General features: G+C 37.3%; 46 protein-coding genes, 1 tRNA gene and 3 pseudogenes. 23 read left to right on the top strand and 27 right to left on the bottom strand.

Annotated features, from left to right (window positions below):
* Window positions 1-431 precede the first annotated feature (431 nt).
* The 4 genes from era to PN471_RS18490 all read right to left on the bottom strand — a co-directional run bounded on the left by era (window position 432) and on the right by PN471_RS18490 (window position 3,670).
* Window positions 432-1,406: a GTPase Era gene (gene era, locus PN471_RS18475; RefSeq protein ID WP_271778086.1), complete on the bottom strand. Its 975-nt coding sequence runs from the start codon at window positions 1,404-1,406 to the stop codon at window positions 432-434.
* Window positions 1,407-2,263: 857 nt separating this feature from the next.
* The gene (locus PN471_RS18480) at window positions 2,264-2,734 is read right to left on the bottom strand and encodes a PAM68 family protein (protein WP_193895205.1); all 471 of its coding nucleotides are present in this window, start codon (window positions 2,732-2,734) and stop codon (window positions 2,264-2,266) included.
* 12 nt (window positions 2,735-2,746) lie between these two features.
* Window positions 2,747-3,016 (bottom strand): 30S ribosomal protein S15, encoded by a 270-nt coding sequence (gene rpsO / locus PN471_RS18485; protein WP_271778087.1) that lies wholly within the window; start codon window positions 3,014-3,016, stop codon window positions 2,747-2,749.
* A 177-nt stretch (window positions 3,017-3,193) separates the two neighbouring features.
* A complete protein-coding gene (locus PN471_RS18490; protein WP_271778088.1) occupies window positions 3,194-3,670 on the bottom strand; it encodes a hypothetical protein in 477 nt (158 codons plus the stop codon).
* Window positions 3,671-3,801: 131 nt separating this feature from the next.
* Between PN471_RS18490 and PN471_RS18495 the strand changes: the two genes are divergently transcribed.
* On the top strand, window positions 3,802-5,061 hold the full coding sequence (locus PN471_RS18495; protein ID WP_271778089.1) for a hypothetical protein: 1,260 nt from the start codon (window positions 3,802-3,804) through the stop codon (window positions 5,059-5,061).
* A 141-nt stretch (window positions 5,062-5,202) separates the two neighbouring features.
* Here PN471_RS18495 and PN471_RS18500 read toward each other — a convergent pair whose 3' ends face one another.
* The 8 genes from PN471_RS18500 to PN471_RS18535 form a co-directional block, all read right to left on the bottom strand.
* Window positions 5,203-6,348 (bottom strand): SpoIID/LytB domain-containing protein, encoded by a 1,146-nt coding sequence (locus tag PN471_RS18500; RefSeq protein WP_271778090.1) that lies wholly within the window; start codon window positions 6,346-6,348, stop codon window positions 5,203-5,205.
* Window positions 6,349-6,472: 124 nt separating this feature from the next.
* The gene (locus PN471_RS18505; RefSeq protein WP_271778091.1) at window positions 6,473-8,683 is read right to left on the bottom strand and encodes a GumC family protein; all 2,211 of its coding nucleotides are present in this window, start codon (window positions 8,681-8,683) and stop codon (window positions 6,473-6,475) included.
* Window positions 8,684-9,246: 563 nt separating this feature from the next.
* A tRNA-Gln gene (locus tag PN471_RS18510) sits at window positions 9,247-9,318 on the bottom strand.
* 136 nt (window positions 9,319-9,454) lie between these two features.
* Window positions 9,455-10,267 carry a carbon-nitrogen hydrolase family protein gene (locus tag PN471_RS18515; RefSeq protein WP_193895248.1) on the bottom strand — a complete coding sequence of 271 codons (813 nt, stop codon included), beginning with the start codon at window positions 10,265-10,267 and terminating at the stop codon, window positions 9,455-9,457.
* A gap of 279 nt (window positions 10,268-10,546) precedes the next feature.
* Complete coding sequence (locus tag PN471_RS18520) at window positions 10,547-11,200, bottom strand: HAD-IA family hydrolase (RefSeq protein ID WP_193895217.1); 654 nt, start codon at window positions 11,198-11,200, stop codon at window positions 10,547-10,549.
* A gap of 113 nt (window positions 11,201-11,313) precedes the next feature.
* Entirely contained in the window at window positions 11,314-12,507 is a 1,194-nt protein-coding gene (locus PN471_RS18525; RefSeq protein WP_271778092.1) for an NAD(P)/FAD-dependent oxidoreductase, read from the bottom strand.
* A gap of 344 nt (window positions 12,508-12,851) precedes the next feature.
* The gene (locus PN471_RS18530) at window positions 12,852-14,312 is read right to left on the bottom strand and encodes a bifunctional orotidine-5'-phosphate decarboxylase/orotate phosphoribosyltransferase (RefSeq protein ID WP_271778093.1); all 1,461 of its coding nucleotides are present in this window, start codon (window positions 14,310-14,312) and stop codon (window positions 12,852-12,854) included.
* Window positions 14,313-14,329: 17 nt separating this feature from the next.
* Entirely contained in the window at window positions 14,330-15,970 is a 1,641-nt protein-coding gene (locus tag PN471_RS18535; protein ID WP_271778094.1) for a DUF655 domain-containing protein, read from the bottom strand.
* A 141-nt stretch (window positions 15,971-16,111) separates the two neighbouring features.
* On the opposite strand from PN471_RS18535, the gene PN471_RS18540 reads away from it, so the two are divergent.
* From PN471_RS18540 to PN471_RS18550, 3 genes are all read left to right on the top strand, one after another.
* Window positions 16,112-17,257 carry a cysteine desulfurase family protein gene (locus PN471_RS18540; protein ID WP_271778095.1) on the top strand — a complete coding sequence of 382 codons (1,146 nt, stop codon included), beginning with the start codon at window positions 16,112-16,114 and terminating at the stop codon, window positions 17,255-17,257.
* A gap of 219 nt (window positions 17,258-17,476) precedes the next feature.
* A complete protein-coding gene (locus tag PN471_RS18545) occupies window positions 17,477-18,835 on the top strand; it encodes a DNA methyltransferase (protein ID WP_271778096.1) in 1,359 nt (452 codons plus the stop codon).
* Window positions 18,835-19,659, top strand: coding sequence for a hypothetical protein (locus tag PN471_RS18550; RefSeq protein WP_271778097.1), 825 nt, complete (start codon window positions 18,835-18,837; stop codon window positions 19,657-19,659). The genes PN471_RS18545 and PN471_RS18550 overlap by 1 nt, the downstream gene beginning before the upstream one ends.
* Window positions 19,660-19,879: 220 nt before the next feature.
* On the opposite strand, the gene PN471_RS18555 is transcribed toward PN471_RS18550, so the two are convergent.
* Both PN471_RS18555 and PN471_RS18560 read right to left on the bottom strand, forming a co-directional pair.
* Window positions 19,880-20,242: a phage holin family protein gene (locus PN471_RS18555; RefSeq protein WP_096667447.1), complete on the bottom strand. Its 363-nt coding sequence runs from the start codon at window positions 20,240-20,242 to the stop codon at window positions 19,880-19,882.
* Window positions 20,243-20,469: 227 nt separating this feature from the next.
* Window positions 20,470-20,757 carry a small RNA NsiR4-regulated ssr1528 family protein gene (locus PN471_RS18560; RefSeq protein WP_193895236.1) on the bottom strand — a complete coding sequence of 96 codons (288 nt, stop codon included), beginning with the start codon at window positions 20,755-20,757 and terminating at the stop codon, window positions 20,470-20,472.
* Window positions 20,758-20,942: 185 nt separating this feature from the next.
* Between PN471_RS18560 and xseA the strand changes: the two are divergent.
* From xseA to PN471_RS18575, 3 genes and pseudogenes are all read left to right on the top strand, one after another.
* Window positions 20,943-22,159 (top strand): annotated as a pseudogene (gene xseA / locus PN471_RS18565) (exodeoxyribonuclease VII large subunit).
* A gap of 68 nt (window positions 22,160-22,227) precedes the next feature.
* Entirely contained in the window at window positions 22,228-23,577 is a 1,350-nt protein-coding gene (locus PN471_RS18570) for an NYN domain-containing protein (RefSeq protein ID WP_271778098.1), read from the top strand.
* A gap of 335 nt (window positions 23,578-23,912) precedes the next feature.
* On the top strand, window positions 23,913-24,572 hold the full coding sequence (locus PN471_RS18575; protein ID WP_271778099.1) for a hypothetical protein: 660 nt from the start codon (window positions 23,913-23,915) through the stop codon (window positions 24,570-24,572).
* A gap of 106 nt (window positions 24,573-24,678) precedes the next feature.
* Here PN471_RS18575 and PN471_RS18580 read toward each other — a convergent pair whose 3' ends face one another.
* A complete protein-coding gene (locus PN471_RS18580) occupies window positions 24,679-26,124 on the bottom strand; it encodes a glycoside hydrolase family 13 protein (protein WP_271778100.1) in 1,446 nt (481 codons plus the stop codon).
* 257 nt (window positions 26,125-26,381) lie between these two features.
* On the opposite strand from PN471_RS18580, the gene smc reads away from it, so the two are divergent.
* Entirely contained in the window at window positions 26,382-30,011 is a 3,630-nt protein-coding gene (gene smc, locus PN471_RS18585; protein ID WP_271778101.1) for a chromosome segregation protein SMC, read from the top strand.
* Between the two features lie 63 nt (window positions 30,012-30,074).
* Here smc and PN471_RS18590 read toward each other — a convergent pair whose 3' ends face one another.
* The 4 genes from PN471_RS18590 to PN471_RS18605 all read right to left on the bottom strand — a co-directional run bounded on the left by PN471_RS18590 (window position 30,075) and on the right by PN471_RS18605 (window position 32,391).
* Window positions 30,075-30,524 (bottom strand): HNH endonuclease, encoded by a 450-nt coding sequence (locus tag PN471_RS18590; protein ID WP_193898712.1) that lies wholly within the window; start codon window positions 30,522-30,524, stop codon window positions 30,075-30,077.
* Window positions 30,525-30,535: 11 nt separating this feature from the next.
* Window positions 30,536-30,973, bottom strand: coding sequence for a hypothetical protein (locus PN471_RS18595; RefSeq protein WP_193898714.1), 438 nt, complete (start codon window positions 30,971-30,973; stop codon window positions 30,536-30,538).
* A 9-nt stretch (window positions 30,974-30,982) separates the two neighbouring features.
* Window positions 30,983-31,855 carry a hypothetical protein gene (locus tag PN471_RS18600; RefSeq protein ID WP_271778102.1) on the bottom strand — a complete coding sequence of 291 codons (873 nt, stop codon included), beginning with the start codon at window positions 31,853-31,855 and terminating at the stop codon, window positions 30,983-30,985.
* A 335-nt stretch (window positions 31,856-32,190) separates the two neighbouring features.
* A complete protein-coding gene (locus tag PN471_RS18605; protein WP_271778103.1) occupies window positions 32,191-32,391 on the bottom strand; it encodes a hypothetical protein in 201 nt (66 codons plus the stop codon).
* Between PN471_RS18605 and PN471_RS18610 the strand changes: the two are divergent.
* From PN471_RS18610 to PN471_RS18630, 5 genes and pseudogenes are all read left to right on the top strand, one after another.
* Window positions 32,385-32,501, top strand: a pseudogene (locus PN471_RS18610) (hypothetical protein); the annotation flags it as partial. The gene PN471_RS18605 and the pseudogene PN471_RS18610 overlap by 7 nt on opposite strands.
* A gap of 113 nt (window positions 32,502-32,614) precedes the next feature.
* Window positions 32,615-33,061 (top strand): hypothetical protein, encoded by a 447-nt coding sequence (locus tag PN471_RS18615; RefSeq protein ID WP_271778105.1) that lies wholly within the window; start codon window positions 32,615-32,617, stop codon window positions 33,059-33,061.
* Window positions 33,042-34,379 (top strand): ImmA/IrrE family metallo-endopeptidase, encoded by a 1,338-nt coding sequence (locus tag PN471_RS18620; protein ID WP_271778106.1) that lies wholly within the window; start codon window positions 33,042-33,044, stop codon window positions 34,377-34,379. Before PN471_RS18615 ends, PN471_RS18620 begins: the two co-directional genes overlap by 20 nt.
* A gap of 302 nt (window positions 34,380-34,681) precedes the next feature.
* A complete protein-coding gene (locus PN471_RS18625) occupies window positions 34,682-34,945 on the top strand; it encodes a hypothetical protein (protein WP_271778107.1) in 264 nt (87 codons plus the stop codon).
* A 212-nt stretch (window positions 34,946-35,157) separates the two neighbouring features.
* Window positions 35,158-35,385, top strand: a complete 228-nt coding sequence (locus tag PN471_RS18630; RefSeq protein ID WP_271778108.1) for a hypothetical protein — start codon at window positions 35,158-35,160, stop codon at window positions 35,383-35,385.
* A gap of 264 nt (window positions 35,386-35,649) precedes the next feature.
* Here the strand turns inward: PN471_RS18630 and PN471_RS18635 are convergent, their stop codons facing one another.
* Both PN471_RS18635 and PN471_RS18640 read right to left on the bottom strand, forming a co-directional pair.
* Window positions 35,650-36,054 (bottom strand): type II toxin-antitoxin system VapC family toxin, encoded by a 405-nt coding sequence (locus PN471_RS18635; RefSeq protein WP_028091445.1) that lies wholly within the window; start codon window positions 36,052-36,054, stop codon window positions 35,650-35,652.
* A 7-nt stretch (window positions 36,055-36,061) separates the two neighbouring features.
* Window positions 36,062-36,358: a hypothetical protein gene (locus tag PN471_RS18640; RefSeq protein ID WP_271778109.1), complete on the bottom strand. Its 297-nt coding sequence runs from the start codon at window positions 36,356-36,358 to the stop codon at window positions 36,062-36,064.
* Window positions 36,359-36,661: 303 nt separating this feature from the next.
* On the opposite strand from PN471_RS18640, the gene PN471_RS18645 reads away from it, so the two are divergent.
* The 8 genes from PN471_RS18645 (at window position 36,662) to PN471_RS18680 (ending at window position 42,051) form a co-directional block, all read left to right on the top strand.
* On the top strand, window positions 36,662-36,898 hold the full coding sequence (locus tag PN471_RS18645) for a DUF433 domain-containing protein (protein WP_137907242.1): 237 nt from the start codon (window positions 36,662-36,664) through the stop codon (window positions 36,896-36,898).
* 32 nt (window positions 36,899-36,930) lie between these two features.
* A complete protein-coding gene (locus PN471_RS18650; protein ID WP_271778122.1) occupies window positions 36,931-37,245 on the top strand; it encodes a DUF5615 family PIN-like protein in 315 nt (104 codons plus the stop codon).
* A 75-nt stretch (window positions 37,246-37,320) separates the two neighbouring features.
* The gene (locus PN471_RS18655; protein WP_168496463.1) at window positions 37,321-37,572 is read left to right on the top strand and encodes a UPF0175 family protein; all 252 of its coding nucleotides are present in this window, start codon (window positions 37,321-37,323) and stop codon (window positions 37,570-37,572) included.
* The gene (locus PN471_RS18660) at window positions 37,569-37,814 is read left to right on the top strand and encodes a DUF3368 domain-containing protein (protein ID WP_271778110.1); all 246 of its coding nucleotides are present in this window, start codon (window positions 37,569-37,571) and stop codon (window positions 37,812-37,814) included. Before PN471_RS18655 ends, PN471_RS18660 begins: the two co-directional genes overlap by 4 nt.
* Window positions 37,815-37,952: 138 nt before the next feature.
* Window positions 37,953-38,921: a hypothetical protein gene (locus PN471_RS18665; protein ID WP_271778111.1), complete on the top strand. Its 969-nt coding sequence runs from the start codon at window positions 37,953-37,955 to the stop codon at window positions 38,919-38,921.
* Entirely contained in the window at window positions 38,914-39,807 is an 894-nt protein-coding gene (locus tag PN471_RS18670) for a DNA-methyltransferase (protein WP_271778112.1), read from the top strand. The genes PN471_RS18665 and PN471_RS18670 overlap by 8 nt, the downstream gene beginning before the upstream one ends.
* 304 nt (window positions 39,808-40,111) lie before the next feature.
* Entirely contained in the window at window positions 40,112-41,320 is a 1,209-nt protein-coding gene (locus PN471_RS18675; protein WP_271778113.1) for an AAA family ATPase, read from the top strand.
* Window positions 41,314-42,051, top strand: a complete 738-nt coding sequence (locus tag PN471_RS18680; protein WP_271778114.1) for a DUF4276 family protein — start codon at window positions 41,314-41,316, stop codon at window positions 42,049-42,051. Before PN471_RS18675 ends, PN471_RS18680 begins: the two co-directional genes overlap by 7 nt.
* Window positions 42,052-42,250: 199 nt before the next feature.
* Here the strand turns inward: PN471_RS18680 and PN471_RS18685 are convergent, their stop codons facing one another.
* Both PN471_RS18685 and PN471_RS18690 read right to left on the bottom strand, forming a co-directional pair.
* Complete coding sequence (locus tag PN471_RS18685; protein ID WP_271778115.1) at window positions 42,251-42,655, bottom strand: PIN domain-containing protein; 405 nt, start codon at window positions 42,653-42,655, stop codon at window positions 42,251-42,253.
* A gap of 7 nt (window positions 42,656-42,662) precedes the next feature.
* Window positions 42,663-42,959 (bottom strand): hypothetical protein, encoded by a 297-nt coding sequence (locus PN471_RS18690; RefSeq protein ID WP_271778116.1) that lies wholly within the window; start codon window positions 42,957-42,959, stop codon window positions 42,663-42,665.
* A 279-nt stretch (window positions 42,960-43,238) separates the two neighbouring features.
* Between PN471_RS18690 and PN471_RS18695 the strand changes: the two are divergent.
* Window positions 43,239-43,475 (top strand): annotated as a pseudogene (locus PN471_RS18695) (hypothetical protein); the annotation flags it as partial.
* 146 nt (window positions 43,476-43,621) lie between these two features.
* Here PN471_RS18695 and PN471_RS18700 read toward each other — a convergent pair.
* From PN471_RS18700 to PN471_RS18715, 4 genes are all read right to left on the bottom strand, one after another.
* Entirely contained in the window at window positions 43,622-44,263 is a 642-nt protein-coding gene (locus tag PN471_RS18700; RefSeq protein ID WP_193898741.1) for a restriction endonuclease subunit R, read from the bottom strand.
* Between the two features lie 660 nt (window positions 44,264-44,923).
* On the bottom strand, window positions 44,924-45,109 hold the full coding sequence (locus PN471_RS18705; RefSeq protein WP_271778118.1) for a type II toxin-antitoxin system VapC family toxin: 186 nt from the start codon (window positions 45,107-45,109) through the stop codon (window positions 44,924-44,926).
* 221 nt (window positions 45,110-45,330) lie between these two features.
* Window positions 45,331-45,600, bottom strand: a complete 270-nt coding sequence (locus tag PN471_RS18710) for a hypothetical protein (protein WP_271778119.1) — start codon at window positions 45,598-45,600, stop codon at window positions 45,331-45,333.
* A gap of 319 nt (window positions 45,601-45,919) precedes the next feature.
* Complete coding sequence (locus PN471_RS18715; protein ID WP_271778120.1) at window positions 45,920-46,156, bottom strand: hypothetical protein; 237 nt, start codon at window positions 46,154-46,156, stop codon at window positions 45,920-45,922.
* Between PN471_RS18715 and PN471_RS18720 the strand changes: the two genes are divergently transcribed.
* Window positions 46,143-46,382 (top strand): type II toxin-antitoxin system HicB family antitoxin, encoded by a 240-nt coding sequence (locus tag PN471_RS18720; RefSeq protein WP_271778121.1) that lies wholly within the window; start codon window positions 46,143-46,145, stop codon window positions 46,380-46,382. The genes PN471_RS18715 and PN471_RS18720 overlap by 14 nt on opposite strands.
* Window positions 46,383-46,628 lie beyond the last annotated feature (246 nt).

Here is a 46,628-nt window from a genome sequence, read left to right on the forward strand (position 1 = left end):
AATGCAGCCTACAAAACAAAAAACAAATCTCAAAACCAAAGAACCGTGGGGCGCACGGTCTTAAAGCTCAGTTAATGTCCTCATAGAGGAGTCACTGAGAAGCCCACACTCACCTGAAAAGGAGTGTGTGGAGTACGTCACCTTGAACGGTAGAAATCAAAAATATGAACAACACTAGTACCGCAAGGCGGAGGTCAAAAGTCAAAAATAATCTGGCATCACCTGAGTTAGGAGTTCGGAGACGCTACGCGAACGGAGTTATGATTTTTTCAAGGAGAGAATAAGGGCTTGAGACTCCTACGTGGGGTGAGTTTTCCACAAATTATCGTTATGTCGAACTCAGGTGGCATCAGCTTTTTAGTGATGAAGAATGGTTGTTTTATTTACGCCGTGCTGTACTGAGCGCTGGCCCTGCGCCCCTACTTCCTAGTTTATTCTTCGACGCGATAACCTAGTTCTGCTAAACGCACCCGTGAATGTCGCCATTTGGGCTGGACTTTGACAAATAATTCTAGATAAACTTTCCCAGCAATTAGCTTTTGAATTTGCTGTCTAGCTTCACTACCAATAGCCTTGAGCATTGTCCCCCCTTTACCAATAAGAATACCTTTTTGAGAATCTCTCTCAACATGAACGGTGGCGAGAACACGGGTAATTTTTGGAGCTTCTTCGACTAAATCAATCCCTATGGCTACGGAGTGGGGAACTTCTTGACGGGTTAATAATAATATTTGTTCTCGAATTAATTCACCCATGATAAACCGTTCTGGCTGGTCTGTGACTAAATCCGGTGGATAATAAAATGGACCTGGTTCGAGATGACTAATTAATAGACCTTGGAGTTGTAATAATTCTGCGCCGGTTTTAGCAGAAAATTTCACACTTTGCCATTGATAGGTATCAGCTAATTGAAGATAACTATCATCTATTTTTTCAGCATCCTCTAGTTGTTGATCAATTTTATTAATTCCCAAAATTACAGGTGTTTGAGTATTAATTAGTAATTCTGCCACATAGCGATCGCCTGGACCACAAGCAACAGTACCATCAACCACAAATAATATCACATCTACCGAGTCAATAGCAATTTTCGCATTTTTTACCAACACTTCCCCTAATTGATGATGAGGTTTATGAATACCGGGGGTATCCACAAAAATCAACTGGGCTGTTTCCGTAGTTAAAATTCCCTTTAAGCGATTGCGAGTAGTTTGGGATACGGGGGAAGTAATAGCTATTTTTTGCCCAACTAATTCATTCATCAGGGTGGATTTACCCACATTAGTCCGGCCGATAATGCCAATAAAACCTGATTTAAATCCATCCGGTGCTTCGGGAATCATGACCCCACCGAAATCAGTAAAAATATTATTATCAATATCAGAGACTTGTGATTCTACTTGCATTTTTTACAGTTATGACTAATAGATTATTTTGATTTTGACGGAAAATCTCTTGAAGAATAGAAATATATTAATTATTGCATATTTATGGAAAGGACTATAGATCCCCGACTTCTGAGAGGATACTGCTGGCGAATAGGGGGTCATACCCCTCAGAAAGTAATAATTAAGTAATTTCAAAAAAGTGTGCTAAAAAAAGCGCACTTTTTTCTTTTTTGAGTATGACAATTTTAGACCAAAGTACAAGAAAGTGTACATGATCAGCAGAATTTTGGGCAAAAAAGGCTTAAGAGACTTCCAATTAAAAAAAATATCCCAAAATCACAGCCGATTCAAATTTCCTTGAGGGCATATTGCCACTTGTTTGTCCCAATCAATAATAAAAGTGCTAACATCAAAACCTGTTTTCATTTTGGCTTGCCAACTAGTATCCACCGCCGCAGGACCTACTAAAGAAACTTGATTGTCATAAACCCACCTCAGAAGATACTCATTTTCAGGTATCTTCTTATTTATTTATCTTCATCTTACTAGTACAACACGGCGTAAATAAACCAACCATTCTAAATCGTTAAAAAGCCTATACTGTCTTCGTTTTGACTTTTGACTTTTGACTTCCGCCCTGCGGTACTAGGGGGTGTGACCCCCTATTCGCCAGCAGTATCCTCTGTGAAGTCGGGGATCTAGGCGATAGTATAGTCATATAAGTAAAAATATAGCGCCAGGTATTTTTGGCTGAATATTGGGTATAAACCAGAAAAATATAGTTTTTTAAACTTGAAGTTAAAGCGGTCAAAATTCCACTTTAACAATCATTTTCCAACTTACCCCACATACAGTTATTACCTGGACGCTGCTTGTTAGACGTTCTTTTTCTGGGTCTCACGCCAAACTTCGGTCATCCTTCCCCAGTTAGTGCTAAATTCATCCAAACCCAAAAAAGTTCCCGGTTTTTCTTCATCCCAAGAGGCGGAAAGAACACCATAGGTAATTCCCAACACACCTAAACCAAACAATCCCATATTCACCAATAAAACGGCGATAGGGGGAAGTTGGATATCAGCCAAGGTAACTAGCAGATAGCTAACTACCAAACTGGCAATACCTAAAAATGTGGGGACACCACAAAACCCAGCCACTCGGCGAATCATGCGTTGACTGACCACTTCAGGAATCGCCATTTCTTGTTTAGAATAACGACGTTGCTGTTGCGGTTTTTCCTGAGTCCCTTCGGTCTTGAGGACGGGCTTAACTTTAGTCTTAGCAGGTTTTGGACGTTTTTTGTTTGGTTCAAAAGGCAAGGGACTACGTTCCGATTCTTCAGCAGCCATAAGAATTAGTTCCTAACCTCGAATACCAAGACGAGTAATTAAAGCTTTATATTTTTCTTGACTACCTGCTTGGATATAAGCTAGAAGACGCTTTCTTTGGCCAATCATCTTCAATAGTCCTCTACGGGAGGAATGGTCTTTTTTATTAGCTTGCAAATGTTGACTGAGGCGGTTAATGCGGTCAGTTAGCATTGCAACTTGAACATCGGCCGAACCTGTGTCGGTTTCATGAACTTGATATCCAGAAATGATTTCTTGTTTGCGCTGTTGCGTCAGAGCCATGATCGGTTAAATTGTGATTGTTTTTAAATTTGTGTAGCAGTTTCCCATAATATCACACCCATCAATTCTTGTGGCAAATTCCTGAGCAGGGGGCAGGGGGCAGGGGGCAGGGGGAAAGAATTTTCCCATTAGCAATTAGCAATTAGCAATTAGCAATTACTCATTACCCATTACTCATTATTCAGGCGATTTGAGAGCCTGATCTAAAACTTGTCTAGCTTGTTCTGCCTTTCCTCTCGCTTCCTGGTAACGCAAATTAGCTTGAGCAAAATTTTTCAGGACTTTAAAACCTTCTTTGAGATGGGTAATTTCTTCCTCGGTGACAGATTTATCGGAAAATAGCACATCAATACCTTGACGAATTTCTAAGGCTTCAGTGCGTGATTCTTGGACTTTTAACTTCAGGGAAGCTAAATTACTGAGAATTTGCACTGCTTGGGTAATTTCATCTTCACGACTAGAAGTATCTGTGGTTGGTTCTTTCACCTCAATTAATTGTTGCGGACCAAATCCTTCTTCTAGTTCCGTTGGTAGTTCACCCGCGTCCATGAGTTCCATTAGCTGATCCATTGCTTTATCACGGGCTTTAGCGGAATCTTTACCAGGAACTGTCAGGATAATTTCTGGGCTTTGAGCGAGGCTGTATTGAACCATAGGTGTATATATAAGTCCTATCTAGCTAATTTGTGAAAAGTATGATTGTAATTAAGAACTGCAATGAAAAGAAATTTAGCTTCAATTATACTGAATAAAGGTAAACCAAAATATAACAAAAGGGAAGATTTATGACTCCCAATCCCGCTATTATGCGTTCTGTAGAACAACTAGGCTACCGAGTCACGGTTGGTGATGTAGCCACCCAGATAGGATTAAATATAGCTGAGGTCAATCAAAGTTTATTAGCCATAGCGGCTGATGCTGGGGGACATTTACAGGTTGCAGAATCAGGTGATGTTGTTTATCAATTTCCTCGCAATTTTCGGGATATTTTACGCAATAAATATTTGCAAATACGGTTGCAGGAATGGTGGAAAAGAGTTTGGTCTGTGTTATTTTATCTAATTCGGATTTCTTTTGGCATTCTGTTAGTTGCTTCTATCTTACTGATTACTGTAACTATTATCATTATTATGACTGCTAGTTCAAATCGGGATGATGATGATCGCAGTAGTTCTAGAGGTAATAATTTCTTCTTTTTCCCGGATTTATTCTGGTATTTTAGCCCCAATTATGGTGATACCCGGCAAGAAAGACGGAGGGAACGGGGCGAAGGTAATGAAATGAATTTTTTTGAAGCTGTGTTTTCATTTCTGTTTGGTGATGGTGATCCTAATGCCAGTTTGGAAGAACGCCGTTGGGAAGAAATTGGGGCTGTAATTAGTAATAATCAAGGTGCTGTGGTTGCAGAACAAATTGCTCCTTATTTGGATGATGTTGGCGAAAAATATCAACAAGAATATGAGGATTATATGTTGCCTGTGCTGGTAAGGTTCAATGGAATGCCCCAGGTGAGTGCTGATGGTCAAATAGTCTATTATTTCCCAGAGTTACAGGTAAGAGCTAGTAAAAAACAGCGGCGCTCTATATCTGAATATTTGCATGAATTTTCCTGGAATTTTAGTGCGGCTAGTTCTGGACAAATTATGCTCAGTGCTGGTTTAGGAGGGGTGAATTTTGTTGGAGCTTTAATTCTAGGTAATTTATTAAGAAATGGCACAATTGCGGCTCAAATTGGCGGATTGGTGGCTTTTGTGCAGGGTATTTATGGATTGTTATTGGCTTATGGCACGGGGTTTCTCGCTATTCCTTTAGTTCGGTATTTTTGGATTAAGCGACGCAATGATCAGATTTCTACTCGCAATCTTCAACGCCAAGAACGGGCTAGATTATTAGCGGGTGCGAATGCTTCTTTACAGAAAAAGATTGCTTTTGCTCATGAATTTGCCACAGAAAAAGTGATTGGTAAGGAAGATGCTGTTTATTCCACAGATACAGATTTACTGGAACAGGAATTTAAGAATAAGCAAATAGGGAATGGGGAATAGGGAACAGGGAACAGGGAACAGGGAACAGGGAGGGAACAGGGAACAGAAGAGAAATTTGCTTCTTTCTTCTTTCCTCCTGACTCCTTCTTTATTTCTCCTGACTCCTGACTCCTGACTCCTGACTCCTGACTCCTTCTTCTGCTACTTTGCTTGAATAGGTGTCAGGGCTACTCCTTTGTAGTAGTATCCTAAAATTTGCAGGTGGTTTGCACCACGTTTTGCTAGTTCGTAAGCTCCCCACTGACTCATTCCTACACCGTGTCCAAAACCTAGTCCTTGGAGAACAAAACCGCCATTTGCGTCTTTATTAACAATAAAACGGGTACTTTTAATTCTGAGTGCGGTTCTCACTTCTTCACCTTGGAGAATTTTAGTCCCTTTATCACCAATAATTTTTAAGGATTTGACACTTTTAAATGGTGAGAGAGTTTCGATGATCATGTCTTTGACATTACCGACACCGGAAATTCTGGTGCTAATTTCTCCGGGGGTAAAGGTTTTTACCCAGTTACATTCTTTGATATTTTGATCAAAGTCGGGAACAGCCCGTAGGTAAGGTTCTTTGCTAGTCCAAACATCTTCAACGTTTTCCGTGTGTCCACCGGAACAAGCATGAAAGACGGAAAGAATGATTTGGTTGTTGTAGGTGAGGACTTTGCCGGCGGTGGTGTCTGCCGCGCTGTAGGTTTTGGGGGATTCACTACTGACACCTTTGTAAATTTGCCAACGGTCTGGACTATCTCCTAAGTCGTAAACGGGATTTCCCCGCTGTCTTTCGCGTTCATAGAGGGCATAGGTACGGGCGGCTATGGCTTGGGCGTTGAGGGCTTCCTGTGGCCAGCTAGTGTTCATTTCTCCACCAATGACGCTGTAGAGATATTCTTCTAAATCTACCCAGTTGACAGCGGTTAAACCATTGGCTGTGGGGACTACTAAGGTTCTACCACGAAACCAGCGATCGCCAATATAAACATATCCTTTCTTGGTGGGTTCTATCCAAAATAACCCGGATTGCCATCTATCTAAAGCTACTCCCCCAGGAACTGCTTGAGCCGCAAAGGCACTCATTCCCGGTAGTTCTCCAAGAGTCTTACCACTAATATCTTTGACAATAGCGGTTGTGGAAGCACCGACTTTTACCTGTTTAACTTCTCTTTCAATTGCCACACGCAGAATTACAGATGCTTGTGCAGGAGCAAGTAATACAAACCAGATCAGGATACCTATCCACCAATGTCTACTTTTCATCTCAGAAAACAAATTGCCTAATAAAAGTTGGAATTTCATGCTAATTGTTTGATCACAAGCGTCTACTATTCTAGTTCAGCAATTCTCTGAACAGACAGACTGAGAACTGGAAACTGGGTAATTTTCTTTGTTCTTTCTTCTTCTAAACTCCTGACTCCTCTTTTCAAGGTGTCAATATTTGGGGATAATCATAAACTTCATTACCAACAATGCCAATTAAATTTAACTTGCTTAAAATTTCTGTAGCTTCCATCAATTTATGGGGAGTAACTTTACCAATCCGTCCTACCATAACAATCCCATTACATAAAGAAGCCACAATTCTGCCATCAACTGTATCTAAAACAGAGGGTGCATCTATTAAGACTAAATCATAATTTTGGGTAAATAAATCCATTAATTCTTGCATTCGCTCGGAACTCAGTAGATTCACTGCATCCTCTGGGATGGGACCAGCCGTTAAAACATCAATAGCTGGGTGGATAGGCTGAATGTAAGTATTAAATGATGTATTGATATCATCAACCAGTAATAAGGATAAACCCCAATCATTGGTCAGCTCTAGAGTTTTATGTAAACTGGGAGAACGCAAATTAGCGTCAATTATTAATACTCTTTGGTGCATTCTAGCCGCACTAGCTCCTAACCCTAAAGCCAAAGTTGTTTTCCCTTCTCCTGGGAGTGCAGAAGTTAACATCAATGATTTTAAAGGTAGAGAATTATTTAACATCTGAATATTCTGGTAAATAATATCTAATGTTTTATGATTCGGCAAATTTTTGATAATTTCTGGATGAGAAATATCTACACTTTTAGATTTATCTCTAACCATAGATTGAAGTTGGTTTTTCCAACTATTTTGACGTTTTCCTAATCTTGGTACTGACCCCAATAACTGAATATTGGTCAAATTTTGTAAATCCTGAGTATAGAAAATTGCATTATTAAATTTTTCCCAAATTAAGGCTGCTGTTAAACCCAATATTGGACCTATTAATATTCCTCCAAAAATTAGTAACCAGCGTAAATTACCTATATGTATTCCTAACGCGGGTTCTTCTAAAATTTGCCAATTAAAACCTTCTTGAGCAATTTTAATACCTAATGAATTTTGCACCTGCGTCAATTGTTGCAGTGTTTTACGATAGGTTTCTACCTTGGTGACTAACCTCTTGTATTCTGTAATTAAACTTGGATATGTATTCAGCAAAGAACGAATTTCTTGTTCGGATTTTGCCAAATCACGATCACGAGCAATTAGTCCTAATGCGTTCATTTTTAATTGAGTTAAATCATTTTCTACTTTCGGTATTATTTGTGATGATAATTTTGATTTACTATTGATAGTAATAGCTTTATTTTTTATTTGTTGTTGGAATAGTGTACTAATAATTTGCCGTTTCTGCTTCAGACGTTGGACAATAGGATGTTTTTCCGTATAAATAATACGAGCTTCCATTAATGCTTTTTCTGTTTGATTAACTTCACTAATTAAGGTTTGATATTGGTTGGACTCCAAGGAATTATTAATATTTATTGTATTTTGATTGGCAGACTCAATTGCTTGTTCTAGGCTGTTATGTCTAGTCTGGACATCTTGCAATTGAGCGCGAGTTGTTTGCCGCTGTTTCTGAATATCTGCTAAAGACTGTAATAAGATTTGACTTTGTGGAACTGGATCAATTAAATTATTTTGTTGACGAAATTGTTCTAATTTTTTCTCGGCTTTTAATACATCTTTTTGCAGTTGCGGGATATGGTTATTAACAAAAACTAGTCCTTGATTAATCCGCTGATTTTTTTGATCTGTATTATAGTCCTGGTATACTTTCTCTAAAGCTTGTAATACTCTTTTAGTCCTGAGGGGATCTTTGTCTGTAAAAGAGAGTAAAAATACTTGGTTAAAACTTTGATTAGCTCCTGTATCTAATGGTAACGGAGTTAGTGCTAAAGATGAAACTTTATCAATTTTGCTGTTACTATAAATATCTTCTACGGTCATTTTTGGATAATCGGCATGAAGTAAATTTACAGCTTTCTGTATTAATTTACTACTCAGCATTAATTTAACTTGACTACTGTAGTCAATGGATAATAACTGCGGTTTACGTAAGTCTTTTGTTATCTCTTCGATTTTACTATTTGCTAAAGATTTATCTAAATTATAACTTACCAATATTTGCATATAGCTTTGATAAGTTGGTTTAGTAGTGACAGCTATCAGACTTGTTACTGACATGACTGCACAGGAAATCCCTAGTATCAACCAACGGTGGTAAAGTAGAATTGGAATTATTTTTTTGAGATCAATTACGCTATGTGTAGACTTAGTAAGTAATTTTTTCAATGTTATCACATTTGTAGCCACAATCATATTCCTCTCAAATTGCAACAATATATCTGGAAGAAGATGATGATTAGAAAACTTTTAGAGATATTCTTTGATACTCAATGTTTTCTGGTGAATAATCAATACTTATTCTTCCTATGATTACAGATATACTTAACAGAAAATATTCAGCAAGTAGTTCTTGGTTAATACCTTCCAACAGGTATATGTCTAATCAGTGTGAGGAACATAAATTTTCTGCAAATATTGTGGAAATATTTATAGGACTCACCTGAGTTCGACATAAGATAATTTTTGGAAAACTGTCCTAAATATGAGTCTCAAACCCTGATGATCTCGTTGAAAAAAATCATAACTCCGTTCGCGTAGCCTCTCCGAAGGAGAAGCTCCTAACACCGAACTCAGGTGGACTCCGGTTTGATTCCTGAATTTTCCTAGTCAAAGGTTTTGGCGTAGCACCTATCACCTCCCCTCACAGACAACTTTTTCAGCAACCCCTATTTATGTCGTGTTTACCAGAGGGAGAATTTTAGGGGATTAATAAATAAAACAAAAAAGCAAGCTTTAACAGCTTGCTTTCCGTATAACTGGGGCGCTAGGATTCGAACCTAGGGATGGCGGGACCAAAACCCACTGCCTTACCACTTGGCTACGCCCCAACAAATTCACTATAGAGAATATAGCAGTTATATTGAGATGATGTCAAGTGTTTAGGAAAAAAAATTTTTGCTGACTTAGGAAATAGATCCCAAATAGATCCCCGACTTCTTCAAGCGGGGATCTGCCGGGGTGTGGTTAAAATACGCGATGCTGTAGGGATGGCATTTGGCGACGAACTTGTTCTAGTCGGGTGGGTTTGATTTCGGCGATCGCCACTCCCGGTTTTTCCCCGGCATCTGCTAAAATGACACCCCAAGGGTCAATAATCATGGCGTGTCCATGAGTTTGGCGGCGGTCATAATTAGTACCAGTTTGGGCGGGAGCAATAACGTAACAGGTATTTTCTATCGCCCTAGATTGGAGTAATACTTGCCAATGGTCTTTACCAGTAAAAGCTGTAAAGGCTGCGGGAACAAATAAAATATCTGCGCCTTGATTGGATAAATGTCGGTACAGTTCGGGAAAGCGAACATCATAGCAAATAGAAAGGCCGATTTTCCCTAAGTCCGGGGAAGCATAAACGGGAGGTAATTCAAGTCCAGCCATGACGGTGCTGGATTCTTGATAGGTATTACCATCAGGGACATTGACATCAAATAAATGGACTTTTTGGTAACGGGCGAGTTCTTGACCGTTGGCATTGATCAGTAATGCTGTATTATAAACTTTACCGTTACTATTTACAGGGATAGGGAAGCCGCCGCCGAGAATGGTAACTTGAAAGCGTTGTGCCATTTTGTGGAGAAATGTTTCCGTTGCTTGAGCGATCGCATCTCTTTGAGCTAGTTTATCCTTTTCTTCCCCCATAAAAGAGAAATTTTCTGGTAAACCCACCAACTCTGCACCTTGACGCACAGCCAAATCAATTAATTCTTCTGCTTGTGCCAAATTTCTTTGTAAATCAGGCACACTGGTCATTTGAATAGCGGCGGCTAAATAAGACTTCATAGATTCAAGAACAAACGGTAGATTGAGAAAATTATAGATATCTAAATATATCCTCATATCATTCCATTTGTGCATTTAGTTGAGTTACATCTATTGTTCAAAATTATCTCAAATATTGGCAAAAAATCAAGAAAGTGTTTATTCCTCACCGACCAACATTGTTAATTTCGCTCACGCTCAATTTTGCTCCTTGGTCAAGCAAGTCACTCAAGCGTCTTCATTATATGCAATTTTTCCCAGGAAATTTACACCATCAACCCATACAGTATAATTACGTAATTAAACAGCAGGATTACGGTTAATCCAAACGCCTCTGATTCCTGCCGATTTAGCCCCATAATAATCGTCTGTTATGCTGTCACCAATGTGCCATGCTGCTTCAGGTGAACATTTATGCTTGTTTAAAGCAATTTTAAATATTTCTGGATCTGGTTTAGCGGCACGAACTTGAGTGGAAATGGTAATAGAAGAAAAATATTCTCTGAGTCCTAAACCTTGCAATACTAAATATAAACGAGAGTCAAAATTAGATAATACTCCTAATTCAACTCCTAAGCGTCGCCAGTTCATTAAAGCTAGAGTGACATCAGGATAAACATACCAAGGTTCAGGAGTCCCAAAGTGGATATAAAGTTCGGTAAAAAAAGCGGTAAAATCGGTAAATTCTTGGAGAACACCCGCACCTTCAAAGGTATTTAAGGCAATTATCCGCCACCAATCATATTCACGCTGGGGAATATCTTTGATATCTGCATCCAGGAATATTGGTGGTGGTGAGGCTTTGAAGCTTTTGACAAAGTTTTGATCTAAAATTTGGGCAGAGACTTCTACACCAAATTCTTGGGCGATTTGTCGGTAAATTTCCCCAACACTACCTTTAATCCCAAACAATGTACCAACAGCATCTACAAAGATAACTTGGGGCTTTCTCATAATAATTAATACTTTAGTTCGCAGTAGTTATTAAATACATAGTAATAATATCTGAATTTGTCTAGTTTACCGTTATAGATCCCCGGCTTTTCCAAGAAGTCGGGGATCTATAATTACTTAGAAATGGCTTCTATTATGGGGCTAACTAACCAATTAAAACCGACTTTCAATTGATGATTTAACGTGGGTAAACGATACAGATAGGCCAGCCGACGGGCTAAATATGCAAAAGAACCATCTAATTGCACACCTAAACCTGTCAGGGTGGCGTTATCTATTCCTAAAGCCATCATTTCTCCTAATGGTTGATAGCGGAAGGGAAGTAAAGGACGATTAGTAATCGTAGCCCAGATATTCCAAGCGGTATAATCAGCTTGTTGAAAGGCGACTTGGGCGGTGGCGGGGACTTGTTTTCCTTCTGCGTCGAGACAGTCGGCTAAATCTCCTAAAGCAAAGATTTCAGGATGTTCTAGCGCCTGTAATTGCGGTGTGGTAGTAATTTGTCCGCGTTGATTTTGCTTGAGGGGTAAGGCTGTGACAACTGGAGAAACTTTTGTTCCCACTGTCCAAATGACTAAATCTACGGGTATGGTATCTACTTGATTTTTATACTCTAGGGAGATGCTATCTTGATTAATTGCTGCTACTTTAGTTTCTAGGTCAATAAATACCCCTTTACTATCTAAGGCTTTTTTGGCGGCTTCACGGTTAAATTCTGGGGAAGTGCGGAGAATTTGGTCGCTGAGTTCAATGAGGCGAAAACGTCCTTTTTCGCCGATTCTGTCTGCTAGTTTACAAGCTAATTCTACGCCGCTGTAACCCGCACCAACTATGGCAACACGGATTTTTTCTGGCTTTGCTGCTTCGAGAGTTCGCAAACGTTCTTCTAATTTGTAGGCATCTGTGATAGTACGGAAGGGGTAAGCATGAGTGACAGCACCGGGAACTAAATCTAGGGGTGTTTCGCCACCTAATGCTAAGACTAAGCGGTCATAATTTAGTTCTGATTCATCTTGTAATTGAACTGTTTGCTTGTTAATGTCTATTGTGGAAACGGACGCTTGGTGGAACTGGATTCCGGTTGCTTGTAGTAGTTCTGAGTATGGTGGGGCGATTTCCCAGGTTTGGAGTTCTCTAGTGAGGAGTTCGTAAAGCAGGGGAGAAAAGACAAAGCGATCGCTCTGATCTACTAAAATAATCTCAGGTTTGGGTGTAGATTCCCAGGGTAATTGGCTTAAACGCAGGGCGGTGTAGAGTCCACCAAAGCCACCACCTAGTATACAAATTTTTGTAGTTGCTTGAGTCATAATTTTTTTAGCCGCTAAATCCCAGTCAGATGTTTATTTTAGTGTAATGTTTTATTACGGTTTCTTGCCATTAATCAACAATCCTGATACTTGCCTTTATGCAAATCAGGCTTGAAGAATCAAGATTTAAGCGCAGATAAACGCAAATAAACGCAGATGAATTAATAGATTGAATAATTCTGTGTTAAATGTTTTCCATGACAAACTACATAGTCGCTAATACAAATTCTCCTTCGTTAACAGAGTTATTTATTGATATATCATAAACTGGGAATCATCAGTAAAGTCCCTAAAAAATCCTAATTATTGAATCAGTCTTGTCTAACTATCTTGAGAATAAATGTCTAATTTATTTCAGATAAAGTTTTAAATTGTTCCTCACTAATACGTCCTGCTGCATATAAAGTTTCTGTAATTTCAGAAATTGTTAAAACTGCGTGTGCTTGATAACCATTTTCTCGCAATCTGTCTTTTACACCTTGTTCATGGTCCATAAATACTACGATATCATTGACATTTAATCCTGCATATTTTAACTTTTCTGCTCCTTCCATTACGCTTTTACCACTGATCAAAATATCATCAACAACGACAACAACTTCTCCAGGATTAAAATTACCTTCTATTACCTTGCGGGTTCCGTGTGCTTTTACTTCTTTGCGGGGAAAAATCATCGGGGAATTTAGATGTAATGATAATCCAGTAGCAGTAGGTAAAGAACCATAAGGAATACCCGCTATTCTATCATAAGTTAGGTCTTTAAGAATCTCTGCATAAGCAATTACTATCTGATGAAATACTTGGGGATTGGAAATGATTTTGCGGAGGTCTATATAATAGGGAAAGGTAGCTCCAGAAGCTTGGACAAATTCACCAAACATGATACAACCAATGTCATAAAGTTGTAGAATTAAATCTAAAAGCGGGTGTTTATTTAACAAACAAACATCAGGAAACCAGACGGAACAAGTGGAGTTTTCCTGGGAAATTTCAGTTCTGAGATGATTAATTTCCACCCTTAAAGATTGCAGTTGTGTAGATAGATTTTCACTTCCTAACATATCTTGAGAAACGGGAAGAAGTAACCCATCACCATTATAATTTAATCCCTCTGATAGCAAGTTCTTAAGATTACCACCTTCAGACCAGATGCTGCGGGCTAAAATTACTCTTTCTGGTGCTTCTTTGCGAATTTTTGCTAAAATATCTGGCTGAATAGTTCCTACTTCTAAACCTAGTTGTTCAGGTGTTCCCCAGTTTTTTGCTTCTTTGACTACTTGTAAATAAAAAGGTGATTCGGCTGTAGGGTATTGCTGTAAAATTGCCGCAGACGGATTAGAAGTTGTACACAAAATAAAAACGGCTTTATCGGGATAAACTAAAAAGGGGGCTACGTGATCTTGTCCTGCATAAGAACTCAATGTAATCGCATCAATCTGCCATTCTTCAAAAACAGTTTTAGCGAAAATTGTGCTAGTATTAAGATCGCTATGTTTAGCATCTAATATAATCGGAATGTGGGCGGGAATAGCTTTTAAAGTTCGTTGTAGTAATTCCCATCCCGGAATACCTAAAGCTGCGTAAAATCCCAGAGTTGGTTTATAGGCACATACTAAATCAGTGGTTTGGGAGATAGTAAATTCCAACCAATCCCACAGACTATCAATCAAACTATTGGAATGTGATTTCTGGGAATATCGTTCAGGGAGCATTTCTGGATTAGGATCTAGTCCTATAAATAGTAAACTCTGATTTTGGGCGATCGCCCCATTCAATTTATCGTAAAATTTCGTTAATGGTAACATGATTATCCGTATATGCGTTAATCTGCGGTTAATGTGATCATTCCTTCCCATCTTACCAACATTTTTTCACTAATTCCTGGTACTTTATCAACATCTTGTAAAGAAGTAAATTTTTGCTGTTGACGGGCTATAATTATTCTTTCGGCTAACTTTTCACCCACACCAGGAAGAGTTTCTAATTCTGCTTGACTTGCTGTATTGAGATTAATTTTAGTGGTAATTGGATTTACGAAAGATGATGGTTGTTTAATTTGAGGACATTTTTTAACTTCTGCATCTATTTTAGATTTAACATTTGCTGGTAGACCAGGTTTTATTTGACCATAAAGGCGATTAAATTCTCTTTGATAATGTGCTGCTACTGTAGGATTTTCAATCACTATTAATGTTTCATCATTGCCATTATTTGCTGCTTCTGACCAATTATGTGAACCTGTAATTACGGTTTGGCTATCAATGACTGCAAATTTATTGTGTAATAAATCACCCTTAGCTAAAATTGGGACTCCGACGGTAGAAATGGGATTTTTCCAAGGACGGTTATCAACTTCATATTTACAGTTATCACTTAAAGCAAATCCCATCATATCTAAAGCTTCACTGTAGGGACGATAGGCAAATTGTGGTGCAATTAAAGCCCGAATTTGGACATTTTGATGATGACGTTCTTCGAGAATATTGGCAAGTTGTTGATCGGAAAATACAAATAATGCTAAATCAACTGTTTTTAAACTTGCAGATAAGGTTTTGGCAATTAACCCATTACTGGAATTACTCCAAGGTTCAGTAGGAGATGTTGGAGAAAAATGAATTGTAATTTTGCTATTCCCCAATGTAATTGTTTGTGGGTTACGAACAGGTTTTGTAACTCCAAATTTACTATCTGGTTTTCCTCCTACTCCGTCACCCCAGATAATATTAAATTCTTCTGTTAATAAAGTTGCTAATTCAGAACTATCAATTTTTAATAAATTATTGGCATTACCCAAACTGCTAGGATTTGTAAAGTCTCCAGAGGTATCACTTAAGGTGAAATTTGCAGAAGTAATAACCACAAAACGATGATCAACAACAACGAATTTATGGTGCATTAAACTACTACCCTTTGAACCATCAGCGGTATCATCTAGCCAAGGAATTTGGGCATTTTGAATAATTGCTAACCCATCCCGTTGACTAATTTCCGCTGGTGTGATTTGATTATCTTGATTGATATCCACAAATTTCCGAAATTCCTTATATCGTTCTTGTTCTCTTTTTTCTAATTTAGCTATTTCTGTGGAAGTGAAACTACTCCAAGGACGAGAATAATCACTTTCTAAGATTAACCTAATCTTTACGCCAGATTTTTGTTTTTGTGCTAATATTCGGGCAACTCTTGGTAAACGCAATTCTTGGACAGCTATATCCACAGTAGATTTAGCTTGGGAAATAGTATCAACAATCTGCTTTTCTAAATCATCCCCTAACCGGGTTTGCTGACGATAGGTTTCTTGATATTCTGAAGATTGGGAATTATTGAAGTAAACTTGAATTAAAGGATCTTGGGGTAATGGTGCTAAACGCTGGTTTGATGATTGGACTTGTTCACAACCAGTCAGAGTGAATAGCAATAAAAAAACATAAGAAAAATAGCGAACTTGTGGGAAAATAAACACAGTAACTTGATAAAAGTAAATTACAGAGATTTTAATGTATTTATATCACATTCTGAATTTCTTTCTTCCTCTGCGCCTTTGCTCCTTTGCGTCTACCCTGCGGGATCTCTAAGAGAGATTGCGCGAAATAAAAACAAGACTATGCAAATATATCTAGATTACAGTGCAACTGCTCCCACTCGTCCAGAAGCGATCGCAATTATCCAAGAAATCCTAACACAACAGTGGGGTAATCCTTCCAGTTTACATGAATGGGGCAACCGCGCCGCATTGGTTGTAGAAACTGCGAGAATGCAAGTTGCAGGATTAATTAACGCTGTTCCCGAATCAATTATTTTCACTTCTGGAGGAACGGAAGCAGATAATTTAGCAATTATGGGGGTGGCGCGATGTTACAATACTCCCCAACATCTGATCATTTCCAGTGTAGAACATTCCGCCATTTCTGAACCGGCGAAAATGTTAGAAAATTGGGGTTGGGAAGTTACCCGTTTGGGTGTAAATCATTACGGAAGAGTTAACCCCGCAGATTTAACCGCAGCTTTGCGAGATAACACCGTGTTGGTATCTGTGATTTATGGACAAAGTGAAGTGGGAACAGTCCAACCAATTGGAGAATTGGGAAAAATTACTCAAAAACACGGTGCTTTATTTCACACAGATGCAGTGCAAATTGCTGGACGTTTACCCATAGATGTGCAAACATTACCTGTAGATTTATTGAGTCTATCTAGTCATAAAATCTATGGTGGTTTGGGTGCAGGGGCGTTATATGTGCGTTCTGGAGTGGCATTAATGCCGCTGCTGGGTGGGGGTGGACAGGAGAACGGACTGCGTTCAGGGACGCAAGCAACACCCGCTATTGCTGGATTTGGAGTAGCTGCGGAGTTAGCAGCACAGGAATTAGAGACGGAAAGAGAGAGATTGATCCTACTGCGCGATCGCCTTTTTGCCATTTTAGCAGATGTTCCGGGTTTAATACCCACAGGTGACAAAATTCATCGTTTACCCCATCATCTCAGCTTTTATTTAGAAGCAGCCGACGGAGAAAAAATCAGCGGTAAAACCTTAGTAAGACAGTTAAATTTAGCCGGAATTGGTATTAGTGCTGGTGCGGCTTGCAATAGTGGCAAATTAAACCCTAGTCCCATTTTGTTAGCTATGGGATATTCTCCCAAAGCAGCTTTGTGTGGAATTAGATTAACTTTAGGAAAACAGACAACAGCAGCCGATATTGATTGGACTGGGATAGTTATGAAACAGATTTTGCAGAGATTAATAAGTTAGTTAAAAAACTAAATCCACCAAGGAGAGGATAATTAAGTTTATAATACAACGGAGAAGAATTTTGCTGATTTGCTCGATTTTTATCAATCAATGCTAGATATGATGTATAATCATATAACTAAATATCCAAGGAAAATTGGTTTGCCTGATTGAGTTAATTGATTAAAAACCCAACTTACCTTTTTTATTTGGATAATTCATTTACTAATAAATTCCCAGATGAAAACTACTCAGCAGTTAAGTTTGTTCCCCGAAATCGAAGATATAGATAGTAAGAATGAAATTGAAAATTGGGGTACATTTAAGGATAGTTTAAAAGCACCTGTTCATCGTTGGTTCACTTATCCTGCCGGCTTCTCTTATAAAGCTGTAACTCATTCAATCCAGCGTTTTGGTGTTACTTCAGATATGATTGTTTATGATCCATTTATGGGATCTGGTACGACAAATTTAACTTGTAAGAACCTGGGAATCTCTTCATTTGGTGTAGAGGCTCATCCCTTTGTATACAAAATTGCACAAGCAAAAATGAATTGGGAAATAAATTATCAAGAAGCTGTCTTTTTTATAAAGAAAGTAGAAAAGATATTCATTGAAAAATTAGATGAAATTATAAATAAAAAAGGATTTAGTATTGAAAACTTTTTTCCTGAACTGGTGATTAAATGTTACTCAAAAAACACTCTTGAAAAACTCTATCTACTCAAGATGATTTTGGAGACTGAAGAATTATCAGAACCAGTATTTAACTTTTTCTATGTTGTTATTACAGCATTACTTAGAGATGTATCTAGCGCAGCTACAGGGTGGCCTTACATAGCACCTAAAAAATTGAAACCAACTTCTACCGATAAAGAAGTTCTGGTAGAGTTCATCAAGTTATCATATCAGATGCTACAAGATATTAGAAATATAAAACAAAGCTCATCTGAAAATTATGATAAATCAACGCATAATCTTTTTAATGCAGATTCAAGAAATACAAAAATGTTTATCGAAGATCAATCTGTAGATTATGTATTTACTTCACCTCCTTATCTCAATAATTTTGATTATGCAGACAGAACAAGGTTAGAATTATATTTTTGGGGTGAGGCTAAGAATTGGAAAGATATATCAGACAATTTTCGTACCAAGCTAATAACATCAGCAACCACTCAAATATTACGAGGAGATTCTCGATACATTTTGTTGGATGAATTTAAACAAGAATGTGATAAAATTACGGACTTTATTCAAAATTCTGCATATCAACTAGCTCAATTGAGAAAATTTAAAGGCGGAAAAAAGAGTTATGATCTCATGATAATTGGATATTTTAATGATATGTATAAAATCATCAAAGATATTTACAGGGTTTTAAAACCTAATACAAAAGCATTATTTGTGTTGGGAGATTCAGCCCCCTATGGTATACATATTCCTACCGATAAATTAATTGGTGAAATTGGAGTTTCTATTGGTTTTGGTAACTATAAAATGGAGATATTAAGGAAGCGAGGAGATAAGTGGAAAGATAATCCTCAGCGACACAATATTGCCCTACAGGAATCAATAATAATTTTGGATAAACAATAATGCTAGAAAAATATATGTCGGTTGAAAATTTTGGTAGTGCTATAGGTGAAGCTATTGGTGCATCTATGGAAAAGGCACTTGAAGAAAACCTAATTGAAATAGCAGATTTATATGGTTGTCATTATTTAACTTCTGGCGTAAGAAACACAAAAAGTGGCACAAAAGCGAAGAAGCTATTAATGTCAGATAACTATGGGAATGAATATGATATTGATGGTGTTTTTGCTAATGAAAAGATGCAGCCATTAATTTTATTTGAATCAAAATATATAAGATACAAAAAACATAATCGAGATAAAGCAAGTTGGATTTGTAACGCCCATTCTGCTGTCAGACGACGATACCATAGCATAAGAAGTTCCATAGCTGTTTTAGCAGGCAGTTGGAGTGGCTCATCACAAGCTATGATGAGAAGCAATGATATAAACTTATTTTTCATCCCATTTGAATTTATTTGTACATTACTCCTGGAAGTAGGGATTGAATTCTGTTGGGGAGAAAAAGAAAAAATCAAGGCAAGAGATGCTTGGTATAAATACAATAACCTCACCTATGAACAAAGAGCTTTAATAGGAAGAAAAATGGTGGGTTTAATAGAAGAACAGTTAATTTTACTAATTGAAAATATCTTAAATGAATCAATTGAGCGACAGATTAAGAAAATTGTTGTTGAAATTGTTTCAAGTCTAGGAGAAGTCAAAGTTTTTGAGTTCAATACTATAGAAAATGCCCTTGAATTTTTAGAACAAGATAATTTAAAAAATGTCTTTTTAATAACAGATTCTCTTTCATTATTTGATCTTCCACCAACCTTTGATGAGTAAAATTTGGACGTTAGATAAATCTCAATTAGATTAACTTTAGGAAAACAGACAACAGCAGCCAATATTGATTGGACTGGGATAGTTGTGAAACAGATTTTGCAGAGATTAATCCCCAGTTAACTTTCGGAAATCAGATGTCTTAATTATTCGTATTGATAATATAACGAATAGGTGATAGTAAGCAATTACCAATTACCAATTACCAATTACCAGTTACCAATTAAACACCTAATAATTTGTAGATAATGTTATTGACAAGAGTAAGCGCAAAAGCACCTAAAATTGCACTCCAAATGCCAAAACGTAACCGGAAACCATCTACTAACCAAGCAGCAATACTAAAACAAGCAACAGCAATCATGAAAGTAAAGATACCAGATAATAAGTCAAAGGTGGCTAAATTTGGTATCACAAACAAAACCTTGAGAACTGGCTTAACTAGCGCTGTAATAATACCTAAAACTGCGGCGGAAAAAATTGCCTTTTCAGGAGAATCAATTTCCACTCCTAAAGGTAATTTACTAATAATCCACAAACTAACAGCCGTTACTAACCAAACAATTAGCAGCGTCGTAATATCCATTACCAGAACCCCTGAAACGTGAATGTTGATATGACGATAAATTACCTGGTTGACTTGGTTTCTTGATCTAAAAATCTTCGTAGCTTAACCAATTATTTATAAATTAGCAGAATTTCTCACTAGAACTGAAATTTATTCTAGATATCTTTAGGTTTACTATAAACCACCAGATCCCCGACTTCTTAGAGAAGTCGGGGATCTGACTTTTGCACGGAATTCTTTGTCTTTTACTTACCACCGTAGAAAAAAGCAACTTCCTTTTCTTTTAAGGGTGCAAAACCAGCTTCAATCAGCTTTTGATCAAGTTCAGCTTGGGGGATATGTTTAGCACCAATCCGAACGATGCGAGAACGCATGGTATTGGAGACACCGCTGCGTTGTCTATTGGCTTCTAACCCCATGACCTGACTGTACAATTCTAACTTGGCTGTGGGAATAGGAGAGCCATCAAAATCAATTCCTTTGGCGATCGCTTGATCAATAGCATCAGCACCAGTAGTCGTTTCAGTAGTCATAGTAACCTATTTTCAAAGATATAGAAATATATTATCAGGGAATGCCTCCTCAAGCACTGTAAATACAAGGACGGGCAAGATGCCCATCCCACATCCCACAAGGTTGGATAGCGAAGGGCTGCTGCAAGCAGTTCATCTTTTTTGTGGAGTTCTCTTAGTAGAATTAATCCAAAATCTAAAATCGGATGATCTTTGACTTTCCTAATACCGCCCTTTCCGTAACTGGATTAACCGACTACCTAAAATTACTCTTAGAACAAGATGAAATTCTCAGACAAGTGTGGGTAACTGGGGAAGTTTCCAGCGCCAATCATCACCAAAGTGGATTATTTTTTACACTAAAAGATACGGATAGTACAGCCTCTATTAAGTGCGTAGCTTGGAAAAGTCAAGTACCAAAATTGGCACAAATGCCTGTGGCTGGCGAACAGTTAATTATTTTAGGCAGTATTCGCATTTATCCACAACGGGGAGAGTATCAATTAACAGTGTGGCAAGCCTTACCTGCGGGTGTAGGTTTACAGGCGTTACGCTATCAACAACTAAAAAATCGCTTACAGACTGAAGGACTATTTGATATAGAAAGAAATATATTCCCTCACATCCACAAATTATCGCTGTCGTTACGTCCCCAACAGCAGCGGCTTGGGGTGATATTCAAAAAACCCTCAAACATAGATATCCCGGCTTACACATCTTATTTTCTCCCGCGACAGTGCAAGGTGAACAAGCACCAGCATCTATCGTTAAAGCCATTGAAAGAGTCAAAAAAGATGGTCGTGCGGAAGTATTAATTTTATCCAGAGGTGGTGGTGCTGTTGAAGAACTAGCTTGTTTTAATGATGAAAGAGTCGTTATGGCTGTTGCTAATTGTCCAATACCAATAATAACAGGAATTGGACACCAAAGGGATGAATCCTTAACAGATTTAGTTGCTGATTCATGGGTACATACACCAACAGCCGCAGCGGAAACAGTTGTCCCGTCACTGTCTGATTTACAAATTCAACACCAACAGCGAATTATCGGCTTGTGTACAGCCGTCAATTCATCATTAGCAGCTAGGGAAAAGCAACTTCAAGGATTAAAACATCGGTTGCGTCAATTGCGCCTAGATAGACAAGTAGAACAGGAAAGAGACAAGTTATCTTGGCAACAGCGGCAATTATTACAAGTAACAACGGGAAAATTACAACAAGCCAGCCAACACTTAGAAATGTTACGCCAAAAATTGGCTATTATTGACCCTCAATCTGTATTACAGCGTGGTTACGCGGTAGTGATAACAGAAAATGGTGTAATTCCTCGTTCTGTATCAGAATTAACTATAGGAGAAAATTTAGTGATTCAGTTGGCACAAGGTAAGGTAACAGTTAAAGTTATAGAAGTTACTGAAGGTTAAATTTTGGAAAAGTATATTTTCAGACTTCAGACTTTACGCCCAGGATGCTCTACTGTACGATGTAAGCTATGTCCTATCATGATTCTGCCTTACTACAAAAAATTTCTGTCGAGATTTGTCAATCAATTATTGCTATTCAACAACAGCAACCGGAATTATTGATTGCAAAATATCGAACTATTAACTGGCAAATATCTACAAATAAATCGGCTTTGAGTGCAAAATTTAGAGCTATACTCAGCCAAACTCAAAGCTGGGATGAATTATTACAAAAACTGCAATCATCACTTAAAGCAGTGCTTGTTCCCGCAGCTTTTAATTCACAAATAATATCAGATTTAATATCTGATATTGAGCAGTTAAATTCCGAAAATATTGATGTAAATGCTAATCATTTACTCCAACGACAGTCTGTAAATATAACTATTTTACTTTTAGATGCAGAAAACCTACAACTGAACACGAATACTGAAAAGTTTTTAACTACAATTTGTCATTCTCCTGTACAAGTTAAAATTGCTTTTGCTAATTGGTCAAATCGCGGAAAATTGGATGTAGAATTACATGAACGTGGCTATGATTTAATTCATGTTCCTGCTGGTAGAGATAATGCTGATGGGAAAATGATTGCGGTGGGTTCTTCTATTCATGAACGCTATCCTAATGTTAAGGAAGTGTTTGTTTGTTCCTCAGATAAGGTAATGACCAACTTATGTAATACGTTACAGCAAAATGGGATATTAGTTTATCAAGTTAGTCAACATGGAGAAAATATTAAGGTATTTAATAGTGCAACCAGTGAAACTGTTAATTATTCTCTGAAACCTGTGCCAGAAATACCTTCTATAGAACAGTTTATTTTTCAAATCAAGGGCTTGATTAAATTACAACAAAAGCAAACTGCTAGTTATTGGGTGAAACTTTCGATTCTGTCTAAATTATTTAAAGGCAAACATCAATTAACTATTAGTCAAATTATTGCTCATCATTTTCCTGGCAAAAAAGCCAAGGATGTATTTATTAACTATCCATCTGAGATTGTCATTCATCAAATTGATGAAAAATCTGAATTATATGTCACAATCTTTGAACATCAACAAATCCAGTCGGGAGATGGTCAAGATCATGTACAAGCTACAATATCAAGCGGATTATCTGCTATTAGTTCTGCCGCAGATTTAGAACAAGCAATCAAAAATATTTTGATAGATTTAAGTAAATCAGATAATCGGCGATTTGTGGATATTAGTATTTTGGGTAGTAAGTTTTATCAGCAATATGGTCAACCGATTACGGAACAAATAAAACAATTGCAGATTGGTGGTAGTTTTGTGAAGTTTTTACATTCTTGTAATTCTTTGCAAATTCAGCAGGTAGGTAAAAGATGGGAGGTAGGTGTTAAGAAGTCGGAACTATAGGAATCCGGTTTGATTCTGTGAATTTACTTGTGTGGTAAGGGAACAGGAATGGCAAAGGACAAGGACCAGGAGGACACTTTTTCCGATTTCCGAATTATTGATCAAATAAATTTATTGATTAAATGTTGTATTAATCACATAAATCAGTTAATATACTGATAGTTTTCATTATTTAACCCTTCTCGCTTCTTTTTTTATTCTCAACTCCTGATATTTTTCCCCGTCTTTGCCTTTTGTGCATTTTTCTATTATTCTTGGGCATAATCTCATAAATAATTATATTCTGGTGTTGTGTACCCTCACTCTAGCTACCGTATTTTGATACTAAAATCTCCATGAAAACAACTACAGAATCTTACTACAACCAACTACCTAACAGTTACTCCCCTTCTGTTCCCCTTTGTGTTTATCGAGAGTTGACAGTGGAGTTACAAGCAGTCCAATCCAAATTGGATGTTATTACCAGTCATAATCAGAAACTAGTCCAGGAAAACCAACAACTGCGTCAAGAAATTACTAAAGTGATTCAGTCTTGCTTAGAACTGCAAAAGCTAGTTAGTACATCATCACCCAGTTCTCCCGCATCATCTCCATCTGATCATGAAGTTAAATATCCGCCTCAACCTCAGCCGACACCTGACCATGATCACGAGGTAAAACACACACATAAGCCAACTGTTACCACATTATCTCCGCGTCCGCAAACAAATCGTCCCCGACCGAAAACAGCAACAAAACCAACCCCTCCTCAAAACCGTCGTCAGGAGTCCGCCGCACCAAGGACGAATATAAACTTGCCAGGATCAGAAACAGTATTTATAGAAGAACAGGAAGTTCGCTACTATCCCCAATCTCAGTCTGAGGGTAAAGGATTAAATGGTTGGTGGCTCATAGTAACTATTATATTCATCATGATAACTGGTTTTGCGGCTGGGTATTTAATTGTGCGCCCTTTATTCCAAAATCACACCCAACCTTCAACAATTAAAAATTGAAAATTCATAGACAATAGGACTTACGCACTGTACAAATTAACCATCATCTGTACGCAGGATATTTGGTCGTTTCAGTGCTATAAAATACCAGTTTTCAAACATCCTCTTATCCGCAGATCAAGCCGCTACGGGGAGGAATAGTTAAAGAAACATTGTTATCTTTCCATGTAATTTCCCCATTGCCGAATAAAACTTGATGTGGTTTATTTGGCAAATTACGACAATCTATATTCACTGTGATAGATTCACTTCCCACATTCACAGCAATAATTAATTCTTCACTTTCTAGAGTTCGTGCAAATACATAAACTGTTCCTACTGCATAAAGAACTTGATAATTACCAATTCGCAAAGCCGGGTAATTTTGACGAATAGAAATTAATTGTTTGTGAGTATTTAAAATGTCTTGATTCCAATCAGATTTTAGGGGGAAAACACGGCGACAATCTGGATCTATGCCTCCAGGTAAACCAACTTCATCACCATAATAAATACTAGGGGCACCAGGAAAAGTAAATAACAGCAGATTACATAATTCTACACTTGCTTGATCACCATCAGCAATACTAATTAATCTGGCTGTATCATGGCTACTGAGGACGTTTAATTGAGTTAGTTGGATTTCCCAAGGATATAATTCTAAAAGGCGGTGAATTTTGGCTGCATAACCAGCCGCATCTAGGGCAGGATAGGGATAATAACTCTGAGATTCTACTAATTCTAATACGATGCGATCGCCTACTGCAAAGGCAATGGCAGCCTCATTAAATAAATAATTCAATACCCCATCAAATTGCGTTCCATCAAGCCATTCACGGGCATCTGTCCAAACCTCACCGACAATATAAGCATGAGGATGAATACCTTTAACTCGTTGGCGAAATTCCTGCCAAAAACCCGGAGTTCTAATTTCATAAGGCACATCTAACCGCCAACCATCAATGCCAAATTCTAACCAATATTCAGCAATTTCCATAATGTATTCTTTAACATCTGGATGATCATGATTAAAGGTTGGTAAAGAGCGAATCCCCGCCCAAGCATCATAATTAGCGGGTAAACTACCATCATAAGGGGCAAGCGGCCAATCTTGAATTTTAAACCAATTTACCCAAGGGGAATTAGAACCATTTTCTAACACATCATGGAAGAAGAAAAAGCCTCGACTAGAATGATTAAATACGCCATCGAGAACTATTTTCATATTTCGTGAATGGGCTGCATCTATTAATTCTCGCAAAGCTTGATTTCCCCCCAACATCGGATCAACTTGGTAATAATCATGGGTATGATAACGATGATTACTAGCAGATTGAAAAATGGGTGTAAAGTAAATTGCATTCACCCCTAAACTTTGGATATAGTCTAATTCTTCCAGCACCCCCCATAAATCACCACCTTTGTAACCTTGGAGAGTAGGTGGTGCATCCCAGGCTTCCAAATTGCTATTATTTAAGAAACTGTCACGGGAACGTTGACTTCTGGCAAATCTATCAGGAAAGATTTGATAGAAAACCGCGTGTTTAACCCAATCTGGCGTTTGAATTTCCATAAATACATCTATGAGCAACTTAACATATAGCAATTTTAAACCAGATGTAAACAACCCCCTTGTATTTCCCTCTGTGTCCTCTGTGTCTCTGTGGTTCGTTTAAAATATATTGTCGCCATACATTTAGAGTATGACCAATTAAATACCCAGAACCCACAGCATATCAATTACCAAATTTCCCCTCTTTCCTAGTCACGAAAGGATAAATAATTGGTACACTTGTTTACTTAACCTCTTTTCCAGTTAACCAGTGACTCATGGTATACGTCAAGCGCGTTGAACTTACCAATTTTAAATCCTTCGGTGGGACTACTGCTGTTCCTCTCCTACCGGGGTGTACCGTCATATCTGGCCCAAATGGTTCTGGAAAATCAAATATTCTTGATGCGTTGCTGTTTTGCTTGGGACTGGCTAGTTCTAAGGGTATGCGGGCGGAACGTTTACCGGATTTGGTGAATAATGCCCAAAAACATAAGGGGCGTTCAGCGCTGGAAGCTAGTGTAACTGTGACTTTTGATATTTCGGATGTCTCTCGCAGAGGCGCAGAGGCGCAAAGGGAGGAGGTGGGGGAAGTCGGGGAAGTCGGGGAAGTCGGGGAGGTTGGGGAGGTCGGGGAAGAAAATCCAAAATCCTCTGAGTGGAGTGTGACTCGCCGTTTGCGGGTGTCTCAGCAGGGGGGGTATACGTCGAATTATTATATTAATGGTGTGGCTTGTACTCTGTCTGAGTTACATGAGGATTTGGAGGAACTGCGGATTTATCCTGAAGGGTATAATGTAGTATTGCAAGGGGATGTTACCAGCATCATTTCCATGAATGCGCGGGAACGTCGGGAAATTATTGATGAGTTGGCTGGGGTGGCGACTTATGATCGGAAAATTGTCCAGGCTAAGTCTACTTTAGATGAGGTGAAGGATAAGGAAGATAGTTGTCGGATTATTCAAACTGAGTTAAGTGGACAATGCGATCGCCTATCTCAAGATAAGGCTAAGGCGGAAAAGTATCAATTGTTGCGAATTGAATTTATCCAAAAACAATCCTGGGAAGCGGTGTTATCTTGGCGTTCTCTCCAAGCACAGCAGGAAAAACTGGTGGCACAAGTTCAAGAGGGCGATCGCAATTTCAGTGATTTTACTACTCAACTAAGTACAACTAATTCCCAAATTAATCAGAAGACTACTGAATTAGATCAGCTAAATCTCCGTGTGAAGGCTTTGGGTGAGGAGGAAGTTCTTGCTGTTCAGTCTAATCTCGCTACTCAGGAAGCGGAACGGAAACAACTCCAACGCCAACAGCGGGAATTGGAAACATCTATTCAAGAATCTACAAGGCGGTTAAATCAAACTTATCAAGAAATTCACCAATATCAACTTGCTTTAGAGGAAGCTAAAAAACAACAAAATGTAGAAATGTTGAATGTCACATCTCTACAAACAGAAAGAGATAAAGCCCAAGAAAATTTAGAATCTTCTCGTCAAGCTGCTGCGGAAATTGCCAGTGCTACGGATGCTTGGGTACAACAACAAACCGATTTAAATCGGCAAATTGAATCTTTATTGCATATTCTCGAACCCCAACGCACAGAACAAGCGCAATTACAGGAACGGAATACTCAATTACAACAACTGATTTCTGAACAGTCTCAATTAATTGCAACTTTAGAACCGGAATTAGCCCAAAAACAAGCTGAATACGGGCGTTTGGAAACAGAATTTAATGCTTCTACCCAACCTATTCAAAATTTAGCCGAAAATCTCCCTGCGACGGAACAAGAGTTACAAATTCAACAAGATACCCAAAAACGACTTTTACAAGAACAACGGGACAAACAACGTCAACTAGATAAATTAGAAGCACAAACCCAGGCACAACAAGAGATCCAAGGAACACAAGCCAGTAAAGTAATTTTACAGTCAGAAATGCCCGGTTTGTGCGGTTTAGTCGTGCAATTAGGTAAGGTAGATCCTAAATATCAATTAGCTTTAGAAATGGCTGGCGGTGGGCGTTTAGGGCATATTGTAGTGGAAGATGATAGTGTGGCATCGGCGGGAATTGAACTGTTAAAACAAAAACGGGCGGGAAGGGCAACTTTTTTACCCTTAAACAAGATCAAAGTACCGAAATTTACCCAAGATGCAACTTTGCGTTTAGCCGATGGGTTTGTCAGTTATGCGGTAGATTTGGTAGAGTGCGATCGCCGTTATCATGATGTATTTGCCTATGTTTTTGGTGCAACGGTAGTATTTGCGACTCTTGCCCAAGCAAGGAAAAATATGGGACTATATCGGATAGTCACTTTACAAGGGGAATTATTAGAAACTAGCGGTGCAATGACTGGTGGTAGTGGTAATCAACGTTCATCTTTGCGGTTTGATAGCGGTGAAGCTGGAGAATCTCAGGAAGTCACTAATTTAAAAACTCGCTTAATAGATATTGATCGGATTTTAGAGCGTTGCGGAGAAGCAATTTCTACTTTAGCAACTCGCACTAAAACATTAACTTTAGAATTAACGGAAGCACGTCAAGGACGTAGAGAACAACAATTATATTTAGAACAGTTAAAGAAAGAGATTAAAGGTTTAACAACGCAGTTAGAAAATACTCGTTCTCAACTTTCCCAAAATACGGAAAAATTCACATCTGCACAATCCCGGTTAGGAATTTTAAATCGGGAATTACCAGAACAAGAAACTCAATTACAACAATTGAGACATACTCTAGCTGAGTTGGAATCTTCCCAAACTCCTAGCGAATGGCAACAAATCCAAGCTATCATTAAAACCCAAGAACAGGAATTACAACAACGGGAAACTGCGTTAAGAGATGTTCAACAACAATTAAAAAATCTCGAAAATCAACAACAACGATTACAAGAAAAAATAGAAGAATCCCAAACCAGAGTTATTCAATATCAACAAGAAGAAACCACAGGAAAACAGCAACAAGCAACAGTTAATAGTCAAGTTGAAGAATTGAATAATTTAATTACCGAAATTCAGGCTAAATTGGGTCAATTAGAAGAGAATTTAGGGGAAGAAAAGAAAAATCGAGATACAGCAGAAACCGAATTGCGATCGCTCCTATTGCGTCAACAACAATTACAATGGGAAATTGAGAAACTGCAAGAAACCCAAGAAAAACGCCGGGAAGATTTAACAGCATTACAAACCCAATTGCGAGATTTAGGTGCAGAATTACCCAATCCTTTACCAGAAGTTCCTGCGAAAGTTGATTTAGAAGACTTACAAAAAGAATTGCGGACTATAGGCAAACGATTACAGGCAATGGAACCTGTAAATATGTTAGCTTTAGAAGAATATGATAAAGTCCAAGGTCGTCTCCAAGAACTCACCGAAAAATTAGAGACTTTGGAAGGTGAAAGAACAGAATTATTATTAAGAATTGAAAACTTTACCACCCTCCGACAAAAAGCATTTAAAGAAGCTTTCGACGCAGTAAATGAGAATTTCCAATCTATTTTTGCTATTCTTTCCGATGGTGACGGTTATTTACAACTAGATAATGCTGAAGACCCCTTTAACAGTGGTTTAAACCTAGTCGCACACCCCAAAGGAAAACCCGTCCAACGGCTTGCTTCTATGTCTGGGGGAGAGAAATCCTTAACTGCATTAAGTTTTATATTCTCCCTACAACGTTATCGTCCCTCCCCATTTTATGCTTTTGATGAAGTTGATATGTTTTTAGATGGGTCAAATGTGGAACGATTAGCGAAAATGATCAGACAACAGGCTGAACAGGCACAGTTTATAGTTGTGAGTTTGCGCCGTCCGATGATAGAATCAGCACAGCGGACAATTGGGGTGACTCAGGCTAGAGGCGCGTATACTCAGGTTTTGGGTATTAAGTTGCAATCGTCTGACCATTGAAACAGTCCGCAGGATTGCGTAAGATGAATAATTGTGAAGCGATCGCTATTTACTTAAATTAGTTTATTCCTTTAAAGACTGAAGCAAACTTTTAGGACGTACAGATTTTATAAAAGGATAAATTTCGGGATATTTTGTAAAAATATAAAGTTCATATTCATACCAGTGCATTTCTCCTTTTTCCAAATTACAATTTCGACAAATGACCCATAAATTTTGAAAATCTAATGATAACCAAGGATATTGTGATCTTGGTAACTTATGATCAATACTTCTTCCATTATCCTCTCTGTATTTATCATCGCAAATTGGACAATAATAATCGGAATTATCTCTTACCCATATTTTACTTTCCTCAGTTGTTCCACATTCTGAATCACCATTAATATATCTCCAGTTGTCAAATTTTCTGTAATTATCAAAATCTTGCTCAGTCAGTTTATGATATCTCTTTTTACCAATTTTATCTGCAAGTTTAAATAATTCCCCAATATCTTTATTTTCTAAGCTCATATTTATTATTCCTATAATTTTATAGTTCTATATGTTTTTTGATTGCGCTTTTTTGTAGGTTTAAATTTAGCATTTTGACTAAAATCAATAATTTCCATTTCTGTCTGGGGAAATTGTTTATCTATCTCCTCTGAAAGTTCATTAAGTTCTTTTGCTAGTTTTTGGTGAAAATCTTGTATTTCATCCTCCGTCAGATATTTATTACCAATACGATCCGCTTCTAAAAATAATTCTTCTAGGGTTAAATCTTCTACCTGATACTTTACTAAAAAATCTTGAATGGTGTTATGGAGATTAATCACATTATCCCAACCAAGATTTTTATAACCATTTTCTTTTAACCATTTTTGATCTGCTGGAGATAATTTAATTCTATTTTGTGAGTTATGTTTTTGCAGTTCACGATAACTCATCCCTTGAAAATTTCTCTTATTTCTATAATTAAGCATAAGAAATAATTAACCCTGTATGGATTGTAATAACTTGATTAAACCTTTCCGAATCTCACTATCTTGTAATCTCAATAAACTATTCATATTGATTGTTAATTGAAGTCTGATTTGATCTACTATATTTTTCAAATGTCTATTATCTTTTTGTAGTTGACTATTAGCTTCAGTTAACTCTTGATTATTAGAACTTAATGTATTTACTTTAGTTTTCAGATTTTTATTTTCTTTCGTAATGCGTTTAATATCTTCCTCTAATTTTCTTGTTTCCTGTTCTAATTCTTGCTTCCGTAAAGCTGATTCTGATTTTAATATTTCTATGTTCTCAATAGATTCTTGTAACTCTCTGTATTCTTTTTGCAACAAGAATAATTCATTTTCTAATAATTTTAATTCTTCATTTTCTTTTTCTAATTGCAAATTCACATTAGTTAAATTTTGGTTACTCTGATTTAATAATTCTAATTGAGTTTTGAGATTTTTATTTTCTGTTGTAACTTGTTGAATATCCTCTTCTAGTTTTCTAGTTTCCTGTTGTAATTCTTGCTTCCGTAAAGATGATTCTGATTTTAGTAGTTCTATATTTTTAATAGATTCTTGCAGTTCTAAATATTCAGATTGTAAAGATGAAAGTTTTGTTTCAGCGTGATAACGTCTACTTCCAAGGGAAGCATTGTTTTTACGAAGACCAGCATTTTTTTCAGCAAATGATTCAATTAACTTAACTGTTATAGGTTCACTATCAAGAATGTCAATAATTTGTTCACACTCTTCTTTATTCAACGCAGCACTGATATTTTTATTAATTCCATATTTTTCCATTAGAATTGTTTGTAATTGACCTTTAGATGCCATAAATTCCCTCAAAACTTCATCAATCAAAATGTTTACTTTTCAGACATAGACAATTTATATTTTAAGTATATTTGTACTATAAAGCACTTTTTTAATATGAATGAGTTAGCACTTCAAATAACATTATAACTAAAATAGGTTGCTTTTTAAAACAGTATCAACTGTATGAATACTGATTTAACAGTGTGAGATTTAAAACTATCGTAAAGTCAAGCTTACCTAAAAAACAGCGAACCCCGTATATTTCCTGGTATCAGTGCGATCGCCGATCTTGTAGGGTGCGTTAATGAAATGTAACGCACCTTATTTTTAATTGAACAAAAGCAATTTTTTCGGAGTAATTTCTCAAGAGAAAGTCAGAATCATATCAGTGCGATCGCTTGTAGGTTAGATGGATAAAGTGCGATCGCTTGTAGGTTAGATGGATAAAGTGCGATCGCTCGTAAGTTAGATTGAGCAAGTGCGATCGCTTGTAGGTTAGATTGAGCAAGTGCGATCGCTTGTAGGTTAGATTGATAAGGTGCGATCGCTTGTAGGTTAGATGGATAAAGTGCGATCGCCATTTTACGCTTTTGACGAAGTTGATATGTTTTTAGATGGGGCAAATGTGGAACGATTAGCGAGAATGATTAGACAACAGGCAGAACAAGCGCAGTTTATAGTTGTGAATATTGTTTTTATATGGAAAATTTCTGTATAATTCAGAGAGATTTTAAAACTAAAAATGCCGCGAGATACTTACCGGATGACTAAAATGTGCTAAGGTTGAGCCAATACTTTATTTTCATGAAAAAACGTAACGGCAAATTCAACGACAAACGCAAAATGCTTAATTTGGAGGAATGTGATTTTCAACACCTTTCAGACCTAGCATCAAAAGCAAAGTATGGCGGAAATCCCGAACATAAAAGGAATCCAGGTGATTTTAACCTTACACCTCCTAGTTCACCCAGAAAAAAGAAGTCTCTCTGTGACTCCGTTAAGGTGTTCACTAGAAAGGAAGCTTTAGCTCTGCTAAGGAAAGGTATTAAAATGGGTTTGGTTAGCGATCGCTCTACAGGGTTTTGGCCAAAAAACGTTTGGTCTATCATGGATGATGGAACTCCACTAGAAGCACAGCTTGAATCGTCTGAGCAAGGGTCGTATCATGGTTATCCTATGCAAAAAACAGATCCTTTCTATGAAGAGGTAATCAAGCAATGGAGGATTCGGAGTGAAAAAGCTAAATCTTAATTTTGACTGGTTGCCCAGTGGAGATAATTCGCCCGAAATTGAGCAGACTATGGGTATGTTTAGTTTGCAAGCGGAAGAAGTCAATCTGACTGAGAATCAGGATATTTGGTCTCAAAAGATTGAGTCTACGGTTTTCGTTTCTGCCTATCCCCTGGCATCGTGGATGGCATCTTCATGGTGGAGATTACTTTTCGAGCCTCTTCCACCCGCAGGAATTAAACCCTCAGTTGATTGGAGAATGGCGCATGAACTAACTGCATCCAATCAAGGATTTATTTGGCCGAGGGTCATATTCGCTTCAGATACTGAATCTATGCAAATATGGGGTACTCCATCCGATCCTGCTGATAAACAGTCAGTCAGATACATAAATGGTCTTGATCACCCAGTCTCCCAGAACTTCCTTGAATTTGATAGCATAGCAGCAGCATTTATTGAGTCTGTTATATCCCGTCTTCATGAAACAGAAGTTTATGGCACATCTTTAGCTCACCTTTGGGAAGAGGTCCAAGAAGAACGATCTGACCCATATTCAACAATGTACCGTCGTCGTGAAGCTGAATTGGGATTTGATCCCGATGAATGTCCTGATGAGATCGTGAAAGATGCTCTTGATCTGGCTGAACAAATGGGAAATGAAACGCTTTCTGAACTAGCTCCTACTTGCGGTAAAGAATCATTAGAAACCGAACCTTCTTTCACCGCAATTAAAGAACTGATCGAATCTACTGGACTAGAAGGAAAGCCAGTTAATTGGAGTAATTTGCCTATAAATCAAGAGACGGTAAAAGCACCTTGGCAACGAGCAAAGGAAATTGCATCCTTTGTGCGTAAGGAGATTGACAACGAAGAAAAACCTTTCACTAACAAAAGCCTTTGTGATTTGCTAGGTTTAAAGGAATCTGAATATGATGGATGGCAGCCTCCAGAACGGCAATCTATCTCAGTTGCAGTTCCATTAAAGAAAGATATATTGTACTATCATCCTAGAAAAAAACATCCTGTTGCCAAAAGATTTGAATTAGCTAGGCTTATTGGTGATTATTTGTTTTATGGTAACTCTGGAAAATCATGGCTTGCCAGCACTGACATCAGAACATCAAGGCAAAAATATCAGCGAGCTTTTGCGGCAGAGTTTCTTTGTCCGCTTGATAGTTTGCAGACTTATTTGAATAACGACTACTCGGAATCTGCGATAGAAGACGCATCTGAATATTTCATGGTGAGTCAAAAAACCATCGAAACAATCCTAATCAATAATCGCTTAATTTTCTCCTCACACGGAGTCAATGATTTAGAACCTAGTGTTCCCTATTAGCTCCGTAGGAATCGCCTGTTGTGGTTAAGTGCGATCGCTCGTAGGTTGGTTTGACTAAAGTGCGATCGCTCGTAGGTTGGTTTGACTAAAGTGCGTAAGCGTTGCGCGACCTAGGAATCGCTCGTAGGTTAAATTGATAAAGTGCGTAAGCGTTGCGCGACCTAGGAATCGTTCATAGGTTAGATTGATAAAGTGCGTAAGCGTTGCGCGACCTAGTAATCGCCGATCTTGTAGGGTGCATTAATGAAATGTAACGCACCTAAAATATAAGCTAAAATGAAGTAGCTTACAATCTACCGTGTATGAGTGAAACTGTCTATATTGAAACCAGTATCTTAGGCTACCTTACTGCTCGACCAAGCAGAGACATTATTGTGGCGGCTAATATTGAGATAACGAGGGAGTGGTGGAATACACGGCGCAGTGACTTTCAACTGTACTCATCCCAAGCAGTCTTGAAAGAAACTACCCAAGGAGATGCCAAAATTGCATCTCAACGACTAGAAATCCTTAGCAATCTATCATTACTCAACTTAAACCAATCCGTGCTGGATTTAGCAGAGTAATTTTTAGGTCGCAGCAACCTTCCAGCAAAAGCCGATGTTGATGCTATTCATATCGCAGTTGCAACTGTTCACGGAATGGATTATCTGCTGACATGGAATTGCAAGCACATTGCCAACGCTCAAATTCAGGGAAAATTGGCGGAGATCAGCATTGATTTTGGATACGAATTGCCGATTCTTTGTACACCCTATGAACTTCTAGGAGGTTGATTATGTTTCATGATGAGATTGTGGAAGAGATCCACAGAATTCGTGAACAGTATTCTCGGTCATTCAATCATGACTTGAAAGCTATCTTTGCTGATTTGCAAAAGCAACAAGCTGAAAGCGGTAGAGAATTTGTGAGCTTATCACGAAAGCAGGATATAAGAACACGTTGGAGCGGACGGGGGCGATATGTTGGTGGTGATGCGCCTGATGTTATCCGCCACTCAAATTAGCTATTATATCGAGGCGATCGCGAAGCGCGACCTAGGAATCGCTCGTAGGTTGGATTGATAAAGTGCGATAGCGAAGCGCGACCTAGGAATCGCTTATCGGTTGGTTGATAAAGTGCGATAGCGAAGCGCGACCTAGGAATCGCTCACAGTTAGATTGATAAAGTGCGAGTTCGCCACTTACACCCTGACCAAATGCGAAAAACCCAATAACAGCTTAACCAAACCTACAGTTTTAAATACATCAGCCAAAAAATAATTTAATCATCATAATTCTAGCCAATTCTCTAAACTTAAACCCTCAACTCTGGCCAAATCACTATCATTAGAAACCACAATTAAATCTTTAAGAATAGCAGTAGCAGCGATTAAAACATCTTCAGTTTGAATTGGTACACCCCTTAATCTCAAATTAGCATGAATTTGGGCAGCTTTTTCTAAAATTGCCAAATCATCTAAGAAAATAATCGGATATTCTTGACAAAATTCCTCAAATCTTGCTCTTTGTTTTGGTGCATCAACCGCTAAAAAACCTCGCCTAATTTCAAAATAGGTGATACAACTAATAAAAATCTTTTCTTCCTTAGACTCACTAATTGTAATCTTGTGAAGAATTTGGGAATTTTGTTTGAGTGCTAAAGAAACAATATTAGTATCTAATAAATAATTCATAAATTTTCTATTTTCTTTTAACTGCATCATCAAAAATTGCCATTTCTTCAGGAGTAAAATCCTCTCCTATTTTAGCCAAAAGGTGTAGAGCCATGATACCACTACAACGCTTTTTAAGACTTTCTTCTGATATCTGACTAAATTCTTCTAAAGAAAAGTTTTCTTTAAATACTTTTACTAAATTTTGTACTGTTTGTGCATAATTTAGATCCTCTTTAAATAAAGGACGTTCTTCCATTAAAATAGCAACAACATTCTCAATTCTCTTAATTATTGATTCTTGTTTCATATCAGTTGATAACATAATTATTACCTCACTAAATAGTCTTTATGTCCATTATATCAAGTTTGTAAACTTTTGGGAATTATTTATACTAACACTTTTAAATCACCAATGAGTCCCCAAAAGTTTGTAGCGACTGTTTTGAATGTCAAGCGATAGCGAAGCGCGACCTAGGAATCGCTTAAAGTTTAAACTGATAAAGTGCGATAGCGAAGCGCGACCTAGGAATCGCGCAACACTGACTTTCAGTTCGCCTTTTTCTATTGTCATAGAACTCGAAAAATCAAGTACAATTAATTTAGTGCGAACATAACATCTAATATCATGAATAACCTTCTATTAAATAGAATCACAATTAACCATGATATTTGTCATGGTAAACCGTGTATTCGTGGATTACGCTATCCGGTGGAAATGATCTTAGAACTTTTGAGTTCAGGCATGAATATTGAGGATATTTTAGAAGATTATGATGATTTAGAATACGAAGACATTTTAGCAGTTCTCAGCTTTGCTACTCGACTCACTCAAGTTAAAAGTATCCTCCAATTAGTTTCATGAAATTCTTGATTGATACTCAATGACTAATCCGAATTGCCAATTTATTAGAGAACTTAGGTTGTGATGTTATACATACCAAGAATCTTCCTTTAAAAAATGCAACTCCAGATTCGGAAATCAACAAACTATCAATCCTGGAACAGAGAATTGTTATTACCAAAGATAAAGATTTTTTAGATTCTTTTTTAATCAAACAAGAGCCTTACAAACTACTACTAATAACGACAGGTAATATTAGTAATAAACAAATTGAACAACTTTTTCTACAAAATATTACTCAAATAATCGAATTGTTTTTGACCTATGATTTTTTAGAAATGACTAGAGATAGTTTGATTATTCATTAGTGCGAGTTTGCCTGTTGCAGTTGAATAAGGCAACAGTAAAATTAAAATTAGAAGTGACTGCGTGAGGACAACTTGATGCAAATTACCCTGAACCTACCTGATAGCCTCAGTAAAACTGAAACTTTTAACCAGAGTGAATGGCTTCAGGAAATAGCCATTGCCCTATTCCAGCAGCAGCGGATTTCCCTCAGCCGCGCCAGCAAAATTGCTGGAATAGACATAATGAATTTTCAAAAGCTGCTGGCAGATCGGAATATTTGTGTCCATTACGATGTGGAAGACTTTGAGCAAGATGTTCAACACCTGCGGAGTCGAGGCTGGCTATGATTGTCGTCAGTGATACTTCTGCTCTCTCGAATCTTGTCCTTGTTGATCATCTTGGGTTGCTAGAATCTATTTACCATCAAGTTATCATTCCTGACGTGGTTGCCAGCGAATTGGTAGCCGCCAGCAATCCTACTATTTCAGCTATTCTCCAACCTGTCATGGATGCTTTGATCAACCAGGCTGGTTTTCGCATCAGTCCCCGGCTATATCAGCGTATCTTATTTCTTTCTCAAGAACTTTGACTTGTTAGTTTAGCCGTAGGTTAGATTGATAAATTGCGTAAGCGTTGCGCTCCGCAGGAATCGCTTGCCGCTCAGTTTACCTGTTATATGCTATGCTCTACTTACTTAAACTTATTGATAGAAAAACAAGATTAAAAAGTGAATGATCTTATAGTTCATCAGGTAGATGTTACTCACTTTCGTCTAGTTGAGCTTTCTAAGCTTGCAGATCAAGCCAAGCCTTTTTATGATTGGGTAGAGAAAATAGCCAAAAAGGTTACAGGATCTCATAGAGAATTAAGTGAAATTCTCATGCTGACAGGTAGAGAGGATCTTACTGCTATTGTAAATGGTTGCTATCAGGAGGTTGAAGAAAAGCGTCCTCTACTGTTTGACGGTATAGGAAGAGTATACCCACATAACAAGGCGTGTTTCTTTTTCTTTGCTTGGATGATTAGAGATGCTCCTCAACAGAGATTAGCACCACTCATTTCTCGAATGATACAGATAGAAAAGATAGATAAATTAGTTGCAGAAACCGATACTCTAGTTGAATTAATACTTGAATACAGATCATATGTAAAAAGTTTCAGTTGGCTCACAGTACGAGAAGTGATTATTGATCGTCTTGAAGGATCTAGACGAAGTATCAAGGGACATCATCTTGAATCTAGCGTGCGAACTGCTATAATTACAGCTTTTCAAAATTATTTTTCTATATATAGCAACTACGGAAAATATAAAAAAATCGACATTGCCGAAAGCCAAATTAAAATAGGCAATCATACTGTTGATGTTTCCGTTAAGCTTACACCTTTAGACAATAGCTTGCCAGAATCATTGCTAATACCCATTAAGACAAGAGAAACTGAAGGTGGTGGACATTCCCATATATTTACAAGAGACATAATGGCTGCTGTTAAAGAACTTAAGGAGGATGAGAGTAAATACTATATAGTTGCTGTTATTGTGGCACTTAATTGGTCTATTTCTGAATTAGAAAACATCAATAATCAGATCGATAAAGTTTACCACTTTAATGTAAATCCAAATAAGTTTATAGGATTTGATGACGCATCACAAATAGATTTGAATAGATATATTCAAGGTATTTTGAATAATGATTAGCAACGATAAAATAGATAAAACAATCATACTTGGAGATGTAAGAACCAAAGCAAGTCTCATTCCTGATGATCTTGTTCAGAGCATAATAACAAGTCCTCCATATTTTGGGCATAGGAATTATTCAGGTGAAAATGTAAATGAAGAAGAGATAGGCAGAGAGTCAAAGCTAGAAGATTATATCGCTAATATAGTTGATTGTTTTGAAGCAGTAAAACCAAAGCTCAAAACTAATGGACTACTCTGGCTTAACTTGGGAGATACATACAGGAATAAAGAACTTCTTGGAGTTCCTTGGCGAGTAGCCTTTGCTCTTAAGGACAATGGTTGGATTCTACGGAGTGATATAATTTGGAAAAAGCCTAATGCTATGCCTTCCTCAGTCAAAAGTAGACCGACTACAGAGCATGAATATATATTTCTGTTTTCTAAGTCAAGTGAATATTATTATGATGCTAATTCCATAAGAGAGCCTCATGTTACATTTACAGATAAATCTAGGATGAAAGGAGGAAGAAGTCACTTGGGAAGACGCAATGGAACTCCAGAAAACGGAAAAAATTCTGGTAATTCCAACTTACATAATGGGAGATGGGATCAGGCATTCCATCCCAATGGAAGAAACAAAAGAACTGTCTGGGAAATTCCTCTAGGAAAGTTTAGAGATGTTCATTTTGCTGTTTACCCTGAACTCTTAGTTGAAATATGTTTATTAGCATCAACAAAAAGAGGAGATTTTGTTTTTGATCCATTTGTAGGATCTGGAACAACTGGCGTAGTCGCTCTAAGAAATGGTAGAAAATTTATAGGATGTGAGCTTGTAGAAAGTTATCAGCAAATGGCACAAAGTAGAATCAATGAGATTGTTTTTCAACCAAGTCTTTTTTGATATGCACATATTGTGATGTTTTGGTTTTGAGTTGAGGGCGATCGCTCGTAAGTTCGCTATCGCTCAAATTAGACATATAAAGCGAGATCGTTTATAATATACTGAATGGACAACATATATTAGACAACCATTCAAGCATAGGAGCTATCTATGTTGTTACAAGAACTTAAAGGGCAGATATTCAAACTACCATCAAGCGAACTGACAAGTCAGCGATTGCGCGATCGCAAAACATAAATAATTGTGTATTTCTTACCCAAAATATTAGCAACAATATAGTTTTATTTAATATTAGGAGAAGTAAATGGAAGGTAAAAGATTTATTCATAAAATCAAATTACAAAACTTTCTCTCCTATGGAAGTGAAGGTGAAGAAATTGAATTACAACCGCTAAATGTGTTAATTGGTGCTAATACATCTGGAAAATCTAATTTAATAGAAGCTATTGGTATTTTACGCGCAACACCGACAGATTTACCTGCACCTTTTCGTCAAGGTGGAGGTATTAATGAATTTTTATGGAAAGGTAATAAAGATACTCCAATAGCAGAAATTAAAATTACTATTGATTATCCTCAAAAATCACATTCATTTTTACTTGATTATACGCTTAGTTTTACTACATATAATCAAAGATTTGATTTAGTAGATGAATTTATCGAACCAGAAACGAGAAAAGAAGGTTTTCAATTTTATTATCTTAACAATTATAATGGATTTCGTTCTTTTACAGTAAGAGATAAAGATCCATTGTCAGGACAGGAAAGACGAAGTGAACAACTTTTGGAACTACATTCAATTAAATCAGATCAATCAGTTTTATCTCAAATAAAAGATCCAAGTAGATATCCAGAAATTTCCTATCTAAGTACAGAGTTTTCTAAAATTAGTTTATATCGTTCCTGGCAAATGGGACGAGATTCAGAACTAAGAAAAGCTCAAAAAGCTGATTTACCCCAACATCCTTTATTAGAAGATGGCAGTAATTTTGGTTTATTTATAAAAGATTTACAATACAAAGGATTAAGTAGAAAACTTATTGAATATCTCAAAAAATTTTATGAAACAGCAGAAGACTTAGATGTAAGAATATATGGTGGTACAGTACAACTATTTATTCGGGAAGAAGATGTAATTCAACCAATTCCTGCAACTCGTTTATCTGATGGAACATTGCGATATTTGTTTTTAATGGCGTTACTTTTAGATCCTACTCCACCACCACTAATTTGTATTGAAGAACCCGAATTAGGTTTACATCCAGATATTTTACCAACTATTGCAGAATTGTTAATTGAAGCATCTCAGAGAACTCAATTAATTGTAACTACTCATTCTGATGCTTTGGTTTCTGCGTTGAGTGAATATCCTGAATCTGTAGTAGTTTGTGAAAGAGATAATACAGGAACTCATTTAAGGAGACTTAAACCAGAAAAATTAAAAAAATGGTTGGAAAAATATACTCTTGGTGATCTTTGGAGAATAGGGGAAATTGGTGGAAATAGATGGTGAGTATTCGTATTTATATTGAGGGTGCTGGAAATGCAAATGATGATGACGAACTTTTACCAATGCAACGTCCAGGTTTTAGAAGTAAAATTATTGCAGATAGGAATACAAGTAGTCTCCGTGAAGGATTTAGCAAATTTTTTCAAGAATTAGTTGATATTGCTAAAGAACAAAAAATAGAGTTTAGGATAGTCATGTGCGGTTCTCGTGCAGATGCTTATGAAAATTTTAAATTGTCCTTAGAATCTAATCCTGAATCTTTCAATATTTTATTAATTGATTCCGAATCTCCAATATCTCCTGATCAAAATTCTTGGGAACATTTGAGAAATAGAAAAGAGGATCAATCCTGGATTAGAGGTGATAACCTGGATTATGATGATGATCAATGTCACTTTATGGTTCAAGCAATGGAATCTTGGTTTGTTGCTGATATTGATGCTTTAAAAGGATTTTATGGTGAAGAGTTTAAAGAAGAAAAAATTATCAGAGGAATGGGAAATTACCAAAATATAGAACAGGTTTCTCCTAAAACTTTATTAGTATGGTTAGAGTCAGCAACTCGTCATTCTAAACATGGTAAATATGATAAAAAAACTCGTCGTCCACCTCACCATGCTTTAGAAATTTTAAAACGTCTTAATGCCGATATAGTTCGTCAATCTTCCCCTTATTGCGATCGCTTATTTAATACTCTAAGATCAAGAATTAGATATTTACTGGATGAATCATAACCTAGTAATTGCCCCTTTTGTGCCGCTTGTAGGTTAGATTGATAAAGTGCGATAGCGAAGCGCGACCTAGGAATTGCTCATAGGTTAGATTGATAAAGTGCGAGTTCGCCACTTACACCCTGACCAAATGCGGAAAACCCAATAACAGCTTAACCCAACCTACAGTTTTAAATACATCAGGCAAAAAATAATTTAATCATCATAATTCTACCCAATTCTCTAAACTTAAACCCTCAACTCTGGCCAAATCACTATCATTAGAAACCACAATTAAATCTTTAAGAATAGCAGTAGCAGCAATTAAAACATCTTCAGTTTGAATTGGTACACCCCTTAATCTCAAATTAGCATGAATTTGAGCAGCTTTTTCTAAAATTGCCAAATCATCTAAGAAAATAATTGGATACTTTCGACAAAAATCCTCAAATCTTTCTCTTTGTTTAGGCGCATCAAAAGCTAAAGATCCTCTCCTAATTTCAAAGTAAGTTATACAGCTAATGAAAATATTTTCTTCTTTAGCATCAACAGCTAAAATTCTTTGCAGTATTTGAACGTTTTGTTTAATTGCTAAAGACACAATATTAGTATCTGATAAATAATTCACACATCACCTACTTCCGCTTAATTGCATCTTCAAAAATTGCCATTTCTTCAGGAGTAAGATCTTCACCTATTTTAGCCAAAAGCTGTACCGCCATCATTTTATCACAACGGTTTTTAAGACTTTCCTCTGATATCTGATTAAATTTCTCCCAAGAGAAGTTTTCTTTAAATACTTTTACTAAATTTTGTACTGTTTGTGCATAATTTATATCCTCTTTAAATAAAGGATCTTCTTCCATTAAAATAGCAACAACATTCTCAATTCTCTTAATTATTGATTCTTGTTTCATATCAGTTGATAACATAATTATTACCTCACTAAATAGTCTTTATGTCCATTATATCAAGTTTGTGAACTTTTAGCAATGATTTATACTAACACTTTTGAATCACCAATAAGTCCCCAAAAGTTTGTAGCGACTGTTTTAAATGTCAAGCAATAGCGAAGCGCTCCGGAGGAATCGCCTGTAGGTTGGATTGATAAATTGCGATAGCGAAGCGCGACCTAGGAATCGCTCGTAGGTTGGATTGATAAATTGCGATAGCGAAGCGCGACCTAGGAATCGCTCGTAGGTTAGATGGATCAAGTGCGATCGCTCTTATTGCGTCAACAACAATTACAATGGGAAATTGAGAAACTGCAAGAAACCCAAGAAAAACGCCGGGAAGATTTAACAGCATTACAAACCCAGTTACGAGATTTAGGTGCAGAATTACCCAATCCTTTACCAGAAGTTGCTGCGAAAGTTGATTTAGAAGACTTACAAAAAGAATTGCGGACTATAGGCAAACGATTACAGGCAATTGATAGAATCAGCATAGCGGACAATTGGGGTGACACAAGCTAGAGGCGCTTATACTCAAGTTTTGGGTATTAAGTTGCAATCATCTGACCATTAAAGCAGTCAACAGGATTGCGTAAGATAGATAATTGTGAAGCTATTCCTAGGTCGCGCTTCGCTATCGCCTAACTCCTCAAATCACCAATATAAGCTCCAATTTGTTTAAGTCCCTGTAAAACTTGGATGCGTTCTGCTGTATTTTCAAGTAACCGGTAAGTATGCGATCGCGTATATTGAGGGACATCTTGGTGGCGATCGCATTTCAAAAACAATACTTCTCTGCCATTTGTAACCATTCCATAACAACTTGACTGCAAATTAGGAGCGCTCAATAAATAAGTAAGTGCTTGGGGAATTCCTGCGGTAACGTCCAGCCTTGCAGGTTTTGATTCGATTACCAAAATCCAAAAACTATCTTGGATTACCAAAATATCAATTCTGCCTTGAACCGCCATAGCGTTAGCTTCGTCAGCAACTTCGATACTGGTACTTACTTCTGCTTTTACCAAAAAAGGAAATTGATAGAAACCAGCCAAATCTAGTAATGGTGATACTACGACAAGCTTAACAATTTCTTCAAGGGGCGGTTCTTCTTGACTGAGATAGGTATAGTTGCGAGTGAGGCGATCTAGTCCTTGTAGTTCCGATTCAGTTAGAGTCGGCGCATTATTTAACCATTTATCAAAAAAGTGATCGCTAGAATTGAGTCTCAAACCAAAGGTTTGACGGAGATTGCTAAGGGTAAGGCTACTAGCATTTGTAATCACAGTTAAATCCTTGTAGTAATTACATGAATTTTAGAAGTTTAGGAATTTGATTTAGGTTCTAATACTTAATATACAATACATATAAGGAAAAGAGCGATCATTTCGATCTAGGGGTGATCGATTGCCGGTCAATTTTGCCGTTAGACCGTAGAATTATCAATGGGGCTGTACTTAAAGCTTTGAGGATTTATTCAAAAGTGCAGGGAGTTTATTAGGATGAAGTGCGATCGCCGATCTTGTAGGGTGCGTTACATTTCGTTAACGCACCTTATTTTTAATTGAACAAAAGCGATTTTTTCAGAGTAACTTCTCGTCAGCTATAATCCCAGATAAGCTAATGATCAAAGAAAAGTCAAAATCATATCAGTGCGTAGGCGTTGCGCTCCGCAGGAATCGCTCACAGTTAGATTGATAAGTGCTATCGCTTGTAGGTTAAATTGATAAAGTGCGATCACCTGTTGGGTTTAAGTGTAATCGCCGAACTGACAAGTCAGCACTTGCGCGATCGCTCAAGTTAGACTTATAAAGCGAGATCGTTTATAATATGCTGAATAAACAACATATATTAGACAACAATTCCAGCATAGGAGCTATCTATGTTGTTACAATAACATTTTTAATAATCTGATGATATTGATTAGTTAAAGAATCCATTTAAGTTTAAGATTGCAATAAACGAGTAAATCCTTCTTGCTCAAAATGTTTATCAGTAGTCAACGCTTCCCTAATTCCTTTCTTCCGCATCAACACAAAACTGATAGCATCACACAAAGAATATGTTTTATCTTGTCGAACTAACAATAAATCCATTGCTTCCCGATGTAAAATTTCATCAACCCAAACCATCTCTACATTTGGATTTCCATTAATTCCAACGAATACATTAACACCGTTGAACGAGGAAAACGTCGAACCAATGACAAAGCTATCAACTCAGCGAGAACATAGTTATGTGTGATAAAACGACCGTTATAATTAGAAATTAATTCAACTGCTGTTTTGTGTTGAGCTTCATCTTGATGGAGAAAACAGAGCAACCCTGATGTATCAAGTAACACAATTATACCCTATAAATTATTATCATAAGCCTTAGCCAGATCAGCATCAATGCCTTCATTATCTATACCTGTAGCGTAACCCAAACTAATTACACCAGCATAGCCAAGTAAACGCTGACGTGCTTCCTCAACATCAGATTGAGAAGTAATTGACAAGCTATATTGACGATTTAGAGAAGCTGCAACTAATTCGGCTACTGAAATTCCCACAGCACTGGCTTGTTGTTGCAAAACTTTATAAACGTCATCATTCAGTTCCAAGGTTAATACTTTACTCACGATTTTTAAGCTACCTTAAATAACGTTCTAGTAATTATAGCTTTTTTCTCCTTGAGAACTCAGAAAAATAACGCATAATTAACCATTAACCATTGTAGATTAGATTAACTAAGTGCGATCGCCGAACTGACAAGTCAGCACTTGCGCGATCGCAAAACATAAATAATTGTGTATTCCTTACCCAAAATATTAGCAATAATATTGATTATCCTCAAAAATCACATTCAATTTTACTTGATTATACGCTTAATCAAAGATTTGATTTAGTAGATGAATTTATCGAACCAGAAACGAGAAAAGAAGGTCGTCAAGCTTCTCCTTATTGCGATCGCTTATTTAATACTCTAAGATCAAGAATTGGATATTTACAGGATGAATCATAACCTAGTAATTGCTCCTCTTGTGCGATCGCTCGTAGGTTAGATTGATCAAGTGCGTAAGCGTTGCGCTTCGCAGGAATCGCTTGTAGGTTAGATTGATCAAGTGCGACAGGGAACAGTGATGTTATAATTTTCAGAGCAAGCTTTAGAGGATAAGAGACGATGAAAAATCGCATCTTTACAGTTATTTTGTACAAAGAAGATGATGTTTACATTGTTGAATGTCCAGAAGTTGGCACAGTAGATCAAGGGGAAACGATCGAGCAGGCGATCGCTGGTTTGAAAGAAGCCACACGGCTTTACCTAGAGGAATTTTCCTTACCAGAAACATCTCCGAGATTTGTAACCAGTATTGAGGTGAACTCAGGTGAAGCAGGTGAGATCAGTTGTAGGTTGGATTGACTAAAGTGCGTAAGCGTTGCGCGACCTAGGAATCGCTTGTAGGTTAAATTGATAAATTGTGATCGCGCAACACTGACTTTCAGTTTGATTTTTTCTATGTTTATATTATAAGGGAAATGCCGAAAACCCTTGAAGATGTAGCTGACTTAGGAAGCTACATCTGTGCTTTAGACAAGGGATGAAGGCTAGGTGCAGGATTTATCCTGCATTGACGTTAATCGCGTTGCTGTTCAATATATTTCTTAA

Source organism: Aphanizomenon sp. CS-733/32, assembly GCF_028330045.1.
Taxonomy (GTDB): Bacteria; Cyanobacteriota; Cyanobacteriia; order Cyanobacteriales; family Nostocaceae; genus Dolichospermum; species Dolichospermum gracile.

Coding starts and splice junctions, on each gene's coding strand:
- era (WP_271778086.1), bottom strand. CDS start 1,406: ATGCAAGTAGAATCACAAGTCTCTGATATTGATAATAATATTTTTACT.
- PN471_RS18480 (WP_193895205.1), bottom strand. CDS start 2,734: ATGGCTGCTGAAGAATCGGAACGTAGTCCCTTGCCTTTTGAACCAAAC.
- rpsO (WP_271778087.1), bottom strand. CDS start 3,016: ATGGCTCTGACGCAACAGCGCAAACAAGAAATCATTTCTGGATATCAA.
- PN471_RS18490 (WP_271778088.1), bottom strand. CDS start 3,670: ATGGTTCAATACAGCCTCGCTCAAAGCCCAGAAATTATCCTGACAGTT.
- PN471_RS18495 (WP_271778089.1), top strand. CDS start 3,802: ATGACTCCCAATCCCGCTATTATGCGTTCTGTAGAACAACTAGGCTAC.
- PN471_RS18500 (WP_271778090.1), bottom strand. CDS start 6,348: ATGAAATTCCAACTTTTATTAGGCAATTTGTTTTCTGAGATGAAAAGT.
- PN471_RS18505 (WP_271778091.1), bottom strand. CDS start 8,683: ATGATTGTGGCTACAAATGTGATAACATTGAAAAAATTACTTACTAAG.
- PN471_RS18515 (WP_193895248.1), bottom strand. CDS start 10,267: ATGAAGTCTTATTTAGCCGCCGCTATTCAAATGACCAGTGTGCCTGAT.
- PN471_RS18520 (WP_193895217.1), bottom strand. CDS start 11,200: ATGAGAAAGCCCCAAGTTATCTTTGTAGATGCTGTTGGTACATTGTTT.
- PN471_RS18525 (WP_271778092.1), bottom strand. CDS start 12,507: ATGACTCAAGCAACTACAAAAATTTGTATACTAGGTGGTGGCTTTGGT.
- PN471_RS18530 (WP_271778093.1), bottom strand. CDS start 14,312: ATGTTACCATTAACGAAATTTTACGATAAATTGAATGGGGCGATCGCC.
- PN471_RS18540 (WP_271778095.1), top strand. CDS start 16,112: ATGCAAATATATCTAGATTACAGTGCAACTGCTCCCACTCGTCCAGAA.
- PN471_RS18545 (WP_271778096.1), top strand. CDS start 17,477: ATGAAAACTACTCAGCAGTTAAGTTTGTTCCCCGAAATCGAAGATATA.
- PN471_RS18550 (WP_271778097.1), top strand. CDS start 18,835: ATGCTAGAAAAATATATGTCGGTTGAAAATTTTGGTAGTGCTATAGGT.
- PN471_RS18555 (WP_096667447.1), bottom strand. CDS start 20,242: ATGGATATTACGACGCTGCTAATTGTTTGGTTAGTAACGGCTGTTAGT.
- PN471_RS18560 (WP_193895236.1), bottom strand. CDS start 20,757: ATGACTACTGAAACGACTACTGGTGCTGATGCTATTGATCAAGCGATC.
- PN471_RS18570 (WP_271778098.1), top strand. CDS start 22,228: ATGTCCTATCATGATTCTGCCTTACTACAAAAAATTTCTGTCGAGATT.
- PN471_RS18575 (WP_271778099.1), top strand. CDS start 23,913: ATGAAAACAACTACAGAATCTTACTACAACCAACTACCTAACAGTTAC.
- PN471_RS18580 (WP_271778100.1), bottom strand. CDS start 26,124: ATGGAAATTCAAACGCCAGATTGGGTTAAACACGCGGTTTTCTATCAA.
- smc (WP_271778101.1), top strand. CDS start 26,382: ATGGTATACGTCAAGCGCGTTGAACTTACCAATTTTAAATCCTTCGGT.
- PN471_RS18590 (WP_193898712.1), bottom strand. CDS start 30,524: ATGAGCTTAGAAAATAAAGATATTGGGGAATTATTTAAACTTGCAGAT.
- PN471_RS18595 (WP_193898714.1), bottom strand. CDS start 30,973: ATGCTTAATTATAGAAATAAGAGAAATTTTCAAGGGATGAGTTATCGT.
- PN471_RS18605 (WP_271778103.1), bottom strand. CDS start 32,391: ATGGCGATCGCACTTTATCCATCTAACCTACAAGCGATCGCACCTTAT.
- PN471_RS18615 (WP_271778105.1), top strand. CDS start 32,615: ATGAAAAAACGTAACGGCAAATTCAACGACAAACGCAAAATGCTTAAT.
- PN471_RS18625 (WP_271778107.1), top strand. CDS start 34,682: ATGAGTGAAACTGTCTATATTGAAACCAGTATCTTAGGCTACCTTACT.
- PN471_RS18630 (WP_271778108.1), top strand. CDS start 35,158: ATGTTTCATGATGAGATTGTGGAAGAGATCCACAGAATTCGTGAACAG.
- PN471_RS18635 (WP_028091445.1), bottom strand. CDS start 36,054: ATGAATTATTTATTAGATACTAATATTGTTTCTTTAGCACTCAAACAA.
- PN471_RS18640 (WP_271778109.1), bottom strand. CDS start 36,358: ATGTTATCAACTGATATGAAACAAGAATCAATAATTAAGAGAATTGAG.
- PN471_RS18645 (WP_137907242.1), top strand. CDS start 36,662: ATGAATAACCTTCTATTAAATAGAATCACAATTAACCATGATATTTGT.
- PN471_RS18655 (WP_168496463.1), top strand. CDS start 37,321: ATGCAAATTACCCTGAACCTACCTGATAGCCTCAGTAAAACTGAAACT.
- PN471_RS18660 (WP_271778110.1), top strand. CDS start 37,569: ATGATTGTCGTCAGTGATACTTCTGCTCTCTCGAATCTTGTCCTTGTT.
- PN471_RS18670 (WP_271778112.1), top strand. CDS start 38,914: ATGATTAGCAACGATAAAATAGATAAAACAATCATACTTGGAGATGTA.
- PN471_RS18675 (WP_271778113.1), top strand. CDS start 40,112: ATGGAAGGTAAAAGATTTATTCATAAAATCAAATTACAAAACTTTCTC.
- PN471_RS18680 (WP_271778114.1), top strand. CDS start 41,314: ATGGTGAGTATTCGTATTTATATTGAGGGTGCTGGAAATGCAAATGAT.
- PN471_RS18690 (WP_271778116.1), bottom strand. CDS start 42,959: ATGTTATCAACTGATATGAAACAAGAATCAATAATTAAGAGAATTGAG.
- PN471_RS18705 (WP_271778118.1), bottom strand. CDS start 45,109: ATGGTTTGGGTTGATGAAATTTTACATCGGGAAGCAATGGATTTATTG.
- PN471_RS18720 (WP_271778121.1), top strand. CDS start 46,143: ATGAAAAATCGCATCTTTACAGTTATTTTGTACAAAGAAGATGATGTT.
- PN471_RS18715 (WP_271778120.1), bottom strand. CDS start 46,156: ATGCGATTTTTCATCGTCTCTTATCCTCTAAAGCTTGCTCTGAAAATT.